The following is a 57,671-nucleotide window of genomic DNA, read 5'->3' as shown; positions in this document are numbered from 1 at the left end:
ACATAGTGAACGCCCATAAGGTCACCACCCATGTCATCAGGTAGCGTTATGGGCTGGCTGCCCGTGGCCAGAACGAGTTTGTCATAGGGCAATGGAGGCTTTTCGGCGCGTATGATCTGTTTTTTAAACCGGTCGATCGAAAGGACCGGGTCTGACAGACACAGCTCGATATTCTCATCCGCATAAAAACTCTGAGGTCGAAAGAAAAGGCGTTCGAGTGCCATGTCTCCGGTCAGATATGCCTTGGACAAGGGAGGGCGCTGATAGGGTGGATGGTCTTCATCTCCAATCAGTGTGATCTGGCCTTTGAACCCAATCGATCGTAATTTGGCGCAGACCGAAAATCCAGCCTGCCCGGCGCCAACGACAACCACTTTGGTGGTCTCCGCGTGTATCTTGTCGCTCATTGGTCTTCTCCATCACGTGCAACATTCAGCCTTTCCTGTCGGCAAGGAACATCATGGCGGGCTGGACGTGTTTGTTTGAGTGCGCTTGCCCTTAACGGGTGGCGCGCAGGCTTGTGGTTGCCTTTTGCATGGCAAGGATCAGACTGTCGCGTTTGGCGGAAAGCTCTGATGGTGTTTGACCCTGAGAGGCATCGGCAACGCCCTTGATCAGCATCTGAGTCACTGTGTCATCAAGGTGCACAGTCCCCAGATCGTCCCACCAGCCGTTGAAGGTGTCTGTGAAATGATCGCAAAAGGCCTGAAGGCCACCGGCCCCGGCCCCAAGGTTGAACAGCATCGTTGGCCCCATTGCCGCCCATCTCAGGCCCGGCCCGGCCCAGACCGCCTTGTCAACGTCCTCAACAGTTGCCACGCCCTCAACCACGAGGCTGATCGCCTCGCGCCAAATTGCGGCTTGCAAACGGTTGGCGACATGACCGGGTTTTTCCTTGTTGACGCGAATGGTCACCTTTCCGATGGCGGTGTAAAACCGCTCGGCACCGGTGACGGCATCTTCGGCTGTGTGCGCGTTACCCATTACTTCGACCAGCGGGATCAAATGGGGTGGGTTGAAAGGATGACCCAGCACAAATCGCGATGGATTTTTCCAACCGCCCTGCATGTGGCTGAGCGTGAGGCCGGACGCCGAACTGGCAACAATCGCATCAGGCTTCAGGACGGGTTCGATCTCAGCGAATACCGCATGTTTGACCGCTACGCGCTCGGGCACGTTTTCCTGGACAAAATCTGCCCCTTCAACCGCTTCAGCCGCATTTGCATGAAAGCTGACGGCGTCGGGGTTGCCGTTTTTGGTCAGCCCAAGCTCTGTCAATGAGGGCCAGGCCATCTTGATATAGGCGCGCACTGCGTCTTCCGAGTTCGGTGCCGGATCATACATCGCAACCGACCGTCCCGATGCAAGAAACAACGCAGCCCAGCTGGCCCCGATCACTCCGCCACCCAGGCAGGCTGTCTTTTCAAATTCTATCATCAAAATAACCCCGGATTAAGCGGTGAGGCCGCAGTCATGCCGCCGTCAATTGTGAAGCATTCTCCTGAAACATAGGCCGCTTTGTCAGAGACCAGCCAGGACACCATGTTCGCAATATCCTGTGGCTCGCCGAACCGGCCCACAGGGTGCCGTGCCAAGGCGTCGGCCATGGCGCGTTCGGGATCATTGGCAAGGGCGAAACCATCTTCTGCCATCTCGGTCATGATCCAGCCGGGCCGGATCGCGTTGCAACGAACCTTGGGGCCGTGATCGACTGCGATAGACCGTGTCAGCCCGTGCACCCAGGATTTCGAGGCATTATAGAGCGCCATTGACGGGTCCGCGACCATGCCCGAAATCGAGCCGATGTTGATGATGTTGCCGCCGGTCTTCGCCATGGGTGTCAACACGGCGCGGCACATGTTGAACAGCCCCCGGCAATTGACATTCATCACCAGATCCCAATCGTCGTCGGTGCTGTCTGCAACGGTTTTTTCCACCTGTACGCCTGCATTGTTCACCAAAAGCGACACCGGACCAAATGCCGCCTGTGCGGCCTCGACCAGTTTTGTCGCATCGCTGTTCAGCGAAACATCTGCGGTGACCCAAAGAACATCGTCGCTGAGGTCTTGCGGGCGGTCCCCGCGTCCGCAGGTCACGACGCTATGGCCATCCTCCACAAGTTGATCGACGATGGCGCGTCCGATACCCCGGCTGCCACCGGTTACAATAGCTGTCTGTGTCACAGGTCTATCCATGTGCAATCATTACGTGTCGAACGGCTGTATAGGCATCAAGTGCAAAAACGCTCATGTCGCACCCTGTGCCAGAGGATTTCATCGCAGCCCATGGCATTTCCGGTGTCGCGATGCCATGTGTGTTCACCCAAGTGAACCCGTACCGCATTTTTGCCGACATCCGCATTGCGCGGCCTGTATTATTGGTCCAGACCGATGAGGCAAGACCGAACGGGCCGGTATTGGCAATTCTGAGCGCGTCTTCTTCATCCCGGAACCGTGAGATAGTGACAACCGGGCCGAAGATCTCGGTGCAAAATACCTCGGCGTCATGGAGAACGTTGGCGAGCACTGTGGGTTCGTAAAAGAAGCCCGGACCGTCGATCATGTTCCCTCCTGTGAGGACCTCACAGATGTCGCGCGCCCGGTCAACAAACCCTGCAACCGTGTTGCGCTGCGCGGCTGAAATAATCGGGCCCATCTCGGTGCCCTCGGCCTTTTGCGCGCCAACCTTGATCTGACCGACCTGGTTCAGGACGGCTGCGACAACTTTGTCATAGACTTCGTCTGCGACGAGCAACCGGCAGGGCTGTGCGCAGTCCTGACCAGCATTGAAGAACGACCCGTAGCGCACAGTTTCCGCAACTGCGTCGATATCGGCATCTTCAAAGACGATCACGGGAGCCTTGCCGCCCAGTTCCAGATGCACATGGCGGATCTGCCGAGAGGCTGCCTTCATCGCCTCGGCACCGGTTGCGTTGGACCCGGTGATCGAAATTGCCTCGGTGCGGGGATCATTGATCATTTGGTGGCCGATCTCACGGCCTGATCCATGCAGAACATTGACCACGCCTTTGGGTGTAACCTCTGCAATGAGTTCTGCGGCCCGCAAGGTTGACAGTGGGGTCAACTGGGAGGGTTTGAGCGTCACAGGACAGCCGGCCGCAAGTGGTGCTGCCAGTTTCCAGGCCGCCATCATCAAGGGATAATTCCATGGCGCAATTGCTGCGACAGGACCAACGGGATCCTTGCGGATCATGCTGGTATGCCCGGCCACGTATTCTCCGGCGCTCACCCCTGTCATGGTACGTGCGGCACCTGCGAAAAAGCGGAATGTGTCCAATGTCAGCGGGGTTTCATCATTTAGCGCCGATGGCCAGGGTTTGCCTGCGTCCAGGCTTTCGAGTTCGGCAAGCTCTTCGATGTTTTCTTCAAGCATATTGGCAATGTTGGTCAAAAGCTCGGAGCGTTCTGCCGGGCTGGTCTGACCAAAGGTCTCAAATGCCTCGTGAGCGGCGGCGGCGGCGGCATCTGCCTGTTCGGAAGTGGCGGCCTTGATGGTGCAGATTTCTTCTCCGGTCGCCGGGTTCAAGACGGAAATGGGCTGGCCCTGACCTTCTACCAGTTCGCCGTTGATAAGCAGTTTTGTTTGCATGGTTTCCTCCCTAAAACGCGACTTGGTCGCCACCCTTTAGGCCAAGACGCTCGCGTGCTTGTGCGGGTGTTGCGACTGTCAGGCCGAGGTTTTCGATGATGCTGCGGATCTTGCGAACCTGCTGCGCGCTGGACATCGCCTTTTCGCCAGGGCCGATATAAAGACTGTCTTCGAGCCCGACCCGCACGTTGCCGCCCAAGAGGGCGCTTTGCGTGGTAAAGGGAATCTGATGACGACCCGCCGCTAAAACGGACCACTCATAATTGTCGCCAAAGAGCTTGTCGGCGATCGTGTGCATGTGCATCAGGTTGTCCAGATCGGCACCTACGCCACCCAGAATACCAAACACCATCTGGACAAAGATCGGCCCTTTGACCCACCCCTGATCGATCATCCAAGCCAGATTATAGAGATGACCCAGATCATAGCATTCGAATTCGAACCGTGTACCGTGACCTTCCCCCAGTTCTTTCAGGCAATACTCGATATCCGCAAAGGTATTTCGAAAGATGAAATCCCGCGTCATGTCCAGGAATTCGGGTTCCCATGCGTGTTTCCAGTTCGCGTATTTGTCTTTCATCGGAAAGATGCCGAAATTCATTGACCCGATGTTCATGCTGGCCATTTCGGGACTGGCCTTGACGGCGGCGCGCAGGCGTTCCTCGCGCGACATCCCAAGGCCCCCTCCGGTTGAAACGTTCATGACCGCATCCGTGGCCTGTTTGATCCGTGGCAGGAAGTCCATGAACAGGTCGGGGTTGGGATCAGGCTTGCCTGTTTCGGGGTCGCGCGCATGCAGATGGATGATCGAGGCGCCCGCCTCGGCGGCCTCGATACTGGCGCTGGCAATTTCACTTGGCGTGATCGGCAGGTGTTCAGACATGGTGGGTGTGTGGATCCCACCTGTGGGTGCGCAGGTAATAATGACAGGTTTTTGCTTGGCCATAGCCGCCCCCTTACAGTTTCATTTGCTGGACCTGGGCTGATAGCCCGCCATCCAGCACCCAGAGTTGACCGGAGGCATAGCGTGCCTCGTCCGATGCCAGCCAGTTTACCAGATTGGCGATGTCATCTGGCGTGCCATAGGTGCGCATCGGATGCACGTCGCGCACCGCCTGCTGAAGCTGGTCGATGGTTTTTCCACCACCGCCGGACCCGTCACCGGTAAAGAAGCTTTGCAGCATCGGTGTGTCAATGTAGCCAGGGCAAATCGCGTTGACGCGGATGCCTTCGGGGCCGTGATCGCACGCCATGGCACGGGTCAGCGCATGGACTGCACCTTTGGTTGCGCAATAGGCGGCCAAGCCGGGATCGGCGATGAATCCGTCATAAGAACCGAAGTTGATGATGCTGGCGCTGGTGCCTTCCTGCGCGGCTTTACGCATCAACGAAAGCGCATATTTCGAGGTCAGGAACGTGCCGGTGCAATTCACCGCAAACGACTGGTTCCATTCATCAAGCGTAGTATCCTCAATCGTTTTCTCGATCTCGATCCCGGCAGCATTGACCAGAATGTCGAGCTTGCCACATTCGTCCTGTACCTTGGACATGGCGGCCTGAACCACCGCTTCATCCGCTACGTTCATCTGCACAAAGCGGCTACCGTCATCGTCATGCGCGGGAAGTGAGCCCCGTTCTGTTAGATCAGCAGCATAGACTGTTGCGCCTTCGCGTAGGAAACGGGCCACGATGGCGCGGCCGATCCCGCCGCGGCCTCCGGTTACCAGTGCGACTTTTCCATTTAGGTTCATTTACGTTTCCTCTTGGAGCGGTGGGAAGCGGTAGCGCGACGCGGCGACCGTCCAATCCATGTGATTGCGTACATATTGTTGTGAGGCGTCTGATGGCGGGTTGTAATCCCAGTGTTCGCCAGCGCCGGCTTCCATGGCCGCATGCAATTTGCGCCGCGACTTCTGGGTTGCGATGATCGCAGTGCGCATCTGCTCTCCATCCCACCGCTGTTCAATCTCTTCGGCAAAAGCCTTAGCCGCGTCAGCATACACCGGTAGATTCACGACATTCTTCGTCTCAAGCGGGTCTTTCGCCAAATCGTAAAGCTGTGCCGGATCGGCGTCGCAGTGAATGTATTTCAATGCACCGCGACGGATCATGATAACCGGATACGGTGTCATTTCAGCACAGTATTCGCCGATTGCCTCGTCAACCGGATCGGCTTCGCCACGCGCAAGCGGCATGAGAGACCGGCCATCGACAGGTTCCCCCAGCATGGTTGCATCTCCGCCACCGATTTCGATGACAGTGGGCAGAATGTCGATCAGGGAACAGGCATTGGGAGCTACGCCTTGTACCACGTCAGGGCCAGCCATGATCAGCGGAACACGGGCCGAATGTTCGAACAGGTTCATCTTGTACCACAGACCCCGTTCTCCCAGCATGTCGCCATGGTCGGCTGTGATCATTACAATCGTGTTGTCCAGTTCGCCTATCTCTTCCAGCGTTTTGACTATCTCGCCAACCTTGCTGTCGAAATAGCTGACATTGGCAAGATAGGCGCGACGGGCGCGGCGCACCTCTTCCTCGGTCAGCGGCACATAGCTGGCCTCGATCCCGTCCATCACCCGGCGAGAGAAAGGATCTTGTTCATCGGGTGACAGCACGAATTCAGGCAAGCTGATGTCATCATCAGAATAAAGGTCCCAGAACTCGGGCTTGGCCACATAAGGGTCATGTGGGTGAATAAAGCTGGCCACAAGGGCGAAGGGGGCGTCTTCACCTGCGGCCTGGGCGCGGCCTCGGTCGATCAGCCACCGGCGCGCGGCAAAGCCCACCTCGTCATCGTAATCGGTCTGGAATGTGGCCACGGCCACACCGCTTTCCTTGACCGTTTGCATGTTGTGGTACCACTTGTCGATGCGTTCATCTGGAGCTTCCCAATCCGGGGTCCAGGCGAAATCGGAGGGGTAGATATCTGTGGTCACGCGGTCCTGAAACCCGTGTTTTTGGTCAGGACCCACAAAGTGCATCTTGCCCGAAAGGCAGGTGTGGTAACCCAAGGCCTTGAGGTAATGGGCGAAGGTCGGCACCGTGGCCTTGAACTCGGAAGCGTTGTCATAAGCGGCGATGCGGCTGATCAGTTGCCCCGACATAAAGGCAAACCGCGATGGCGCGCAAAGTGGTGAGTTGCAATAGGCGGCATCAAACCGCATCCCGCGCGCCGCCAGCGCGTCGATATGCGGTGTCTTGGCCACCTTGTGACCATATGCTCCGGTCCAATGCGGGGCCAGCTGGTCGGCCATGATTATGACGATATTTGGTGTTTTTGGCATGTTTATCTCCACTGGAAAAATCAAAGCTGGATTGGCCCCCAAGAGGTGGGGGCTCAAACTGCATTGGCTTTACACTCGGAGCTGTTGGGCGCCGGGAAGGGATCATTCAGCCGCCGTTTTATATGCGTCCAGAACAAGCCCGTGGAAATGGTGCACCGCGTGTTCAGATTTGCCTGAGCCGCTGGGGTCATTCACAATTCGCCCCTGCTGGAAGGCAGGTGTTTTCATGCCGCGCTGAACGCTTTCGACCAAATTGATGTCTTCGACCTGTAAAACCTCATCCAGATAGCGCACAATCTCCTGCTCCATCTCGTTGGCTTCTTTGGTCTCAAGGAAGAAATCATAGGTTTCAAGCGTGCGGTCAGGGCCTGCCGGGATGACGTTCAGAATGATCATCGACGACCGACCGGGATAGCGCATGATGCAGGTATTGGGCCAGAGCCACCAAACCGCATGTGTTTTCACAGTTGCATTTGATACGTCATAAGCGTTGTTATTGGGATTGTTCCCCGCCTCTGCCATATGGCTGGAATAGATGCCGTAGGTTGTGACCTTGTAGGTATCCATGTCGACCAATTCGCAGAAATCTTTGTGCGCGGTCGGGCAATGGTAACATTCCAGAAAGTTGTCGACGACGTTCTTCCAGTTCGACTCGATATCATAGGTCAATCGGTGGGCGAAGGTCAGGTTTTCTATATCCGGGGCCCAATGCTTGATCTCTGTTGCCAGATCGCCGGTGCTTTCGGCAAGCGATGGGGCAGAAGGGTCGAGGTTCACATAGATGAACCCGCAAAACTCTTCGACTTGTACTTGATCAAGGCAGATTTCCTTTGGATTGAAATCTGTAAGCCCCTCGGTTTCTGGCGCGCGGGCAAGGTTTCCGTCCAGCTTGTAGACCCAGGCGTGATAGGGGCACATGATGCGCGTCGTGTTGCCGTCGCCCGACAGCAATTCATGCGCGCGGTGCTTGCACACATTGTAAAAGGCCCGCAATTTATCCTCGCGGTCGCGCACAACGGCGATTGGATTTCCTGCGATTTCGATTGTCGTGTACGATCCGGGTTCACGTACCTTTTCAATGTGGCAGACCCACTGCCAGGTTTTGGAGAAAATCGCTTTCAGATCAGCGTTGTACCACTTGTTCTCAACATAAGCTTCTTTGCGCAGAGACAAGGAACGCGAAACGTCGGTGTCATACCCTGTCGAGATGGCTGAAAACTCGCTGGCGGATGGCTGTTCAGTCATTATGATCCTCTTAAACCTCAAGCAGACCGGTCGATTCATCCGTGCCGGTGTTGAATATTCTGGCGTGGCTTGAATGATTCAACTTGTCTTCATTGGCTGCCACTTTAACCTTATTCGCCTTTTGCTTTTGTTTTAGGATCGCCAAGAGTAACCATAGGTTGTCTGCATCGGTTGGCACCCTGGGAGAGTGCGGCCTTGATGGCTATCAAGGAGAAATTGATGACGAAATAAATTAAGCCGGGTCATCAATTATAAGGGAAAATACAGGTCAGGAGGTTGCCTATGGTAGAAGATCATATTCCGCACGGAGTGGCATTTTGCCGTCTGAACGACAAAGAGGTCGCGACCGAACATTATGTTTTCATTCTTGTCCCGAGTCTGTCGATGAATGCCCTTAGCTCTGCAATCGAGCCATTGCGTATCGCAAATCAATTGACCCGGAAAGTGCTGTTCAAATGGCGGTGTTTGTCCGAGGACGGCCAGCCGGTTCGGTGTTCAAACGGGTTGGAAGTTTCAGTCAATGGAAGCATCGACGACATCCAGCCGCACGAGATTGCAATCGTATGTTCGGGCGTTCAACCAAAAGCCATGTCGTCAAAAAAGGTCGCGGATGAGATTCGACGTGTTTGGAGGCGTGGTCAAACTGTTGGTGGGATTTGCACCGGCACCTATACTCTTGCCGAAGCGGGGATCCTCAAAGGCACGCCGGTGACGCTGCATTGGGAAAACATTCCTGCCTTTCGCGAGCTTTACCCCGATCTGGACGTCAATGAACATCTTTTTCATTTTGGCGACCGGATCTGGACCTGTGCCGGGGGCGTGGCTGCAACCGACATGATGATAAGCCGCATACTCAAGCTTCACGGATTAAAGCTGTCTCGTGCGGTCACCACGATGTGTTTGCATCAAGTGCCCCGCGTCGAGACCGAGCCCCAAAAGGTTGGCTCTGCGGCGGCCATCACTGTGCGCCATCCGTCACTGGAAAAGATCATCGACTTTATCGAAAGCGATATTGAAGGTGATTTGACCCTTGATGCAATTGCCAAGAACGCCAAAATTTCAAGGCGTCAAATGGAACGGTTGTTTAAAACCTATCTCGCGATCACGCCAAAACAGTTCATCAAACAGAGCCGGCTCCATCGAGGACGCGCGATAATGGCAGAGACCAATCTTTCTACCGCAGAGGTGGCGGCGGCATGCGGTTTCAATTCCAGCAGTCATTTTTCAAAAAACTTCAAGGAACTTTTTGGTGTGTCCCCTTTTCACTTCATCCAAACAGGCGAATACAAGTCACCGTCAAGACGCAGTAGGGCGACTTGTGATAAAAATTAGCATTCGGAAAATGCGCTGCGCTCGCCCTTCGTTCTGAAACCAGGAGGCCTTGCTATTTCTTCTATCCCCTTTTCTTTGAAGACCTCGGCTGGCGTTTTTTCGGAGATTAGAAGGTGCCGACGGTGAGGCATTTAACGAAGGACGGAGCACGCTATCCAAAGGAATTGCGCGCCAGAGCGGTGCGGATGAGTTAGGGTCAGGACCCATTGATTTCCGGTTGGCTGCGTGATTCACGGTTCGCAAAATCGAGTGGTGAACATGTCTGATCTATTCTGGCTGACAGATGCGCAGATGGCGCGTCTTGAGCCCTTCTTCCCCAAGTCACACGGCAAACCTCGCGTTGATGATCGTCGGGTGCTGAGCGGCATTATCTTCATCAATCGCAACGGGTTACGATGGCGCGATGCGCCTAAGGAATACGGCCCGCACAAGACACTCTACAATCGCTGGAAGCGGTGGAGCGACAAGGGCATCTTCGCCGAGATGCTGATCGGCTTGGCCGCTGATCATGGTGAAGAGAAGACGGTCATGATCGACGCAACATATCTCAAAGCTCATTGCATGGCGTCCAGCCTTGCGGTGAAAAAGGGGGACGTGGCCCTATGATCGGTCGCACCAAGGGAGGTATGAACACAAAGCTGCACGCCATCTGCGACAGCCAAGGGCGTCCTCTGAATTTCTTTGTGACCGCCGGTCAGGTCAGCGATTACATCGGTGCACGAGCTTTGGTAGGCAGCTTGCCAAACGTCAAATGGCTGCTCGGCGACCGGGGTTATGACGCTGATTGGTTCAGAGAAACGTTGCAAGACAAAGGGATACGCGCCTGCATACCTGGTCGAAAGCAACGCAAGAAAACCGTCAAATACGACAAGCGCAGATACAAGCGACGCAACCGCATCGAGATCATGTTTGGCAGACTTAAAGACTGGCGGCGGGTAGCAACACGATACGACAGGTGCCCAAAGGTTTTCTTGTCCGCAATCGCACTCGCCGCTCTCGTCATTTACTGGTTATGAGTCCTGAGCCTAGACTTTCCCAAAACTGGGTTCTCGAAGGTCCTTAATTGCAGGGCATGATCGAGTTAGTGGCTAAGTGCCACTCTCAGTCGTTAATCCCGCGGCTTTCGGTTGGTTTGCGCGGTCTGAACTGCTTTTCAGCGTGGCAAGTCCCGTTCCGCTAGAGGCAAAATATCTGACCAAAAAGGCAGAACTATGTGATCATTTACAACAAGGATGAGAAGGAGCACAAAGTTTTGCCTCTGATGCTGAGTTTTTCTCTTTAAAAGCAAAGGGACCAAAATTCTTCGCACAGCCAATTTTGCCTCTTTGGTCACATAAGTCTGCCTCTCAGATCACATGCAGTCTTATTACGAAAACCCAATAAAATTGGTTTCGAGAAATGTGGGGTGCTTTGATGTGACTTCAACGAAAGCAGACGTTCAGCATCGAACACCTAAATGGCAACTATGCGGACGAAGCGAACATTGTAGTGCCCGTTCTATCTGGTTATTGAGCGCACCAAAAATAGAAGAGTATTCAAAATGTGGATATCCAAATTGTTTGGAATTAAAAAGCCCAAAGAAGCACCTGCAAGCAATCCGACTATGGTCATTGCGCAGCTCAATGCTCGTGTTCAACCTATTGACCGAGGTGACTACTTTGAAGACCCTCTTGATGAAGTGTTGAGATCATCAGGGTTGGGAGAAGTTACTGGAGGGGGCACGCAGTTGACGGACGAACCTGACGGTATCGAATTTTGCGATGTTGAAATTGTGGTGAATGACGCTTCTAAAGGCACTCTAGGCACAATTATTGACACTTTAGAACAGCTTGGCGCACCGAAAGGTTCGTTGCTCAAAGTATCTACAGAGCAAGATGCGATCCGATTTGGGAAGTTGGAAGGCTTGGCACTTTTTCTAAACGGAACAGACTTGCCTGACGAAGTTTATGCTGCATCGGATATCAACAACATCGTTTCTCGCTGCAATGAACTTATGGAAGGGATAGGTAGTTTTCGTGGACATTGGGAAGGCAGTAAAGAGACAGCGCTCTATTTTTACGGAAGCGATTTCGAAGCCATGAAATCCGCGATAGCCCATTTCGTTGAAAACGACCCCTTGTGTGCGTTGAGCCGAATTGTTCAAATCGCATAGCTAAGAATTTGGGGGGTTTTCGGTTCGTTCTCGACCTTCGTCGCGCTTGCGCCAATGGCCGCTTGCTGATTTCTGATCGCTGGCCTCGATCAACTCACGCGGTTATGATCCTGTCAAAATTATTGAATTTGAGCAGGTATTAGAGATGTTGCGCAGCAAACTGTTTTGTCTTTTTTCGGGAGCGTTGATGGCAGGAGTGCTGGGCTTTGCACTTGCCTCGTGTGTGCAAAACACTGCCGTAAACCCAGAGCTGGTCGCTGCTTCAGATGTCACGACAGCACCCTCACGTGTCGCCATAACCATTGATGATCTTCCTTACGTCATGCCATCGCGAACCAGTCCAGAAGACGGCTTGAGATACACCAATCAAATCACGGCTGCTCTGCGAAAGCATGGTATTGTCGCAACTGGCTTTGCAGTGGGGCAACAAATCAATGCCCGATCACTTCATGCGCTACAAGCTTTTGCAGATGCTGGCCACACAATCGGAAATCATAGCTGGTCGCATCCTGATTATGGAACGCTGACACGCGATGCATTTTTCGAAGAAACGCGTCGGACTGACGAGGTGTTGCAGCAGTGGATTGATGAGCAACGGTTTTATCGTTTTCCATTCTTGCGTGAAGGAGAAACAGAAGCAACGAAGGTGGCAGCGACAGAAATCCTATCGGAACTTGGGTATCAAAATGTCCCAGTGACCATTGATAACGACGAATGGCAGTTCAATGCTGACTATGTTGCGGCGCTCGAAGACGGCAATGGCGAAGCAGCTGCCATCATAGCACAGAATTATTTGGCCCACATGAAGGAGCGCACGGCATTCTTCCAAAATCTAGCGATTGAAGAACTCGGTAGCGACGTTGATCATATCCTGCTCATCCACCTCAATCGGATCAATGCAGATCACTTTGGGACACTTCTTGATTGGTATGACGAGCAAGGCTGGTCTTTCATTCCTGTTGAAGAAGCTATGATGCATCCTCTGTTTTCTCGCCTGGATAATTATGCGGGACCGCAGGGGCTGTCTCAGATTGAAAGAGTGCTTGGCGGGAAGCGGGAATAGGCCTGACAGTCGCTCGCCCTTCCTAGACCAGACATTGGTGTAAGGCACAGCATCGGTGCCTCTGGCCTCGAAGCCGTCATTGGCCGCACTTAGTACGAAGAGCCGCTTTTAGCGGTTTAGCATTCTTCATACGAAGCCAAGTTTATTATGTACTGGGAGCTAGGTTCGGAGAGTGCAACCAATTTGCATAATCATTAAGTGTGCGTATTGTGCGCTGTGTATCGTAAACTGTTGAGACGCACGTTCAGCTGCGAGGGGAAGTTTCGCTTGGGTTCAGTCTTTCTCAGAATCACCGCGAAGGGGGAATTGTTATGGCTAAATTTACCCATGATGAGTTGAAGCAGAACCTGCTCAAAGCCATGCAGGATGCCGTGAGCGGCCCAGTTTTTGTAACAGAGAGCGGAGAGCCAACTCATGTGCTGATGAGTTATTCGCAGTATCAGCAGATCACCTCTAAAGGAGCCAATATCGTTCAAGCCCTGTCTATGCCAGGGTTGGCTGAAATTGACTTTGAACCTCAGAGATCTTCCGTTTCGGCGAAGCCAGTAGACCTCTAATGCATTGATGTACGATTAATGGCCGCCTTCAGTCCCTTACACAAAGACACATGAGCCGTTGTTGAGAAATGGACCGAAGACGAATTCATGGCTGGATACGACGGCCTTTGGCACGGCCGTCTCTACGTGTACTTGCACATCTTGATCAGTTTATTTGAGCAGTTAGCTCGGAAAGCGATAGCTATTTCGGCCAAACCGCATCACCTCCGCGCTCGGCAAAGTTTTTGCTTCGAGCATGTGCCGTGAGAATTTCACGTCTCTTAAAACGGCCACCATCCGTGGTGTACGCGCTCAGCGATGACGAGGCCAATTCCAAACAAAGAAAGCGCAATGGACGTTGCTGCGATTTTGGTTTCGTTAGACATGCTATACCCTCCATGGGTTAATTTGTTCAGTGTTGGGTTTCGTCTTTGCATTCACGCTACACGCTCGTCGCGTGTCGCGCTAGCATGGCATTCGGTTGTTTCATAGAACATCGTCTCGTCTGAAAATTAAACGACATCTGGTACCGAGTGGAAGCGGCTTTAAGCCTTGATCCAAACGAATGACGGCCTCAGCTCCTGGTAATCGACCAGATTGATTTGAAAGCTCAACGACGGAGATGTATCGCTCGCGAAACCGCTCCATTGACTTCGCACAGACGTATCTGCGCTTTCTGCCGGTCTGAAGTTCGGTAACTTGTTTTGGCTTTAAAAAATTCTGGTCCAGCAGGCCTCTAATAGTGCGGATATTCAAGCCAAGGATTTCAGCGGCGCGAGCTGGTCGAATTGTGCCTTCATGGTCCCTTGCTATGATTTCCTTCAAGTCCTCCAATGCCACTTGAAATTCTGGAAACTGTACCGCGTCAGGGTCTGAAGCCGCCAGAGCGATCCGGTTTCTCAAGATGATTTCGACCACCCGTTCTGTTGGTATCCGGAGCCGGTGCGATGCTGAGGGAATATCGAGGTAGGCTTTGCCAGAAACTTTCGCGGCAATCAAATCGCGTAGCACGGCCAAAAAACGTTCGATTTCGCGTGGATGGTAGTGTGGGTAGGCATTCTTGTCGGCGAAGTATTTGGAGATCAGTCCCGCATTCGTAAGTTTGGTAAGCATGAACCGCTCGATCCCAAGCTTTGAAGCAGTCTCTCCAGCATTCAGCAATGCATCGGAATCCGTTACGATGTCGTTGATAACTTCGGTTGAGACATATCGCTTCAGCACAAAACCGCGGCCGGAGGTGTTGCGGGTCGCGAGCCCCATTGCTTCCAGTCGTCGTGCAAGCTGCCAGCCAGAGACGCCATAGCGGCTGCGAGCGGTGGATAGAGAATGCACGTATTGCTCGGGGCAGGGCCGCCCCAAGACAATTGCCCCTTCTGCAATCGGGAAATTCTTGAAGATAAAATCGCGCACCAGATCACGGATGACGTCAAACGCTGGATCGTCATCACGATGTCGGAGCCATTCAAAGAACACGCGATACCGCGTGCGGTAGAGCGTGTTGTCCACTGGATGTGCCTCTTGGATTTCCTTGAGCTTTCGTCGAACCGCATCTGGTCCTTTTCTCAGCACGTCAAACCCGGCGCTGCCTGCTCTCGCCCATTGAGCTGGGGTTGCATCATCACGTTTGAAACTGGCCCCCTGCGTCAGCAGCAAACCAAAGCCCTCGCAGGTTTGCGCCGCGACGTGGAAGGGCAATTTGTCCAACCAAGAGGAGCCCGGACCATTCTCAATCCGATCTCGAAGATAGTTTTCCAGTTTGAGATCAGATTCATTCGCGGGCTCAGACAATATCGGATCGTATTGATCGCACAGGTGCATGAAATCAAACGTGTCCTTGTTGCTGCGCGCCTTTGGCATTGGCACCAAATAACAGCCGTGACGTTTGCAGGTCCTTACAGAGGTGAGTTGCCAGACGCCAAAATGTGCCGCGTCCGTCGATTTCGTCGCCTCCCTCAAGCATTCAGGACAGGCCTTGAGCGCAGTCCGATTGAAGGCCGTGAACTTGATCGTTTCCGCGCCCAGTTGTAACCAGCCAGGAGACGTGAGTTGCGGTGTGCCGTGCCGAAGATCCACGGCGGAGCAACCGGCCAAGGATGCTAGACGGACTACATCGTCTGGTTCGCCGTTGGTAATTCCAAGATAAGTAAGGCCCACGTCTGAGCTGAAGGTAATGACCCGCGGAGCGCCATTCTTGCGGGTCAGGCGTGAGGCCAATGACGCCGCCGTCTCACCTTGCTTAAACTCCACTGAGAGCGGGAGTGCTTGAGCCATTGCAAACATCATGTATCTGCCTCCGGGAAAACCTGGCGGGGATCGACCCTGTAAAAATCTGGGATAATAAAGGGATTGAGGGTATCGTCGCAGGCCGATCGGCAATGATAGGCCTTGGCAAAGTGTTCCCGTCGCAGGGTCGAGGACGCTTCAAGAAAAGCCTGTTCAAGCGCTGCGATTGTAAGCTCGATCACCAAACCGAATTGATTTGCGGCTGCATGAATTAGGCGTTTGCCCATCGCCTGTTTCTGGATGCTTTCGTGAGCTGAGACCTCCCCAGCGTCACAATATGCCCCGATCAAATCGACTGCGTTTTGTGCGTCTGCGATCGGAGAGAGGCTGTTAAATCGGACCGTCTTCATGCGCCGCGCAAGCTGTGGGTCATGGTTCAAAATACCTTCCAACTCCAGCGTGCCCGAAAGGATGATTCCGACCGGCCATTCAGGATCAGTCATAAGTGTTTTCAGCATGGAAGCCACCGAAGCCAATTCATGTTTGGTGCCGCGCGATGCGAGTTCCTGGGCTTCATCGAGAAGAATAAAAGCAACCCCCAGCTCCTTGAGCTGATGACGCACCAGATCCCATATGTACCATGCCTGCCGTTCAGAGCTGATCTTGTAACCAAGTTCCCGCAGCAAGGCTTGGCCTACAGATTTCTGTGTGGCCGGTGATGGCGCACGAAGGCTCACAATACACCTGTCGCCATGCCCCTCCGCCCGCAGACGTTCTTGTGTTTGCTGTGCAAGGAAAGTCATGGCAGTGGTCTTGCCCGCGCCAGATGGCCCTGAAAGGGCCATGCCGTGAGCTTCATTGATTTGCCCGGCCTCGATGTCTGCCAGACGTTTCTCAAGCAAGAGCGTAAACTGGGCCTCAAGCGGTTCAAAACGTTCATGATTGATGAAGTGATTGCGTAGAGTTGAAACGCGTTTGGCGGTGTGTTTGATGCGATCATTGGCCATTGTTGAAGGTCCAGCGTTTGCGGCGCACGGGTACGCCTGTGTCCGAAGAATTGGGAGATTGTTGTTCCGGCAGGGATTGCGTCTCGGCTGGACTCGAACCCGACCTGCAGCGGTGCAGCAGAAGGGTCACGGCGAGATCTGCCGCGCCCCTGCTGCTCAATGACCGATCTCAGTCCAAAGCCGTCATTGTCCTGACAAAATTGGTTCTACGACAACATTGGTAATGCTGTGTAAGGCTGAAGAATGCCGATTGGGGGAACTTAGCTGCGTGCCAGAAACACCACCGTCATTCCTAACCCGACGAAAATTACGATGGAACGGATCACATTTACCGGCAGCTTCTTTGCGAGTCTTGCGCCTACATATCCTCCAATTGTTGCGAGGATCATCATAAAAGCGGCTTCTTTCAGGTAGACGATCCCGGCCAGCAGGAACGTCACGACGGAGGCTCCGGATAAGATGAACGACAATGCGTTTTTTAACCCGTTCATCAGGTTGATGTCCCGAAACCCCAGACCCGAAAACAGCGCAAGAAGGACAATTCCCAATCCACCGTTGAAGTATCCGCCATAGGTCGTGACGGCCAGTGTGGCCGCGTTTCTGCCAAAGGGGTTCGCTTTGCGTTCACCTTTGGTCCAGCTGCGAATTTGCTTGTCGAACGCAAATAGCAGCGTCGCAAATAGCAACAGCCATGGAACGATAAAACTGAATACTTCAGACGGCGTTATCAGCAACAAAACTGCTCCCAGGACCCCGCCTAAGACTGACAAACCCAACAGGACAAATAGTGCGCGCCTGTCGTAGGCTTGAATCTCTGACAGAAATCCTACCGCTCCGCTGAGATATCCCGGAAAAACCGCAACAGCGCTTGTTGCATTCGCCGGGATAGGAGGCAATCCAACGAAGACCAGCGCTGGGAAGGTTAGAAAACTACCTCCGCCAGCAATTGAATTCAGGACACCTGCAAGAAAAGCGGCGACAGATACGATCGTGATTTCAAGCATTCTTCACCAGATAGTCGTGCGCCGACAAGGCGAAGATATCGACAAGGGAATAGAGTTCATCCAACATGATGTATTCGTCGGCTGTGCCCAGGTTATGGGCCATCAATCCGCAGACAACGACTGGCACGCCTGCGTAGCGATACAGCCTGGCGTCAGACGCCCCGACGCGCATGGTTACTGCCGGCTCTTGTCCCAAAACCTCAATACAGTTTTGACGCACCGCTTCGATCACGGGGTGGTCCGGGGCGGTCCAGCTGGGTTCGTAGCGGCGCGTAATTTCAAGCTCAACCCCATCAAAATCCTGACATATCCGGTTCATCTCGGCCTCGATCTGCGCGACTGAAACACCAACCGGCAGCCGGACATCACAAGTGAATTTAGCCCTGTCGGCAACCAGATTCGACAATCTGCCGCCGTCAATTGTGCCGAATGTGATTGTCACATTTTTCAGCACGTCCGTTTCACCTTTACCTGACATGCGTTCGGATTTTTCAGACCACTGATCAATGAACGGGACAACATTGTTGCCTGTGTTTCCAACCGGAAAAGACCGCAAGGATTTGAAGCTGTCCATAACGGCGGTCAGTTTCTCGATTGCGCTTTCCCCGCGGTGAACATGGGCGGCATGGGTGGATTTGCCATTTGCCGTAACCTTGGCCCAGATCATTCCTTTCTCGCCAAACCGCAAAATATGCGGGGACCCGACGTCGCCACTTATCATAGCGTCGCCCTTTGCGTGCGGAACGCTGTCGAGCAAGTATTGGGTTCCCAGCACCCCCATAGTTTCTTCGTCGCCGACAAATGTACCCACGATTTCGCCAGGGAAATCCGCCCCGGTATCGGCGAGACATTTCATTGCCAAAAGACTGGCCGCGATGCCGCCCTTCATATCAGAGATACCCAGTCCATAAGCCTTGTCGCCGTCCACTTCGCCTTTTGGATCGCGGGTCCAGCCAGACAAATCGCCGGCAGGAAATGTATCCATATGCCCGTTTAGGATCAGACGTTTTCCGGGGCGATTGCCCCGGAGACGGACGACGACATTATGCACCGGTTCTTTTGAGACAAAGCGCTCAATCTCGACACTAGGTATCGACGCTGCAATGGCTTCAATTTCGTCTGCCATCGCCCGAACATCTCCTTCGGGCTGTTGGCTTTCGATTTTCACCAGACGCAGGGTTAGATCGACGACTTGTTTTCGATTTTTGTCAAGCCAAAACCATATTTTGTTGCGTACATTTGGCTCGGTAATATTGGCTTCCATTTTCACGCTTCCACTAGATCAGCTTGTTGATTTTTCTTCATCCGGCGTCGCTGCATCAGAACTACAGCGGCGTAAGCCAGAATGCCGAAAATGTAGATAATCTCCTTAGGCATCCGACCGGACTGCTCTAGACCAACTGAGGTGACATAATCGCCCCAAGTAACCCCAAGCTGTTCGGCTGGGCCATTAAATCCAATGTCAGAGACTACGGTGCGCCCATCACTTTCGACCTCAACTGAGATGCCAACGGCTTCCAGCAAATTGTCCGACGCATTTGGAACAGTTGCAGTGAACAGTTTGAAGCGGTCCCCGTATTCGGTTTCGCGGGTGACATACAAACGCACTTTCTGCCCTTCTCCAACCGACGTTTCACCGGCAACAACTTGTGCCATTTGTACGTCCTCATAGGCAGGGCTGAATCGATCCAACACAAAATCCGGACGGAAAAGGCTGATTACAACAAAAACCAGAAACACGGATTCAATCAGCTTCAGGCGAACGAACATCCACTGAAGTGTCAGGGAAGAGAAGGCGAAGATGGCCATCAACGCAACAACAAAGATTAAGCCCCCTTGCCAGATACTGTCTACTCCGACCAGCAAAAGTTCTGGGTTGAAAATGAACACAATTGGAAGGATCGCCGTGCGGATCGCGTATTTGAAAGATTGGATGCCCGTCTTCATGGGATCTGCACCCGAGATGGCGGAGGCCGCAAATGCTGCGAGACAAACTGGTGGCGTCGCATCTGCCATGAGCCCGAAGTAGAACACATAAAGGTGTACGGCGATCAGTGGCAAAACCAGACCTGACGCGTTGCCTAACTCGACCATTACGCCCGCCATCAATGAGGCAACGACAATATAATTCGCCGTAGTCGGTAGCCCCATTCCCAGGATTATGCTGACGACAGCCACAAGGAACAACAGGATGTAGATGTTGCCCTGTGACAGCGCTTCGACAATTCCCAGCATGGCATTGTTCAACCCTGTCGATGACACGATGCCGACAATGATACCTGCCGCGCCAACGGCTGCTGTAACGGCTGTCATTGATTTCGCACCAGCAACCAGTGAGTAGAATACAATTATCCCACCCGACCGGAGACCTTTCAGGACCGACAAACCATGCTGACGCGCCAGCATCACCTGCTGCAACATAATGATTCCGGCCATCATCATGATTGACCAGAACACGGCGCTTCCTGGGCTCCAGCGCTTTACCAACAGTAGGTAAACCAGCATCCCGATTGGAACCAGGAAGTATGCACCTTCTTTGAACGTCTTGGTCATCGCCGGCAAGTCAGCCTTCGGAAGACCCACAAGACCCATTTTCAGGCTTTCCAGATGCGATATGTAGAATAGCGAGATATATGCGATAAACGCCGGGATCATCGCATGCACGATAACGTCATAGTAAGAAATCCCGATGAATTCAGCGATGATAAAGGCCGAAGCCCCCATGATCGGTGGCATAAGTTGACCGTTGATTGAGGCCGAGACTTCAATTGCGCCTGCTTTGTCACCAGGAAATCCGGTCTTCTTCATCACCGGAATGGTAAACGCACCGGTGGTAACCGTGTTGGCAATCGAAGAGCCCGAAATCATGCCCGTCAGGCCAGATGCCAGAATTGCAGCTTTAGCAGGTCCGCCTCGGTACTTCCCGACGGCGGCAAAAGACATATCAAGAAAGAACTTACCAGCGCCAGCTGTGTCCATGAACGCGCCAAACAGAACAAATAGAAACACATAGCTAAGCGAAACCGCGATAGGGATGCCAAAGATCGCCTCGCTGGTGAGCCAATTGTATCCGACCATCCGTGGTATGGAGACACCCCTGTGGGAAATGATCTCCGGCATGTAGGGACCAAACAGCGAATAGACCATGAAAACACCGCAAACGATAACCAGCGGCGTACCGATCCCACGTCTTGTGGCCTCAAGCAACAAGAGCATCCCAACAGCGGACAGGATCACTTCGTATGGGATGCTAAATCCCAGGATATCTATATTTGCCAGGATACCAGCGCGAAGAACGATGCCGTCATAACCCAGATATACGTATAAAGCGCTGGCCGCTGCTATGATCGCCAATATCAGGCTGAACCATGCTTTTCCTTCGCGCTTTTCCTCGAATTTTGCTGGGAACAAGAGAAAGCAAAGGAACAACCCAAAGGCCAGATGGATCCCGCGTGCGGGCAAATCTACGAAGATACCCCAGCCAAGTGCATAAGGAATCGGCGAAGCGATCCAAAGTTGATAAAGGGACCAAAGGGCGGCCAGGGTGATGAAGGTTTTTGGCCAAGGCCCAAAATAATCGCTGCGTTCTACCTTCAGCGCTTCATCAACGGCCGCTTGTTGCAGTGATTTATCTGACATGGTGCTTTCCAGTTTGGAAGAGAGATGGTCCCTGCCTGTTCAGCAGGGACCCAGGGGGATCAATAGGGAGGGAGAAGTTATTCGATCCAACCTTTTTCACGGTAGTAGCGCACGGCACCTTCATGAAGCGGCGCGGAATTACCGTTGTTAATCATGCTTTCAGGTTCCAGATTGGCAAAAGCAGGGTGCAGACCCCGAAAGTCATCAAGATTCTCAAAAACCGCACGAACAACTTCATAAACGACGTCAGGATCGACGTTTTCATGTGAAACTATTGTCGCATACCCGCCAAACGTCGTGACATCTTCTTTCTGTGAAGAATACACCCCAGCGGGAATGTCCGTTGCTGCGTAGAAAGGGCGCTCTTCAATCAATTTCTGCTCTACTTCAGTGTTAAGCGTGACAATCTGCGCACCACAGCCTTCAGTCGCAACCGCGACACCAGAGTTGGGAACGCCAACAACATAGGTAAAGGCGTCAATGTTTCCGTCGCACAGCGCGTTCGAGTGCTCTGACGAAGTCATTTCGGTTATCAGACCAAAGAAATCACGATCTGTGCCATACCGCTCCATCAACAATTCCGTGGTGCCACGTTGACCAGAACCGGGGTTTCCGATGTTCAGTTTTTTTCCCTCAAGATCCATCCAGGATTTGATGCCGGAATCTGCCGCCACAATCAGCTGGAATGGTTCGGGATGTACTGAGAACACCGCACGAAAGCCTTCGTCGTTTACGACTTTGTCTGACGTCCCGTTAACTGCATAATGCTGCCAGTCAGATTGCGACACGCCAAATTCGAACTCGCCTTGCGAAATCTGGGCCAAATTGTAAGTCGAACCGTTGCTCGACGGAGCCGCACAACGGAAGCCGTGCTTTCGACCCTCTTTGCGGCCTTCAGCGGCTTCTTTGTGAATCATGCGGCAGATTGCATTGCCTGCTACGAAATAGACGCCGGTCGGCCCTCCTGTTCCGATTGTTATGAACTTGGTTTCAGCTTGTACCGATGCAGACGCCCCAAGCGATACCATGGCTGCCAGTGCAGATGTTGTCAGCAGTTTCTTCATCTTTTGCTCCCGCGGGTTTCCCAGAAATGCTGAAAATTAACTGCAGAGGACTATCCAATCTAATAATTTTAATTGCGTAGTTTATAATCAATATTTATAGTGTGAGACATGCAATTTCGAGAAATAGAGTGTTTTCAAGCCATTATGACGGCCGGCACAATGACGCGGGCTTCGCAACTATTGGGGATTTCACAACCTGCGGTTAGCAATACGATAGCCACGTTGGAGCACAGGCTGGGTTTCAAACTGTTTCTGCGCAAGTCTGGGCGACTCCAGCCAACCGCAGAGGCAATAATCTTTTACGATGATGCCCAAAGATTGTTGGAAGCAGTGGAGAGGACAAATGAAGCAGCAACCCGACTGCGACAAAGGAAATCTGGTCACATAACAATATCTGCCTTCCCCGGCATTTCGATAAAGTTCTTACCAAACCTCATCAGTAAGTTTTTAGAAGACCGTGAGCATGTTAAGATTCGCCTGCTTTCGCGCAGTTCACATATTGTGATTGAGCAACTTCCTAGCCAAATGTTCGACATTGCAATTGCAGAAAAACCCTCGCAATTTGTCGGTGTGGATGCTGAACAGTTCAGTTTTCATTGCCACTGCATTGTCGCAAAAGACCATCCACTCGCGAAGCTCGATGTGCTGACACCGAAGGATTTAGATGGTGTTCCGTTTGCGGCATTATTCCGCGACCATATGACAACCTACCAGATCGCGAGAGCATTTTCAGATGCAGGCGCACGATGGAACGTCGTCCTCGAAGCGCAGTATTTTGTGTCGCTTATTGAATTTGTCAGGTCTGGGAATGCAGTCGCTCTTGTCGATCCGATCAATAGCCAGGGGTTCGATGATGAACTGGTACGGATACCGTTCGAACCTTCAGTTCAGTACCAAATTGGCGTCCTAACACCACAGGATAAACCCGTCTCAAAGGTTGCTGGAGACTTTCTGGATTTGATGCGTGTGGAGTTATCCAGTCGTACATGAGCACCTCAACCGTCATAGTCGCCTGAAAGGCAACGACAGCGGGCATTGGTGCAATCGCAGCGAAAGCCCCCTTTGTCCGCACAGCGGTCGCTCGAAAAAACCGAGCCGTAAGACCGCTCACAGCCGATTCTGTGGAAAAACTAACGTTTGCGAGCGCAGAAAAGGCTGTTCAAAATGGGGCGCGAGCGCCTTTCCTATCAGGCTTTTCACGTTTGCTGCGGTGCAGGAAAGATCTTGGCCAGTTTCCGGAGGTTCTGGGCGGTGGCGGCGAGGAGGAATTCGTCGTTTGCGCCGCATGGGCCACGTAATCGCAGCCGTCCCAGCCCGAGGATGCGTTTAAGGTGGGCGAAGAGCATCTCGACTTTTTTACGCAACCGCATCGAGATCGCGTATTGTTTGGTTTTGGCGATGTCGCGGGCAACCTGACGGGCATCTTCGTGTTCTTCGCGAGTGATCTTGCGGGCGTCGGCATTTGGACAGCATTTCATCTTTGATGGGCAAGCCTGACAGGTGTGTTTCAGAGCTTGGTACTTGGCAACGCCTTTGCCTGTGGGCCCACGGTTGGGGTCCGAGTAGTTTCGGCGGAATTGCTTGAGGGGTTCGCCTTCCGGGCAGATGTATTGATTGTTCTCAGGGTCCCATTCAAAGTCGGTGCGGCTCCATGTACCGTCCTTCCGGCTTGCTTGGTTCAGCACGGGGATGTGAGGTTTGATGTGGCGATCAACGAGCCAACCCAACATCGGGCCTGATCCATAGGCGCTATCTGCAATCAGCCTTTCTGGATCAATGTCGTGCTGCGCTTTGATCCTATCCAGCATGATGCGCACAGAACCGACTTCGGCCTGTCGGATTGATCTGGTGCCTTCAACATCCACAATGACGCTGTGATCGGTGTCGATCAGATAATTGGTGGAATAGCTAAAGAATGCTGGGCCTTTACGCGCCGCTGTCCATTGGCTTGCCGGATCAGAATGGGACGTGAACTTGGGATCCACCTTAGATGCCGCACCAAAGGCTGCATCATCCAGCACATCCAAATACTCCTTCACCGCGCGCGGCGCATCGCTTGGATCAATTGCGTTATGGTCCCAATCTTCCTTTGGGGTGGAGTTCTGCTTGTTGGCGTCGGCTTCAATCAGGCTTGCGTCCGCTGCAAGACGTTGTCCGCTGACCAAACCGTCTTCGATGCACCGCGCAACAGTCTTCTCAAATAGATGCCGCAGCAGCTTGCTCTCTCGGAAACGACCGTGCCGGTTCTTGGAAAAGGTTGAGTGGTTGGGCACTGGATTAGACAAATTGAGGCGACAGAACCAACGGTACGCCAGGTTCAGATGCACCTCTTCACACAGCCGACGCTCTGACCGGATGCCAAAGCAATAACCCACCAAAAGCATGCGGATCAGTAACTCGGGATCAATCGAAGGACGGCCTGTGTGGCTGTAAAACTCGGCAAGATATTGGCGGATGTCATCCAGATCGACGAACCGATCAATCGAACGCAGCAGGTGATCTTGTGGGACATGATCCTCCAAGGAAAACTCGTAGAACAATGCTGCCTGTGCTTCCTGCTTTGGTCCCATCATAGCCAAATCCCCCAATCAATAGGGGAATTGAATCAGCGAATGCGCACCCGATCAAGTCAGAGTTTTTCAACAGAATTTGCCCAAAGTGCGCGCACTTCGACCTTCGCAAGTCGTCTCAATATCTTTTCAGGATGACACGTCTCGCGCTGCCAGAGGCAAAATATCTGACCCAAAAGGCAGAACTATGTGATCATTTACAAAGGAGTGAATGGTGGAGCCTAGGGGAGTCGAACCCCTGACCTCTTGCATGCCATGCAAGCGCTCTCCCAACTGAGCTAAGGCCCCACTTACGTTATCTTCGCGTTAACCTGCAAAACATAAGCGATGTCGGTGATTTAAGGGACGTGTCGTTGTGCTGCAAGCGAAAAATGATGCTGGAGCAGAGTTTTTTGGACGTTGGTAGAGAAAAGAAGAGGCCGCCGACTATGGTCTTTGTGGACCCATGATGACAGGCGGCCTGTTCTTTTAAGAGTCGTCTTCAGGCTGCGACATATCTGCGATTTCGTCGAGCGACACGTTGTCGTCGTCGTCATCATCATCCAGAACATCATCGCCCAGATCCATGTCGACATTGTCGTCATCATCTTCCAGAACAACATCTTCTGCTTCGACATCTTTGGCCTTGGCGTTGGCAGCATCCGCTGCGTCCGCTTCGATCATTCTGTTCTTGCCGGTATCAAGAACCACGACCTCTCCCGTGTAAGGGCTGACGATCGGGTCCTTGTTCAGGTCGTAAAACCGTTTGCCAGTGGTTGGGCAAACGCGTTTTGTACCCCATTCTTCTTTGGGCATATGGATCCCCTTGATTTTCGCTTGAGTCGTATCGACGATTCAGTTGCCTTGCCATATGAGGGGTAGACTGTCAAAGCCTTTGCAAGCGGGATAGCGCAATGACTGATCTTAACTTGCCCGGGGACCCAATTATCCCATTGGTTCTGCGCCGTTCTGCGAGAGCGCGACGCATTTCTTTAAGGGTGTCCTCTTTGGATGGGCGGGTGACGCTTACGATCCCGGAGGGGGTTGCAGATCAGGTTGCCGTGGATTTTGCGGCGCAGAAAGAAGTGTGGATTCGCAAGCATCTGCAAAAACAGCCAGATGCTGTGCAAGTTGGCATTGGCACTGTGTTGCCGATTGATGGGGTGCGGCACGAAGTGAGGCAAGGGCAGGGGAGGACGGTTTTCTGCGCAGATGGGGTTTTGCATGTGTCCGCGCGCAACAGCGGTATTGTGATTGAGCGCTATTTAAAAGAACTGGCGCGTGAACGGCTGGTTGGTGCCAGTGATTTATATGCGGCCCGTCTTGGCCAAAGCTATAGCCGTATTACGCTGCGGGATACACGATCAAGATGGGGGTCCTGTTCAAGCCAGAAAGCGCTGATGTATTCATGGCGGCTTATACTCGCACCACCACAGGTGCTTCGGTACGTGGCAGCACATGAAGTTGCCCATCTGCTGGAAATGAACCACTCAGCCGCATTTTGGAACAAAGTGTCTGAGATCTTTGGTGACTATGCTCCCCCCCGTAAATGGCTCAGATTGCATGGGGCAGAGCTGCACCGGTATCGATTTCGCTGATCTACGGGAACAGGGTTTGAGGGTCGGTTTCATGCCATTGAGGGTATTTGTGCATGATGCGGGAAAAGAGTGCGCTGTTGAGATGCGTATCGAGCCATTTTTGCAAGTTCGGCCAGGGCTGGGTGTCAAACCAAGGTTTGTCGATAAAGGCAAACTGGCGGACAAAAGGGAAAATTGCAAAGTCTGCGAGCGTTGGGCGTTCAAAAATCCATGCGTCGATCTGTTGATCCAAGTCGGTCAGAAACTCAGCTGCTTTGTCACGCTGTTCGGCCGGATCATGCTCGGGGTATCGCGTCGCATATTTTGTGCGATCCAGGGCTGATTTGAACGGTCCGTCAGCGCGTGCAATCCATGCATGTCCTGCATCTGGCATATCTAACCAACGCTCTGGGTCGTGATGCGCGAGAGACCATTTCATGATATCGAGGCTTTCATCCAGCACGTCGGTCTTGGTTTGCAGGCACGGCACTGTTGCAGAGGGGGACGTCGCCAAAAAACTCTGAGGTTTCTCACGCAACACTATCTCACGCAGTTCAACGGGCTGCCCTGAAACTGATATCGCCAATCGTGCACGCATGGCATAGGGGCATCTGCGAAAGGAATAGAGAATTGGGATCATGATGCGGTTCCGTTGTGCGTGTACCGAAGGCATTTTAAGGCGATGAACAAGACTCTGCAAATCAGTTGATCTGTTGGATAACGGTATTGCGAATTGCCAAATGCATAAATGGCTTGACCCTTTTGCCATTTGTGATCACATCAAACTATGATCCAGTCACAACGTACCACCGCCGATGCGGCGACAGCTGCCCATGACAGGGTGTTTCGTGCGCTACGCACCCGAATTATGCATGGAGACATCGCACCGGGTGAAGCGCTCACTTTACGTGGAATAGGTCGCGAGTTCGATGTTTCAATGACGCCAGCGCGCGAAGCTGTGCGGCGCTTGGTTGCAGAAGGCGCACTGTTTCTGTCGTCGTCCGGTCGTGTGTCTACGCCAGAGCTCAGCAATGAACGTATTGAAGAGCTTGCGGCGCTTCGCGCTTTGCTAGAGGTGGAACTGGCAAGCCGGGCATTGCCGCGTGCACATATGGCGCTGATCGATCGCTTGCAGACCATCAACACAAGCGTTGCTGAGATGATCACAAAACGGGATGCTGTGGGATATATCCGTACAAATCTGGAATTTCACCGCACTTTGTATCTCCGCGCTCAGGCGCCTGCAATGTTGGCAATCGCAGAAACAGTCTGGCTACAATTGGGCCCCACAATGCGGGCGCTTTACGGGCGTCTGCGTCGAACAGAGCCGCCACATAATCATAGATTGATCATTGCGGCGTTAAAGGCCGGGGATGAACCTGGGCTGCGATTGGCGGTTCGATCTGATGTGACGCAAGGATTGCACCTGCTGACAAGCTAACAAAACCCAGCGCTGTGCCGGGTTTTGTTTCATCGGGTCAGTGTTTACGCGGCGAGGCCTTTTGAGCCAATCGCAAGGAATTTCTCGCGGCGATCTTTGATCAGGGCATCGCTATCCAGTTTGCTTAGGCTTGCCAGCATGTCAGCTATTGTGCCTTTCACAGATGCAATCGCTGTTTGCGTATCGCGATGGGCGCCGCCTTTGGGTTCAGAGATCACACGATCCACAACTTCAAGCTCAAGTAGATCTTGCGCAGTTAAACGCAGCGCTTCTGCGGCTTCACGGGTTTTTTCCCCATCTTTCCACAAGATAGAAGCGCAGCCTTCGGGGCTGATAACCGAATAGATCGAATGTTCAAGCATTGCGACTCGGTTGGCTGTTGCAAAAGCGACTGCACCACCGGAGCCGCCTTCGCCGATGATGATCGAAATCATCGGTACGCCAAGCTTGAGGCACATTTCGGTTGAACGTGCGATGGCCTCGGACTGGCCGCGCTCTTCTGCGCCCTTACCGGGGTAGGCCCCCGCGGTATCGACCAGTGTGATCACTGGCAGCTTGAAACGGTTTGCAAGCTCCATTAGGCGGATCGCTTTGCGGTAGCCCTCTGGGCGTGCCATGCCAAAGTTATGGGCCAGACGTCCTTTGGTATCAGAGCCTTTTTCATGTCCGATGACAACTACAGGTGTGTCGTTGAACCGTGCCAAACCACCCATAACTGCCAAATCGTCTGCAAAATTACGATCCCCTGCGAGCGGCGTGTACTCGGTAAACAGCGCTTCGATGTAATCTTTGCAATGAGGGCGATTTGGATGACGCGCGACCTGACATTTGCGCCAAGGGGTGAGGTCTTGATATAGCTCTTCCAGCAATTGGGCTGCTTTTGCATCCAATGCCTCGGCTTCGTCTGTGATGTCCATTTCCTCATTTGCCCGTGCAAGCGCACGCAGTTCTTCGGCTTTGCCTTCAATCTCGGCCAAGGGCTTCTCGAAATCGAGATAATTGGTCATGGGATACGGACTCCATACAGGTTTGCGCCGCTATATGGCCTTGGCACAGCTGAAATGCAATATCTCTGGCTGTAAAGAGCCAACGCACTTGCGGGAAAGTGCCGTTGGATGGCCTTCAGGCAGTTCAGCAAGATTTGTAAGAACGGCTTGTGGCATTGCATGTCTATCAGAGAATTGGCCAAGTCAGGGGCGCTATATGACAAGATCTTATGAAGATCGGATCCAGCGGGTGATCACGTATATTCATGATCATCCAGATGAGGATCTTTCATTGGACCGGCTTGCTGATATCGCGGCAATGTCACGATTTCACTGGCATCGCGTATTTCGTGCGCTCACCCAAGAGACATGTGCCCAGATGGTTCGGCGCATCCGTATGCATCGTGCCTCGATTGCCTTGGTCAAGGGTGACGATAGCATTGAAGCGATTGCTCGTGCGGTGGGGTATCCCAATGTAGCATCCTTTACGCGCCGGTTTTCTGAAGCATATGGCCACAGTCCAGCTGCTTTCCGTGCTGCGGGTCAACTTTGTGCACCCCAACCTTATCTTAGAACCGGAGACTACCCAATGTATTCAGTTGAAATTCGCGAAGTTCCAGCCCGCATCCTTTCTGTCTTACCTCATGTTGGGCCCTATAATGATATCGGTCTTGCGTTTGAAAAATTCTACGGCCTCTGTGCAAGTCGGAATCTATGGGCCAATATTGGGGTGTCGATTGGAGTTTATGTTGATAGTCCTGAGACTGTTCCTGAAACTGAATTGCGCAGTTTTGCGGGCGCCGAGTGGAAGGGGCAGGAGGTGCCAGAAGGAACGCAGCGTTTTGATCTGGTTGCCAGACGGGTTGCGGTTTTGACCTACCAAGGCCCCTATAGTGGTATCTCTGCTGCGTATAATAGTCTCTTTGGAAACTGGTTGCCGACTTCGGGAGAAGAGCCTGCAGACGCGCCTTGCTATGAATTGTATTTGAATTCGCCTCGCGATGTCTCACCAGAGGAGTTGCTGACGGAAATTCATCTCCCACTTGCATAGATCCGCTTATATTCTCATTCAGTTTGGCCCTTTTTAGGGCCATTTTTTTTGGCATCAAAGCGCAACCTTGTTTTTTATTTGCTTAAATTTCCTGCACTGTCCTACGATTTGAAATGGTAACAAATAGGTTGTCATTTTTCTCTATGAATTTGATTTGTAAAGATAATAATGTGATTTGAGGCGTTTCACGTTTAACGGTTGTGATCCGGTCTATGCATCTTTTGCATGAGCGCAGGTAAAATCGGCATTGGCATGTTGGAAAAATTCGCAGCTACTTTGTGAACACGCATAGCAAAAAGACTAATTGCGGCTTCCGACATGGAGAACACACAATGAAACAATTTTTGAGCTTTGCAGCTGCTGGGGTGGTGGCTGTCACTTTCGGCTTCGCTGCCCAAGCTGAGACAACCGTTCGCGTCGCCTATGATGCTGATCCGGTTTCCCTTGACCCTCACGAACAGCTGTCTGGCGGCACGCTGCAACTGTCACATATGGTGTTTGACCCGCTGGTGCGTTGGACACAGGATTTGCAGTTTGAACCGCGTCTGGCCAAAAGCTGGGAGCAGATCGACCCGGTGACCACGCGGTTCCATTTGCGCAGTGGTGTGACCTTCCACTCTGGCAATGCGATGACTGCAAATGATGTGGACTGGACCTTTGATCGCCTGAAAGAAAGCCCAGATTTCAAGGGTATCTTTGCCCCATTCGCCGATGTCAAAGTCATTGATGACACCACATTTGATCTGATTACGACTGAACCATATCCACTGGTTTTGCATACTGCGACGTATATCTTTCCAATGGATAGTGCTTTTTATTCCGGCACAACCACAGATGGCAAAGATAAGGCTGAGTTGGTTAAACACGGTGACAGTTTCGCCTCGCGCAATGTTTCAGGAACCGGCCCTTACATCGTAAGCGAGCGTGAGCAGGGCGTTAAAGTGGTGTTTGACCGCTTTGCGAACTATTGGGATGCAGACAGCAAGGGCAACGTAGACAAAATTGTCCTAACTCCAATCAAAGAAGACCCCACCCGTGTCGCCGCACTGCTGGCAGGAGATGTGGACTTTATCGCGCCTGTTCCTCCAACCGATCTGAAACGTGTTGAGGATGATGCAAAAACCAACCTGATCACGATGCCAGGAACGCGGATCATCACCTTCCAGATGAACCAAAACCGTGTAGAAGCGTTCAAAGATGCGCGCGTCCGTAAAGCGATCGATTTTGCGGTGAATAACGATGCGATCGTCAAAAAGATCATGCGCGGTTTTGGCACTGTCGGAGCGCAGGCTTCACCTGCTGGGTATCTGGGTTATGATGAAGCGCTCGCGCCTCGTTTTGATTTGGAGCAGGCAAAAGCTTTGATGGCCGAAGCAGGCTATGCCGATGGTTTCTCCATCACTATGATGGCGCCGAACAATCGCTATGTGAATGATGATAAGATTGCACAGGCCGTGGCCTCTATGCTTTCAAAGATCAACATCAAGGTTGACCTGCAGACGCTACCAAAAGCGCAGTATTGGCCGAAATTCGACGAGCGCGCAGCGGACATGATGATGATTGGCTGGCACGCAGATACCGAAGATTCCGCGAACTTCCACCAATTTTTGTCTGCTTGCCCCGATGCAACAACAGGCAATGGTCAATATAACTCTGGTGCCTATTGCAACGCGGAAGCGGACAAGTTGATGGATGCATCTAACGTTGAAACCGATCCAGCAAAGCGTGCAGATCTTCTACAAAAACTGGAAGGTATCCTGTATGAAGATGCCGCCTTCGTTCCTCTGCACTGGCAAAACCTGGCTTGGGGCGCACGCAAAGGCATTCACGCAGAAGAAATCGTGAACGCGCTGAACTTCCCTTACTTTGGTGATCTGGTTGTAGACTAAGATATCCGGCGAAGCGCAGGCTAAGGTTTGCGCTTCGCACAGCTGACTTTCGTTCCCAAATGTGACAGATTTTTTTATGGGCATGTCCGCGTTGTGCCCATCAAAAAGTTATTCGCCCAATCAGAGAAGAGACTATGCTCGCCTATCTAGTGAAACGCCTCTTTCAGGCTATCGCGGTCATGTTCGCGATTTCGCTTGTAAGTTTTGCCATACAGGACAACCTAGGAGATCCATTACGTGAACTCGTTGGGCAGTCTGTATCAGATGAAGTGCGTCAGCAGCTGCGCGATGAACTGGGGTTGAACGACAGTTTTCTGCAACAATACCTGCGCTTTGTCGGGAATGCGTTACAGGGAGATCTGGGCACATCCTATTTCTTCAAAGAACCTGCGCTCGACGTCATTCTGAAGAAACTCCCAGCGACGCTGGAATTGGTGTTTGGGGCGACAGTGATCATTATTGGCCTGTCAGTTCCTTTGGGGGTCTACACTGCGATCAAACCCAATTCAGTTGCCAGCCGGATTATTATGGGCGCGTCTATCATTGGAATTTCTGTCCCCGTCTTTCTGACGGCTATTTTGATGATTTTTGTATTCTCTGTTGAATTACGTTGGCTGCCCTCCTTTGGGCGGGGCGATATCGTGCCGGTTTGGGGTTATTGGAGCACGAATTTCGCCACCGCAGATGGCTGGACGCATATCATGCTGCCTTCTGTCGCTTTGGCGTCAATCATGTTGCCGCTCTTTGTGCGATTGATCCGGGCGGAAATGATGGAAACTCTGCAAAGCGAATATGTAAAATATGCCAAAGCCAAAGGCATTCACCCCGGTCGTATTTACTTTGTCCATGCGCTGAAAAACACGCTTTTGCCGGTGATCACTGTGGGCGGTGTGCAGATCGGAACCATGGTCGCCTACACGATCCTGACAGAAACCGTATTCCAGTGGCCAGGCATGGGATTCATGTTCCTTGAGGCGGTGAACCGCGTCGATACGCCTTTGATCGTCGCTTATCTGATTGTGGTTGGCTTTATCTTTGTCGTCACGAACACCATTGTTGATTTGATCTATGGTCTTGTGAACCCAACCGTTAATCTTGCGAGGATGGGAGCATGAGCAGCCTGACCACCAATACCAGCCGACCGTCTCGTGTTGCGCGTATTCTGAATTCTAACATCGTCTACAGTTTTCGCCGCAATCCGGTCGCTGTGGTCAGTATGGTGGTGTTTCTCATCATTGCGGTCGCATCGGTACTGGCGCCCTTGATTGCGCCGTTTGATCCCTATGATCCGGCTTCGATTGACATCATGAACTCGGAATACCCTCCTGTTTGGGTTGATGGCGCTGAGGCTGGTTTTGTGCTGGGAACCGATGATCAAGGACGTGATTTATGGTCCACTATTCTTTACGGCACCCGCTTGTCGTTGATCATTGGACTGTGTGCGGTTGCGGTTCAGGCTTTCCTTGGGATCACAATCGGTCTGCTGGCGGGCTATATTGGTGGGCGTTTAGACAGCCTTTTGATGCGATTTGCGGATATCCAATTGTCGTTTTCCACGCTGATGGTTGCCATCATCTTTCTTGCGATCACACAGGCCATGTTTGGCAGCGATACGTTTAATCAATATGCGATTTACTTCCTGATTGCAGTCATCGGGATAGCGGAATGGCCGCAATATGCCCGTACAGTCAGAGCCACAGTACTGGCGGAGAAGAAAAAAGAATACGTCGACAGTGCGCGTGTTTTGGGATTCGGGCCAATACGCATCATGGTGCGGCATATTTTGCCCAATTCGCTTTCGCCGATTTTTGTAATCTCGACCGTGCAGGTGGCAAATGCAATTATTTCTGAGGCGTCGTTGTCTTTTCTTGGCCTTGGTATGCCACCAAGTCAGCCTTCGCTAGGATCGCTGATCTCTTCAGGGTTTGATTATATCTTCTCTGGCAGTTGGTGGATTACGACCATTCCAGGTGTTGTGCTGGTGGTTCTGGTGCTTGTTATCAATCTTTTAGGTGACTGGATGCGCGACGTTCTGAACCCAAAACTCTACAAAGGATAAACCTGATGTCCTTGCTTTCTGTCCGTGACCTTACAGTCAAATTTGCGATGCGGGATGAAACCGTGACAGCACTCAACCAGATCAGCTTTGATCTTGCCAAAGGGGAACGTCTGGGCATTGTCGGGGAATCCGGCGCTGGAAAGTCGATCACCGGGTTTTCCTTGATGAACCTGATCAGCAGGCCTGGATTTATTGATCAGGGGCAGATCTTGTTTGATGGCGATGACGTTGCCCGGATGAGTGACAAAGAGTTGCGCACAATGCGTGGCAATCGCATGGCGATGATCTTTCAAGACCCGATGGTGACGCTCAACCCCGTGCTCACCATCGGTCAGCAAATGGTGGAAACGCTGCGCGCGCATCGCAAGTTGAGCCGGGCTGAAGCAGAGCAGATTGCGATCGTTAAACTGCGTGAAGTGTATATTCCATCACCCGAAGAGCGCATGAACCAATATCCGCATGAATTGTCAGGTGGGATGCGCCAGCGCATTATTATTGCAATGGCGTTGTTGTTGGATCCACAACTGATCATTGCGGATGAACCGACGACCGCACTGGATGTAACGATCCAGGCGGATATCATGGAGCTGCTTCTGGAGCTTTGTCAAAGCAACAAGGTAGGGCTGATTTTGATCACCCATGATCTGGGTGTCGTAAGTCAGATGACTGAGCGCACGCTGGTTATGTACGCAGGTCGTATTATTGAAGCGGGCAAAACACGTGAAATCATCAATGATCCGCAGCACCCTTATACCCAAGGACTGATCAACGCGTTGCCGCAGCAAACCTTGCCGGGCCATAAGCTAAAACAAATTCCGGGCGCAATGCCCTCACTAACAGCAATTCCGGCAGGTTGTCCGTTTAGTCCGCGATGCCAGTATGCGGTTGATCACTGTCGCAGCACATTGCCTGAGGTGGTCCAGTATGCTGGTGTCGAGGTGGCGTGCCATGAGGTGAACCGTCTCCACAACGATCGGCTGGAGCAAAGCGCATGAAAGATATGACACAGACACGACCACTTCTGGAACTCAAAGGATTGGAAAAGCGGTTTGACCTTGATCAGGGGGTCCTTGAAACGGTGAAACTACGTGGTGGCAAGATCGTGCGCGAGCAACGTTCTGTGCACGCGGTCAACAATGTGACGCTAGAGGTCGATCGGGGCGAAGCGCTTTGTGTTGTTGGGGAATCTGGCTGCGGAAAGTCCACTGTGGCGCGTTTGGTCGCAGGGCTTTTGACACCAAGTGCGGGCGAAATCCACTATGATGGGCAGCGCATCGATGACTGTTCGCGCAAAGAGCTTTTGCCTCTGCGCAAGAAAATGCAGATGATTTTTCAAAATCCTTATGCGTCTCTTAATCCGCGGATGACCATTCAGCAGGCTTTGGAGGAACCGGTTCACCACCACAATCCTTCAATGACACGCGCTGAAGTACATGAAAAAGTCATTGAAGTGATGCAGTCGGTTGGGGTTGATCCGCTTTGGGCCAGCCGCTACCCGCATGAGTTTTCGGGGGGGCAGCGACAACGTATTGCAATTGCACGCGCTTTGACTGTCGATCCCGAATTCATTATCGCGGATGAACCGATTTCGGCGTTGGATGTATCGATTCAGGCGCAGGTATTGAACTTGATGCTGGACGCGAAAGAAGACCGCGGCCTTACCTATCTGTTTATTACGCATGATCTCTCGGTTGTGGAGCATTTCGGATCAAAGGTGGTGGTGTTATATCTTGGTGCGATTTGTGAAATGGCAGATACCGCAACATTGTTTGCGTCCCCGAAACATCCATATACAAAAGCACTCCTGTCAGCTGTGCCGCAGCTAAAGGACGATAAACCCAACCATATTCGGTTAAAGGGTGAAATACCGACGCCGATCAACCTGCCGACGGGGTGCCCTTTCCACACGAGATGCCCGGCTGCGAACAATCGATGCCTTGCGGAAAAACCACGCCCCATTCAACAAACAGATGGCAGCACCGTAGCCTGTCATGGCGTTGAAGAAGGGCGTCTGTAAGCCTATCTGACAGGCATATTCATGACTTACTCAGGCAAGCGGACCTAGGCATTTGGATACCATTTGGCTCAAAGATTTTGAGGCTTTGGTGGCGCATAAGAATTTTTCACGCGCTGCCGAAGATCGCAATGTCAGTCAACCCGCGTTTTCGCGGCGCATTCGCGCGCTGGAAGACGAGGTTGGCGTGCGTTTGATCAATCGCCAGACTTTGCCTTTGTCTTTGACACCTGCTGGTGAGGTGTTTTTGACGCAAGCACGTGTTATCCTCAGCACCTATGAGGAAACGATTGAACGCTGCCAGATTGTGGATGCTGCAGGCGAAAACGTCATTCGTTTTGCGACATCGCATTCTCTTTATCTGACACATTACAAAAGCCATATTGCCCCTCTTGTGGATGCAGGCGGTCTTGATATTGACCTGAACTCCACCAGTTGGGGGGCAAGCCAGTTTGTCGCTGCTTTGCAACAGCAATATTGTGATGTCATCTTGACCTACTGGCATCCGGCGATGGATTTTCTGTCTCCTCTGGAGGCTGCGAATTGTGAATATATCACCCTTGCCAGAGACGTGTTTATGCCTGTCGCTAAAACAGGACCAAATGGGCCGCTGCATCATTTGCAGAAAGGGCAGAACAAGCCGGTCTCGCTGTTATCTTATGGCAGTGCTTCTGCGCTGAAGGCTCTTGTGGACGCAACCTTGCGCACCCATTTGGACGGGCCCAAAATCCTTGTTGTGAACCGCAGCGCTTTGGCCAATTCAGTAAAGGCAATGATTTTGGAAGGATTTGGGCTGGGGTGGTTGCCACAAGCCTTATGCCAGCAGGAATTGGATAGTGGTGCGTTGCAGATCGTGGGTGACAAAAGCCATATAAGTCAGCTTGAAATTCGCCTTTATCGAGATCGCGAGAATAAGAAGTCGACGTTAAATAACCTCTGGGAGCGTTTGCGATCTGATATCGAAGAGCAGTGATTAAATATTACGGGTGATGATCTTGGTAAGGCTTGCGTCTCTAAGAGTGTAGCATTGAGATATAGGCGATATCCTCACATCTCTGTGTGAATGATTGCCTATGTGACATAAGGGTCGCTACATACGCGGGACGAGATAGGAGTTCATATGCTCGACGCGACAATGCGAAAAATGATCGACCCACCGCTTAACCAGCTTGGCAGATGGCTTGCCCGATGGGGCATGACAGCAAATGCGATGACAATATTGGGGCTTTTGCTTGGGCTGCTGTCGGCGGTGATGATTGCATGCGGACGAATGGAATTGGCTTTAGTACCGCTTTTGCTGTCACGTCTCGCCGATGGGCTGGATGGTGCGATTGCACGTGCGACACAGAAAACTGATTTCGGCGGCTATCTCGATATTGCGGCAGATTTCTTATTCTATGGTGCTGTTCCATTTGCTTTTGTCTTAGCGGATCCCGCTCACAATGGCATTTCTGGGGCCTTCTTGCTGACATCGTTTTATTTCAATGGCACCAGTTTTCTGGGCTACGCGATTCTGGCTGAAAAGCACGGTCTGGAGACGACGTCCCAAGGTAGTAAATCGCTTTATTATTCCAATGGATTATTGGAAGGGACGGAAACGATCGCCTTCTTCGTTTTGTTGTGTTTATTGCCAGGCTATTTTGCACCACTAGCTTGGAGTTTTGGTGCGTTGTGCTTTGCCACAGCGACCTTGCGTATCATCGGTGCGAGCGCATTGTTCTCGAAAAACCGTTGAAATGGACAGAAGTTTAACACGGCAGGAGAAGCTTTTTCCCCTGCCGACGCTGCTATATCTTCTTATGTGATCACATCTGGGCCATTCCGACCGGTTCGTGCGGTTATACCTGCAAGCTGATCAGCTGCAGCAATGATATCCGCGAGCGCATGTTGTGGTTCGTGGTCTAAGGCGGATGGATCTGTCTCTAGTTGTTCAAGGTAGACGCGCAACGTTGCGCCCTGTGTTCCAGTTCCTGACAGACGAAACACGACACGTGCGCCATTGTCAAAAAAGACCCGCAAGCCCTGACCCGCTGAATGTGAGCCATCAACCGGGTCATCATAAGCAAACTCATCAGCACGCGCGACAGTGAGCGCGCCAATCGTTTGACCGGGCAGGTCGGTGAGGCGCCTACGCAGATCATTCATCAAGCTGTTTGCAGCCTCTGTTTCAACAGCTTCGTAATCGTGGCGTGAGTAATAGTTGCGCCCGTAGCGTTGCCAGTGCTCTTTTAAAAGCTCCGTGACCGAGATCCGTTTTTTCGCTAGGATATTCAACCATAGCAGAACAGCCCAAAGCCCATCTTTTTCGCGCACATGGTTTGATCCTGTGCCGGCACTTTCTTCTCCGCATAGCGTGACTTTTCCTGCATCAAGCAAATTGCCAAAGAATTTCCAGCCCGTGGGTGTTTCAAAGCTGGGGATACCTTTCGCTTCAGCTACTCGGTCTGCGGCACCTGATGTGGGCATAGAACGGGCAACACCAGCGAGGCCAGCACTATAGGCAGGTGCGAGATGTGCGAGGTCTGCAAGGACAGCTAAGCTATCAGAGGGGCTCACGTAACAGGACTTGCCGACGATCATATTGCGATCACCATCTCCGTCAGAGGCTGCTCCAAAATCTGGAGCGGTGTCGCTGTACATGCAATCCATCAGCTCTTTGGCCCAGATCGGGTTTGGATCGGGATGGCCACCGCCAAAGTCGGGCAGCGGGGTCGCGTTGACGACGCTCCCCTGTGGCGCTCCAAGGCGGTTTTGCAATACTTCTGTGGCATAGGGGCCAGTGACAGCATGCATTGCGTCAAAGCGTAGGGAAAAGCCGCTGGCAAAAAGGGAGCGGATGGCGTCGAAGTCAAACAACTCTTCCATGAGATCTGCGTAATCTGTGATTGGGTCAATCACATCAACTTGCATGTTACCAACCTGCGTTGTGCCGATCTGGCTCAGATCTAAATCACCGCTCGCTAATATCTTGTAGCTGGTGATTGATTTGGTGCGTTCAAAGATCTTGTCTGTGGTGCCTTCGTTTGCTGGGCCTCCGTTGGGGCCGTTGTATTTCAGTCCGAAATCTTCATTCTCACCGCCGGGATTGTGGCTGGCGGACAGGATCAACCCACCATCGGTTTTTAATTTGCGGATCAGATGAGAGGCAGCCGGGGTGGACAGGATTCCGTTTTGCCCGACGATACAGGCTTTGGCGCCATTGGCGGCAGCCATGCGCAGGATAATTTTGATGGCTTGATCGTTGAAAAAGCGCCCATCGCCCCCCACAACCAATTGTTTTCCTTCGACCCCATCAATGCCGTCGAAAATGGATTGGACGTAGTTTTCCAGAAAATGCAGCTGCATGAAAATGCGAGTTTTCTTGCGTAAACCGCTGGTGCCGGGTTTTTGGCCCTCGATGGGCTGAGTTTCAATCACTTGGACGGTCATGTTCGACGTCTCCCAATGTCTTGAGCGGATCTAATGAATGGAGTCTGTGAGGGTAAAGGCGACAACGGATGACGCCTGAATGGTGGTTTGATTGGAGTTGGTTTGGGGTGTGTGGATATCTGCGGTGTCAAAGCTGCGATGCCAAAGCTGTCCATCAGGGGTTTCTGGGAGTGTGATTTCAACCTCGTTCCCATTGTTGAACACGATATAGATCGCACCATGGCGCGGCTCGTATGGGGGTGTTCCACGGGCCATGCGCATTTCAGCGCCCAGAAAGCTCTGTTCGGGATGGTTCCAATCGTCATCTGTCATCGGTGCGCCATCTGGACGCCGCCAGAACAGATCTGTTTTTCCATCTACAAAACGTTGTTGCGCGTGTAGAAAGCGTTTTTGCCGCAAGATCGGGTTTCCTGCGCGAAACGCAATGGCTTTCTGGCAAAATTCAAGGAAGTCAGGATCGCCTTGCTTCCAATTCACCCACCCGATTGGATTGTCCTGACAATAGGCGTTGTTGTTGCCGTTTTGTGAATTGCCGAGCTCATCACCAGCAAGGAGCATAGGCGTGCCTTGGCTTAGCAGCAATGTGGCAAGCATGTTGCGGCGGCGCTGGGCACGTTTGGCCTGAATATCTAACGCCTCGGTCGCACCATCATGGCCGAGGTTGTCTGAAAAGTTGTGATCATGACCATCGCGATTGTCTTCCCCGTTGCCGCGATTGTCTTTCTGTTGATAGCTGACAGTGTCCATCAGGGTAAAGCCATCATGCGCTGTCAGAAAATTCACGGATGATGTGGCGCGTCGCCCGTCATGATCAAAACGCAGTGCAGATCCTGCGACGCGGGACGCGAGTTTTGATACCATACCGTGGTCGCCACGCCAGAACCGGCGGACTTGATCCCGGTATTTGTCATTCCATTCCGAAAACGGCGCCGGGAAGGCTCCTAATTGATAGCCATCGGGACCAACGTCCCAGGGTTCGGCAATGAGTTTGACTTTGTTCAGTACAGGATCCTGTCGGATTGCGCGCATGAAAGGGCCATCGCGATTAAAGGCACCATTGGAGCGCGCAAGGGTGGAGGCCAAATCGAAGCGAAAGCCATCGACATGCATCACTTCCACCCAATAGCGTAGACTGTCCATAACCATACGCAGCACAAATGGATGATCCATGTTGAGCGCATTGCCGCAACCTGTGTCATTCACATAGTAGCGCTTGTTATGAGTCAGGCGATAGTAGCTGGCATTGTCAAAGCCTTTGAAGCACAGGGTTGGTCCCATGTGATCACCTTCTGCGGTGTGATTATAAACCACATCCAGAATGACCTCGATACCGGCTGAATGAAACCGCGCTACCATTTGCTGGAACTCAGCGATATCTCCATCAGACATATAACGCGGTTCCGGGGCGAAGAAGCCATAAGTCATATAGCCCCAATAGTTGGTCAGCCCTTTGTCGGTCAGAAACCGATCATCGACGAAGGCCTGCACCGGTAACAGTTCAACCGCTGTGACCCCCAGCTTGGTCAGATGTTCCAAAATTGGATCAGAGGCCATGCCGAGATAGCGTCCGGCATGTGGCACATCGTTGCGTTCGGCTGTCAGGCCTTTCACATGGGCTTCATATAGGATTGTTTCACTCCAGGGGCGGTCTATCCGGCGCAACTCTTGGCGGCCCCAGGTGAACGATGGGTCTACGACAACCGAGCGCGGCATGTAGTGGGCGCTGTCGCGTTTTTCGTAGCTTAGATCTCCGTCTGCATGGCCAATTTTATAGCCATAAAGTGCGTTGTTCCATTTCGGATGGCCCGTTAGCTTTTTCGCATAAGGGTCAATGAGGAACTTATGTGGGTTAAAGCGGTGTCCATTTTCTGGCTCGTAGGGGCCGTGAACGCGATAGCCATATTGCTGACCGGGGCGAAGACCTGAAATATACCCATGCCAGACATGGCCGTCCCTTTCCTTGAGGTCTATCAGCTGTGTTTCATTGCCTTTTGCATCGCAAAGACAAAGTGTGACGCGGGTGGCATGTTGTGAAAAAACTGCGAAATTGACCCCCTCACCATCAAAGGTGGCACCCAAAGGGTAGGGGCGTCCTGCAGTCAGGGGAAGCGTTGTCATTTAAGGTCCGTTGTCAGATCCGTATAAAGCTGTGCATAGCGCTGTGCTGACTGATCCCAACCGACAGGATGCGCCATCGCGTTTCGCTGCAGTTTCGACCACAGTTTCTCTTCTGCGTAAAGGTCGCAAAGCTTGGCCAGCGCGTTTGCCAGCGCATTTGTTGTAACCGGATGAAATTGCACGCCCGTGGCGACCTGTTTTGCCAATGTCGCAGGCGTTGCAGGAATAATTGTATCAGCAAGGCCGCCGGTCAGAGCGACAAGGGGTAAAGTGCCATAGCGCAGGCCATAGAGCTGTGTCAGGCCACAGGGTTCAAAACGGGAGGGGACGATAATTGCATCGCCGCCAGCAATCATGCGATGAGACAACGCCTCATCGTAGCCAATTTTGACGGCCACATTTGGCTGTTCCGCTGCAGCAACAAAGGCATGTTCTAAGGTTTGATCGCCAGAGCCCAACAAAGCCAGTTGTCCGCCGCGTTCCAGCAATGTGGGGAGCGCCTCAAGCAGAAGATCCAGCCCTTTTTGATCTGTTAGCCGTGAAACGACCACGCAAAGCGGCCCGTCACTGGGGAGAAGTCCAAACTCCTCTTGTAGGTGTTTCTTATTTGCAATTTTGCCGCGTGGGGTCTTGTAGGGTTTGATATTTGTGTCATGCTCGGGAGACCAGTTGACCTCATCAATCCCGTTCAAAATGCCACTAAGATCATTGCGGCGTGTCCTTAAAACACCATCCAGCCCCATGCCAAATTCAGGTGTCATGAGCTCTTCAGCATAGGTGGGTGACACCGTGGTGAGACGATCTGCATAAACCAGCCCCGCTTTGAGGGTTGATATCTTCCCAAAATATTCAACACCTTCGCTGGTGAAATCGGCTGGATCAATTTCCAGATCTGTTATCAGTTCAACCGAAGTGAGGCCCTGAAAGGCGACGTTGTGAATGGTGATCACAGATCGCACCTGATCTGCAGCTTCGGATTTGGACAGGTAATACGGCGCAAGACCTGCCTGCCAATCATGGCAATGCAATACATCAGGCCGCCAGTCACTGAGTGCGCCATTGGCGATTTCACTTGCGATCCGGCTGAGCGCGGCAAATCGTTGCGGATTATCCGCCCAGTCCAGTCCATCTTCGTTTAGGTAAATGCCTGCATTGCGATCATAAAGGTGAGGTGCATCCAGAACCAACAGATCTAATCCGGCTACGTTCGCTTCCAAGACCCGGGCACTGCCACCAAACAGATCATGGAATTGGGCGACCAAATGCGCTGCTTCCAGTTGTTTTATGACCTGTGGATAGCCTGGCACTAAGGTGCGCATTTCGATACCGAATGGCGTCAATGCGCTGGGCAGCGCACCCGCTACATCTGCGAGCCCACCAGTTTTCACCAAAGGGACGCATTCCGAAGTGACAGAAAGAACACGGATATGTTGTGCCGTGCTCACTGGGCAGCCTCCCAGGCGTTGACCATTTCTTGTGTGATCAAGGTCGTGCCTTTATCTGTCACGCGGAAATATTTTGCATCTTCAACAGGATCTTCCCCCACAACAAGCCCAGTCGGGATTACAACGGCGCGGTCAATTACACATTTCGTGAGCCGCGCAGAGCGGTTTACCACAACATCTGGCAAAACGACTGAGTGATCCAGAACAGCGTAGGAATTGGTTTTCACCTGCGTGAACAGCAACGAATTGCGCACCTCTGTCCCTGAAATAATACATCCGCCCGAGACCATCGATGATATCGCGATCCCACGACGGTCTTTTTCATCGTGAATGAATTTTGCCGGTGGCACGCTTTCGGAGTAGGTCCAGATGGGCCAATCCTTGTCCCATAGGTCCAGAGTGGGGGTGAAATTGGTGAGGTCAATATTGGCTTCCCAAAATGCATCCAATGTGCCCACATCTCGCCAATAGCTGTCAGCTCCGGGCGCGCGTACACAGCTGTCATCAAAACGGTGTGCAACGGCTTTACCGTTTTTCACGATCTCTGGGATCAGATCGTTGCCAAAATCATGGCTTGAGTTTGGGTTCTCGGCATCGCGCAGCAATAAATCGCGCAGGAATTTCCAATTGAACACATAGATCCCCATGGAAGCGAGCGAGACATTAGGGTCTTCGGGCGTTGCAGGAGGATCTGCAGGTTTTTCCAGAAATGAGGTAATGCGGCTGTTTGCATCCACATCCATTACGCCAAAGGCGCTGGCCTCTGCGCGGGGTACGGTCAAACATCCAACGGTCACATCTGCTGTGGCTTCAACGTGCTGGCGCAACATCAGCTCGTAATCCATTTTGTAGATGTGATCCCCTGCCAGAATGACAATATAGTCCACACCGTAGCTATCAACGATATCAATGTTTTGCGCCACAGCGTCGGCGGTTCCACGATACCACATGCTTTCATCTACACGCTGGGAAGCGGGTAAAATATCCAGAAATTCATTGCGCTCTGCCCGGAAAAAGTTCCAGCCACGTTGGCAATGGCGGATCAAACTGTGGGCTTTGTATTGTGTCGCGACAGAGATACGACGAATGCCGGAGTTCAAAGCGTTAGACAGAGCGAAATCGATAATCCGGGTCTTGCCGCCAAAATAGACTGCAGGTTTGACGCGACGGTCTGTCAGTTCCTTCAAGCGGGATCCGCGGCCGCCGGCCAGTACAAACGCCATGGAGCGCTGTGTCAGTCTTTTGGTTTCTGTCATGATATATCCTCCCAAGAATATCCTGTCAGTCTGTTGTGAGTTGCAACATCACCGTTGCCAAAGGGGGCAATGTGATATCGAGCGCTTGTGGATGGCCGTCCCAAGCAAGATCGATTGTCGAGAGAGCAGGGGCGTTGTGGCGTCCTTCTCCTCCGAATTTAACAGCATCTGTGTTTAGCACTTCGCGCCATGTGCCCGCCTGCGGCACTCCAATACGGAACGAGGTTTGCGCGATCGGTGTAAAGTTACAGGCCACCAGCACGGGTGCTTCGCCTGGGTTCCCCAAGCGGAGAAAGGCGCTTACGGAGTGCTCGGGGTGATTGCACAGCCATTGAAAGCCTGAAGGGTCACAGTCACGCTGATAGAGTGCAGGAGTGGCTTGGTAGAGCTGATTTAAGTTACGGACCAACTCTTGCATGCCTTTGTGGTTTTTGCCCTGCAAGGCGTCCCAGTCCAAGGCTTGATCGTGGTTCCATTCTTCCCACTGCGCGAATTCGCACCCCATAAATAGGAGTTTTTTGCCCGGGTGCCCCCACATGAAGCCATAATAAGCGCGTAGGTTGGCAAAGCGTTCCCACTCATTCCCGGGCATTTTCTGCAGCATGGAGCCTTTGCCATGTACAACTTCGTCATGGCTGATCGGCAGGATAAAGTTCTCGGTGAATGAATAGTCGATTGGGAAGGTCATCAGATGATGATCATAAGACCGGTAAATGGGGTCCTTTTCGATGTAACGTAGCGTGTCGTTCATCCAGCCCATATTCCACTTGAATCCAAACCCCAAGCCGCCTGCATCCACAGGGGTTGAGACACCGGGAAAAGCAGTGCTTTCTTCAGCAATAGTCATGATCCCTGACACTTCGCCGTAAGCGGTTTGGTTCATGTCTTGCAGAAACTCAATGGCTTCATAGTTTTCGCGCCCACCGTTGTGGTTGGGAATCCATTCTCCATCGGCACGGGAATAATCGCGGTAGAGCATTGATGCGACCGCATCCACGCGCAGCCCGTCCACATGGTATTCTTCCAGCCAATAAGTTGCATTGGCGGTTAAGAAATTGCGGACCTCGGTACGGCCATAGTTGTATATGAGCGTATTCCAGTCTTGGTGAAACCCTTCGCGCGGGTCTGCGTGTTCATAAAGGTGACTGCCGTCAAACAACGCAGGGCCATGCGCGTCAGCCGGGAAATGGCCCGGCACCCAGTCCAGAATAACACCTAACCCGGCCTTATGTGCGGCTTCGATCAGATCGCGAAATTCGTGTGGAGGGCCAAATCGAATTGTCGGGGCATAAAGACCAACGGGCTGGTATCCCCAGGACCCATCAAATGGGAATTCACTGACCGGCAGGAATTCAAGGTGTGTAAACCCCATCTCAAGCGCGTAATTGACCAGTTCATCTGCCAGTTCTTTGTAGCTGAGTGGACGATTGCCTTCATCCGTTTTGCGGCGCCAAGACCCCAAATGGACCTCATAGATAGAGATTGGCGCATCTCGATGGTTTTTCTTTCCACGTTGGGCCATCCAGTTGGCATCATCCCAGCCATAACCTCTGATATCCCGTACCACAGAAGAGGTTTCGGGCGGATGCTGGGCGCCAAATCCAAATGGGTCTGCCTTTAGAAAGGCAGGGCCGTTTTGCGGGAGGATTTCGTATTTGTAGAGGGTGCCATCATCAAGCGCGGGGAGGAAAATTTCCCAAACCCCTGTGTGACCCAGCTGGCGCATCGGGCTGCGCCGACCGTCCCAGCTGTTAAAATCGCCCACCACAGAAACGCGCTGGGCATTGGGCGCCCAGACTGCAAAATGTGTTCCATCGATACCCTGATGTGTGAGCACATGGGCCCCCAGTGCGCGCCACAGATGGTGGTGTGTGCCTGCGGAAATCAGGTGTTGATCAAATGCGCCAAGCACAGGGTCAAAGCGATAGGGATCTTCAAAAATCCAAATGTCGCCGCCTTCAAATGTGGCCCGCAGCTGATAAGGCGTATCGATACTGGGAAGCCGGGTGACAAAGACCCCCGCGTCGATCTGTTGTAGCGGCAACTCAGCATTTGGGGTCAGTGCGTCCAGGGCTGTCGCTTGCGGCAGAAAGACGCGCAGCCAAATTAAATCCCCCTCTTGATGGACGCCGAGGATATCAAAGGGGGTTGCGTGGTGGCCGCGCTGCAATGCCTTTATTGTGTCTTCGCACAACTGGCTGGGCAGGTCGCTTGGCATGTTTAGTCCCCTATCGAACGTGGTGCAGAGGTTTTAGGGTCTGCGCGCTGTGTCTGGGAGGCATCCTCACACGTGAATGCCTCCGCTTTGCCATTAAACGCCGGAATGCGTGCCGATGACAAACCCATTGGCCCCTAAAGTGACAGAATTTCCTTTCAATGACAGGCTTTGTTGAAGCACTGGTGCAATGTTTGCAGGAAGTTCACATGTCACGGAAGCTGCAGAGAGATTGAACAGACAAAGCGTGTTGTCTCCGCGCATATAACCAAGCAAAGGTTCCGGGAGGTCCAAAAATACCTGTTTGCCAAGCTTCAGATCTGCGCTGTCTTTACGCAATGCGAGCATTTCGCGATAGAAAGATAAAACGCTGCCCTCCGTTTCCTGTGCCGAAACAGCCCGTATTAATTGTGGGTTTTTGACCGGTAACCAGGTTTTTTCTGCGATGGAAAACCCGCCATGTGGCTGACCTGCATCCCACACCATAGGGGTGCGGCAACCGTCGCGACCAGTCGCCTCTGGCCAGAAGTTTATGCCCTGCGGATCTGTGAGTTCTTCAAACTCCAGAAGAGTGTCAACCTGGCCAAGTTCTTCACCTTGATAAAGGCACACGGAGCCTTCAAAGCTTAAAAGCATTGCGGCCGCTTGACGAGCCAGATCATCTTGGTCTTTGGCATGTGGCATCCAACGGCCCACATGGCGGGGTACATCGTGGTTGGAAAAAGCCCAGCAGGGCCAGCCGTCGGGGGCTTTATCAAAGAAGTTCTTGATACGGCTGCGGAAATGTTCAGCGCTGAAATCGGGGCCAAGCATGTCAAAGGAATAGGCCATATTCAGACGCTTACCCGAGGTATACTCTCCCATCATTTCAATGGCGTGATGCGCGTCGCCGACTTCACCGACAGTGGCGCGTGCATCATATTGATCCAAGAGAGCGCGAATACGTTCCAGGAACGTCAGATTTTCAGGTTGGTTCTTAGAGTAGAGACAATATTGCATGTCATAGGGTTTCACCGCGTCCTGTGACCACTCCAAATAGTTCGCAGGGTTGTCGCGCAGCAAGCGATCGTGGAAGTAGAAGTTCACGGTGTCCAAACGGAACCCATCCACACCGCGATCCAGCCAGAACTTCATAGTGCCAAGCAGGTGATCTTGAACTTCTGGATTGTGGAAATTCCAGTCGGGTTGTTCACGCAGGAAGTTGTGGAAGTAATACTGCCGACGTCCCGCATCCCATTCCCATGCACCGCCGCCAAAGATTGCTTGCCAATTGTTGGGCGGTGTTCCGTCCAGATTTGGATCCGCCCAGACGTACCAATCAGCCTTTGAATTGTCGCGCGATTTGCGGCTTTCCTTAAAATACGGATGTTCATCCGAGGAATGCGAAATCACCTGATCGATGATCACTTTCAGACCTAGGGCATGCGCGCGTGCGACGAAGGCATCAAAATCGCCCAACGTACCAAAAGATGGGTCGATATCGGTGTAGTCCGACACATCATATCCCATGTCTTTCATCGGCGATTTGAAAACAGGTGAGATCCAGATCGCATCGACTCCGAGAGAGGCAATATGAGGAAGGCGTTGGGTGATGCCAGGTAAATCACCGACACCATCCCCATCAGAATCCATGAAAGAGCGAGGGTAGATCTGGTAGGTAACAGAACCACGCCACCATTCATTTTTTGCCATCGTCTCGTGCCTTTCTCTGCGTGTGTTCCAAAACCAGTGTGTGGCTGATTTGAAATATGTTAACCCTAACAGTGGGGACGTTGAATGGTCGGGTACTGGATCGAGGTGTCAAAATATACATAGATTTTGAGTGCTGCAGTACGGTGTCAACGGTGCGCAGGGGGTTTCCGTTTCAAATCAGTATCTTCGTATTGTAGTGTGATTGTTGGGTGTGATGGCATTGCAACATGTGTTGCATATTAGATCTGCATTGGGGCAGAAAGGCCACTGGATTCGATATCCCAAGAGGCTGTCCATGCCTCATTCTGACGTTCAAGGATAAGATAGTTGCGCTCTGCGACATAGCGGAAACGTTGCCCGGGAATGCGTCGAATACGAATAGGATGTTGTGCAAGCGGAGCTTCTCCAAACCACGCCAGATTGCCTAGAATGCGTGCCCAGACTTTTGGTGGTGCGCGATGCGCGATACCTGAGGCCACAAGCTGATGCATCTCATCTCCAGCTTTCAGTCGCATCGTTGCCCGTGTCGCCAGATGGATTTCTCCTGAAAGGGCGGTGACATTATGATTGGGCTGTTGGCACATATCTATCATCAGTCGCAACATACGCCGCCAGCTGTCGCGATGGGCGCGGCTTTGCCATTGGTCGCGCAAATCATCCTCATATTTTTGCATCTGCGGGATTAAGACCATGATGGCCTCAATCAAAGACAGGCGCGGTCCAAGCAGAGGTACGCTCGACATGAGGAATGTCCGTCCTTCAAAGGTCTGATCACGCGTTGCCTCAATCTGATTCCATCCGCCGGGCCCCATGATGTCGCGCCGGGTTCGTTCTGATCTCAAATCGGGCGCAACAATACGAAGATTTGGGAGCGCTATATCCCACCCTAAATGGTGCCCTTGGGAGTCCTTGAAACGCCCAGGAAGGCTGTCTGCAGTGCTGGCATGTTGGAAAACTAAAAAAGCCTCACGCGCCACGGTGAAAAGGGTCTGTCCGACTGGTGAATAGGTGCGGGATCGTCGAAGAGAACCCCACCCGTCGCAAATATCGTGATCATCCCATTGCATAAGGGATGGCACACGCGCAGCGATCCAAGCAAATTCTGGTGAACGATACAGAGAAGCGTAACGTTCAAAGAATTTTTCTCGCAAGTGTGTGTGCAGATCTTGTAATTCCGCACGAGATGGATCCCGTGGCAGCTTTTCTGGCCAATCCTCGCTTAGCGAGTGATCATGCGTGGCTTCATCCGCGTAGACTTGATCGCCGCCGTGCAATAATAACCCAAAGGGTTGGGTTTTGTGCTGCTCCTTCAGGCGCGCCCACATCGCATTGCGTTCGGACCCTTCACGTTCCAGATCGCCATGTTCTTCGCCATTGCAAGAAACATAAGCGATGCGGAGATCATTTGCGTAGTCTGTTGCAACAGAAAAGGTCTCTCCGTTCCATGTGTACCAGCTGTTTTGATCCGTCGGCAGTGTAAAACGAGCGGCCCATATCTCTGCTTTTGAATAGCTGGCAAGTCGCGTTGATTGTGCTTGTCCGCTTGCCGTGGTGACATCAGGAAGGGGCACGCCATGGGGCACAATGAACAGAGCTGCAAGATGCAGCTGCCGTTCCTCAGTATGATCTAAGATAAGAACGGGGCCAATGATGTCTGCGGTCGATGATATATGCTGCATGTCCAGCAGTAGCTAAGTAGATGGAGAAAAACTACAAGCGGCCTTGCAAGAAAATTCCGCCATCGTGGTGGTTAGGTGTCATGTCGTTACTTTAATTTAGCATGGTAGTTTCTGTTTCGACCGTGCGTGAAAAATTGCTGATAAAAGCGCGAAAAGGGGCGTTTTCGCTCTTCACATCGTGAAACAGCTGGTCTATACGCGCCCCACCAAGCCTAAGACAGTGCGGTCGTGGCGGAATTGGTAGACGCGCAGCGTTGAGGTCGCTGTTCCTTAACCGGAGTGGAAGTTCGAGTCTTCTCGACCGCACCATTATTGAGATTGAGATTTAGCTTTCTAAGTGCACCTAAGGCTTTGAATGGAAAGGCTCTTTCTGGAGTTCTAGCCCCCTCATTTCGGCAGTATTGCACGTGGTCTGTGAAGGCAAGTTTGAGGACGAGACGCCGTAGGGTGATGTCACCGCTTTCCCAGAGTTTCCAAGGGCTTGATAGGAATTTCAGCGAGAGTTCTAGTTTTTCGTCGAACGCTCTTTTGGGTTCCACCTGTTTTGCCAGCTGTTCAGTCAGAATTGCCTTTTGTTTCTGCAGTTCCGTCAGCTTTGCCTCGCACATGCTGATCATGGCCGCGTTGTCTGTTTCCAGACTGCGGGTCAGCAGTGTTTCCATTTTCTTATCGATGTCACGCAGTTGGGCTTGCCCCTCTTTGCGGATTGCGCTGGCCTGAGCGCGACGAGCGTCCCAAGCGCTGCGGAACATGGCGCGCACCAAAGCCACCAGACCTTTACTGGGCTGGAGTGACTTGATGATTGCGCCAACCTCACCCTCTGCCTTTTCACGCGGGATCGATTTGCCGTATGATGCGCAATCTTTGGTTTGGCATAGGTAATAGGCGTAGTGTTTATACTTGCCTTTCGACCAGCTTGAGCGCAGCGGCGTATTGCAGTCGGCGCAGCAAGCAATGCCGCGCAGGGCAAAGTCATTGCCGATGTTTTTGCGTTGAGGCGCATAGCGCGATCCTTGCTTGCGCTCCTGCACCTTTTCATAGGTTTCTAAGGAAATGAGCGGCGAATGCTGCGCTTTGAGCCAGTGGATGCCATAGGTGTCAGAGCAGATGTATCCCGCATAGATCGGTTGCGCGAGGATATCACTGACACGTTGCTGCTTGATTTCACCGTGCTTGTTGCGCGGGAAGTTTGGAAAGCTCTCAAAAAAGCGTTTCACCTCAGCTTGGGTGGCAAACCGCCCCGAGGCATAGCCCTCAAATGCTTCGCGAATGATGCAGTCAAACGGCGGGTTTGCGACGAGCATTTTCCCGCGCCCTCTGATGGTTTCATATCGATACCCGATGGGCGGGTTGTGAATCCAATAGCCCGACTGCATCCGCGCTTTCATTTTCTGAGCAACCTGGCGACCGTTCTGTTTGCGCTCCAGCGCACCTTGCGCGGCCATGATTGTTTCGATGAATTCGCCTTCGGGACTGTCATCGAATTTGAAGTTCAAGCATTCGATTGTGGCGTCCCGTCTGCGGAACGCGTCACGTAGGTCCAGATGGAAGCGGGTGTCGCGCGCAAAGCGTTTGAGATCATCAAAGATCACCACAAAACGCTCGTTTGGTTGGGCGTCTAAGAACGACAGTAATGCTAGCATCCCCGGGCGTTGCATAAAGTCGCCGCCGCCAGAAATCGTGTCGGGGAATACGGCAGCGACTTCATACCCCTTGGCTTCGGCGTGCTGGCGGCAACGGGTTTCCTGGCTTTCTAGGCCATGCCCCTCAGTCTCTTGGGATCGACTGCTAACTCTACAGTATATAACGGCTTTTTGTGTCATATCTCCTCCTTGTCAGTGTCTTCTGATTGTACCACAGCGGCGCGCAGGGCGGCGGTGAGATCTAAACTTTGTCCACGGGTTTCTGGATCGGTGTTGAGATCCCAGCCGAGGTCGACAAAGGCGAGGACGATGGACCAGAGGGTTTCGATGAGCTGCTGTTTTTCCGCTTCAGTGGCGGTGCTGTCCTCAAAATAGGGCAACCAATACTGCCAGTTCAGATGAATGCTGGGACGGGTTTTGGGTGGGGCTTGTGGTATATCTTTCATTTTATTCCTTTCGTCATATGCTCCTCTATTTTGAGATCAAAGGAGAGCATGAAATCACGTAAGTTGTTTTTTGAACAGGATTATTTTCCTAAGCCCATACTATCGTGTGCGCTGGCGCTCTGGTGGGCGGGTTTGGAGCTGTTCGGCTTTGCGGGCGGCGATTTCCGCTTCTTTGGCCGGGCGGTGGTAGGCATCTTCATAGTCTTTGCCGACTTCATACAGCGTGCGCCCCTGGCTTTCCGGGCTTTGCTCAAAAGCCTCTTTCATCAGTGTCTTTGCTCCGGCTTGGGTGATCGAGAGCTCTTTTGAAAGCGCCACGGCTGCAGTGTCATAGGCTTGATAGAAGGGCTGGGTCGCGCCGTCTTGAATGCGCGCACTGATGGATTGGGCCTGTGCCAAAGCGCGGGCCTGTGCGGTCTCTGGCAAGGCCTTCTCACGCTCCAAGAGGCTTTCTCGGGTTTGGTTGAGGCTTTGCTCATAGCGAGCGGTGTAGACATCGCGCAAAATGGCTTCCGCGCGCAGCGCATCAAAGCGTTCACCGCGTGCAAAGGCGTGGGCGTAATCTGTGAGCGGTTCACGGAACGAGCCCGTCTTTTGAATCTGACTGTGCAAAATGCTGGAGATCGCCCAGGCGGACTGCAACTGGCTGTTGGTCAGGCTCTTGCCCGAATAGCTGTCGCGGGCTGCTTGAATGCGATCACGTTGATCTGATTGAGTGCTCATGTGGTTGGTCTCCTGTTATGAACGGGTTGGGCCGGATCGGCTGGGTGTGTGCTGCGGGTCTTTGGTCTTCACTTGGGCGAAGGCCTCTTTGGCCTGGTCCTTGCGCTGATCGCGCGCCTGGCTGCGGATCTTTGCGCGGGCCGCGAGGTCTTTGGACAGGCCTTGATATTGATCCATCTCATCGGTGCGGATCATCAACAGACGCGCGTCGTGATCGGCCTGCACGCGGTTGCGCGCCATGAGATTGAGACGCTCATTGCTGAGTGTGGTGTCCTCGAGTGGGGTGTTCACGGCCCAGCTGGGCTTGGGGTGGTTCAACTTGCGCGCATTTTGCTCGCGCAAGATGACGTCATAGGCCTCTATCAGGCGGTGTTTGTAGTCTTGCTGGAACGAGGTGTTTTCCTGATCGGTGCGCGTGGCTGCCTCATGTGCGATCCCTAAATATTGCTCCCAATCTTTCTGGGTCACCAAGTCTCGTTGTAGGGATTGCTGGAACGCCAGCCGATAGGTCTCTCGTACCGCGTCATAGGGGGATAAACTCATGATAATACACTCCAAATTTGCAAGGCATGTGCAGGGCGTGGTATGATCAGAGCATGTTTGAAGATATCCAAGCCGTTGAAGACTGGTTGCAGCCCCTGAGCTACGCGCAGTTCTGGCAAGCGGTTGAGCCCTGGATGCTTTTTGACTCTGAGGATCGCGCCCATTGTGATGAGACCATTGCCCGAGGCATCGCCACATCTGCGACGGTGCTGGCTGGGTTGAAGATCTCGGCCCGGGTGGCGTTGCAATTGCGCTTTGGGCTCAAAGATCGGATCTACATGCCGCGTGACGCTGAATGTCTTGCCTCGATACATTAGCCTGGGCATTCGCTCGCGCGCTGTAGGCTCTCCACACCTGAAGGCGCGTGGAACCTGGCAGGCACCCCTGCCGCGCCCAATCATGCTACACCTCCAATAAAGCCAGCGGGCGCGACAAAGGTCACTTTGGGATCTGAGGGCAGGCGCGCGCCTTCCAGGGCGTTGTCGGCGTAGTGATCGCAGTAGGGCCAGATATTGGCCTGGGTCAGACGTTCGGTAAAGAAAAACCCCAACCCCTTAACGTGGTTCAGGATCCAGTTGCGCGGCAGTGCCATCAGTTCAGCCGGTGTCATATGGGGCTGTTTTGCAAGGCTGAGGTTGGTTTGGGTTTTGAGATCAGCGGCGCTGCCACTGATGCCGCGCATCACCGTATGACCTTCCCCCATCGCTTTTGAGACGCGGCTCGCCTCATCAAAGGAGAAGGACAGCCACTGCATGGTGATGCTGTTGTCCTCGATGGTCTGGGTCTCTTTTGCGCCAAATTTACGGACCACCTCTGAGCGGGACTGGCTGATCATATGGATCTCGCCCCCATAGGCTCTGAGCGTTGTTAGCGCTGCCACAAGTGATTTTAGAGGGGTATTGGTGAACTCATCGGCAATGACCCGCAAAGCGCCCGCCTGATCATAAAGCGCATCGCAAAAGGCCTGGATGTGGAGAGCGTAATAGGAGGCGCAGAGATTTAAGAACCGCTGCGGGCCAACAATGAAGATGACATAACCTTGATTGATCAGCTCAAAATGGGATTTTGGTTTGTGCGTTCCGACATCATGCAGGCGTGTGCCCGGTGCAAACAGCTGCAAGGCCCGGCGCGCCTCACTGATATGTTGCCCCCAATTGTCTATCGACGAGGCTTCAATCAGGGTCCGGGCTTCGGATTGCAGCAGCGGACTGCCTTCCGCAACTTCCACCTCGGTGATGTATTTGAGCATGTCCGGATCGCTCAACAGCCCGGCCACCGCCCCGGGTGTGGCCTGCTCAGGGTTGCGCGACAACGATGCATGGAGGGCAAAGCCGATGATATCGCGCGGCACATCGCGGAAGTATTTGTTCTTGGCATCGCCTTCTGCAGGCTCGGGCAACAGAGTTTCGGCGATGGCTTGCGTGGAAAAGCGCACATCGCGCGCATCGCGCTGATAGGTTGCGCAGGCCGCGCCAAAGGGGTTGAGATGCACCCTGAGATGCGCAAGCTCGGGGCGCGTGTTCATATCGTCAATAACAGCCACTTTACGGCCCATGCGTTCAAGCATCGGGGCCAGTTGGCTGGCGAGCTCACCGTCTTTGCTGTCCAGGACTGCAATCGCTTTATGCGGTTCGCTACAGGCAAAGCTCATCACGGCGGGGACCGCAACGGAGGTGGTCTTGCCGCTGCCATTGGCGGCATAGGTGGAACTGTGGCCTTTGGGTGCAAAGACGGGCTGTTTGGTCTCGATATCCAGACCAAGCAAGCGCTGGCCCTCGGGGTCAATTGCAGCGCGGACCGTGCCAGGTTTGCTCCGTTTGAAAGGCAGGCTCATTTGAACATGCCCCGGGCAGAGAGATCTTCGCTGCTTGCCAGCTTATCTGCTTTTGGGGCGGCCCCTTGGCGCTGGAACCGGGCCCAGCTGCGTTGGCGCAGGATAAGGCGCAGAAGGCCATAGAGGCCTTTGGCCAGCGGCTGGAGCGCGCCTACGGCAAAGATGGCGGCAAAGAGCCTGAGCAGTGCCCAGTCCCCCACGCCTGCGGTCCAAAAGAGCCAGGCCATACCGGTACAAAGACCCGCGCTCAGAAGATCGCCAATGATGTGTAGAACAGGTTTTAAAGCAGGTCGGTTACTCATGGGGAATACCTCATATGCAAGATCAAAATGGATGGGGGGAGAGGATGCTGCGCTGCCCGCGCAGCATGGATGATCAGCGCGTGGGGCCGATGCCAGGTGTCCAGCCATGTTTGCGCATCGCGCGGGAGAGCCACATGGGACCTGTGCCGCCGCCCGAATGCCAGCTTGCAGCTTTGGGGCGCATATCAGCGTGCAACATGTGTGGGATGTGTCGATATGTGCCAAAGCTCGTGAAGCCATGAGCCATCAAGAGCGAGGCCAAACGGGTGCACTCTGCCACGCTGTAGCTCTGCAGCGAGATATCAACCGCATCCGAGATCAGGTGGCGGCTGTGTGTTGCACCGCCAACTGCTTTGTTCCACGCCGGGTCGCGGTAGCCGGAGGTGATGACAATTGGTTGCCCCAGCTCGGCGCGAACCTGATCCAATTCTGCGACGAGCCTTGCGGAGATCTTCACGAGGCCATTGCCATTGGATGCAAATTCTTCTGGCTTGAAGTGGCGCGCGGTCCAGCCGGTGATCTGGTCTGGATAGCCAGTGTAAAACCCGATTGAAGCTCCGTTTGAAGCGTGGGCGCTTGTTGCTGCAAAGCTGGCAGCTCCGGCCAGAAGATGTCGTCGTGTGATCAGCGTCATATCGCGTCCTCCAGATGAACGAGGCGCAGCGCGCCTCAACTGAAGGAACCGTCGGATTTTTTGCGATATCACATGGGCTTGTGAAAGGCGCTGGGTGGGCGGATTATGCGGTGACGCCCCAAACGAAAGACGGGGCGCATAGCGCGCCCCGTGTTGAGCCAGCCTGTGTGTGAGCGATGGAAGCGTTTACGACGCTGGCCATTGGCAGACCGTTTTGCCCGCCTCAAAGGCCGCACTTGAGATGCCACTGGCCCGCAACGCAGATGTGGTGGCATTTCCATGCTCAACTGGCTTGCCATAGGCTTTGGTGCCAAGATCAAAACGCTGGGTGATCCCGGATTTGGTCACGTTGAAATAGCACCAGGCGCTTTCAAACCGGTCCGGGTAGTTGTCTTGCACATAGAGCGTGCCGGTGGTCACCTCGACCCCTTTAAGGCTGGGATGCGGCTTGGAGGCAAAGAGATTAAAACGCGCAACAGACGCGCCTGAGCCACAATGGTGAGGTCACCGTGTTCAAAGGGCAATTGTCGCGCAAAGACATCCGCAAGGCGGAGGCAAAGAGCAAAACGGAGAATGCCAAACCGGAACTGACCAAACCTGCGCAGACCTACATCGATCTGCACCGCCATGCGGCTGTGCGTGCTGATCTCTTGGGGCACCACAGTTTGGCCTTGCGCCTGATCGCAGCCCATATGTTGGCCTCGTCCGGTCATTGGACGGTCTATGCCGATCCCCAGAAAGCCGCGCGGGAGGACATCACAGACAGCCTGTCACAGAACACTGGCCAACAGGCTTTTGAAGCCGAACGCAGCGCCTTGGCCGACCTGCTTGGTTTTGGTGCTGGAACCTTGCTTGAAAACAAGGACTATCAGGCAGGGTTCACGCCACGTCCCACACTGTGTGAGGTCTTTGAACATCTGCAAACGCTCTCTGACAGCGACATCCTGCGGCTGCTCACCTTCCTCATGGCGGAAAGCCTCAGCGCCACCAGCCCAATCATCGACAGCCTTGGCGCAACGCTTGGCACAGAAATGGCCAAACACTGGTCACCAGACAGCACCCTCTTCGAGCTGATCCGCGACAAAACCACCTTAAACGCCATGGTGCGGGACTATGCCGGAACCCAAGCCGCAGAAGAACATCTGACCGCCACTGCTAAAACCCATCGGACCATCCTGTCCGCCTGTCTGGACGGCACACGTACCCCCGCCGACCCCAACTGGATGCCGCGCTACATGGCGTTTCCGCAGGGCAGTTATCGGGAAGATAAAACCACGGTTGAAACAGACGAAAGCGTGCGGGACGCGCCAGAAAATCAAGCAAAGGCCGCTTGAGCGTAAAGAAAAATCGCCGCCGGGATAAACCCGGCGGCGTTCTCTCGAATCTACAAAACTAGATGACCGTCAATTCGTCAATGATATTGATAATGAATATACTCCCCCTGCAGTGCAGGAAATATTCCATTTTCACGGCAATACGATAGCTCATCAAGCGAAGATAAAGTTACTCTCATCTAGATTGATAATATCATTTGCCGTTAGATTACTTAAGCGGATGCGTTCTTCATTGAAGCTCACGATAATTCCATGTGATATGCCCTGATCGTCAATCGCTTCAGAAATACTAAACCCAACTGCTTCAGGCGATGATACTCCCCATGCAGATAAGTCTATAGTATCGCTAGCAATTTCGAAATCTTCAATCACATCTTCCGCATTATCTGCTGAGACAAACCGGAAAGTATCACTTCCCGCGCCGCCATATAGATGTTGAACACCAGCACCATCCTGAATGACATCGTTTCCAGAGTTCCCATAAACTCGCAGCAGATCAGAATATATCATATCAGCTTCATCTGAGCCAATCACCTGCCAAGTTGCATCCTCTTGTGTGACCACCAATTCGAAACTGATCTGGCTTACCTCCGCACCAGAGGCATCTTGGCCAACAACGGTGACTTCGTAGATGTGATCACGGTCCATGTC

The 57,671-nt window shown here is 52.8% G+C and carries 51 protein-coding genes, 2 tRNA genes and 1 pseudogene (1 of these 54 running past the window's edge); 19 read left to right on the top strand and 35 right to left on the bottom strand.

Features of this window, described 5'->3' with window-relative positions; all coding sequences use genetic code 11:
• The 8 genes from BLP79_RS17520 to BLP79_RS17485 form a co-directional block, all read right to left on the bottom strand.
• Positions 1-407: the 5' portion of an NAD(P)/FAD-dependent oxidoreductase gene (locus BLP79_RS17520; protein WP_090220996.1), read on the bottom strand. Its footprint begins 829 nt before the window's first position; 407 of the gene's 1,236 nt are visible here — the first part of the coding sequence; it begins with the start codon at positions 405-407; the stop codon falls past the left edge of the window.
• 91 nt (positions 408-498) lie between these two features.
• A complete protein-coding gene (locus BLP79_RS17515) occupies positions 499-1,437 on the bottom strand; it encodes a 3-hydroxyacyl-CoA dehydrogenase NAD-binding domain-containing protein (RefSeq protein ID WP_090220995.1) in 939 nt (312 codons plus the stop codon).
• Positions 1,437-2,183: an SDR family NAD(P)-dependent oxidoreductase gene (locus tag BLP79_RS17510; protein ID WP_232716529.1), complete on the bottom strand. Its 747-nt coding sequence runs from the start codon at positions 2,181-2,183 to the stop codon at positions 1,437-1,439. The genes BLP79_RS17515 and BLP79_RS17510 overlap by 1 nt, the downstream gene beginning before the upstream one ends.
• Before the next feature lie 4 nt (positions 2,184-2,187).
• A complete protein-coding gene (locus BLP79_RS17505) occupies positions 2,188-3,609 on the bottom strand; it encodes an aminobutyraldehyde dehydrogenase (RefSeq protein ID WP_090220993.1) in 1,422 nt (473 codons plus the stop codon).
• Between the two features lie 10 nt (positions 3,610-3,619).
• A complete protein-coding gene (gene kce, locus BLP79_RS17500; protein ID WP_090220992.1) occupies positions 3,620-4,555 on the bottom strand; it encodes a 3,5-dioxohexanoate:acetyl-CoA acetone transferase in 936 nt (311 codons plus the stop codon).
• Positions 4,556-4,565: 10 nt separating this feature from the next.
• Complete coding sequence (locus BLP79_RS17495) at positions 4,566-5,360, bottom strand: SDR family NAD(P)-dependent oxidoreductase (RefSeq protein WP_090220991.1); 795 nt, start codon at positions 5,358-5,360, stop codon at positions 4,566-4,568.
• Positions 5,361-6,896, bottom strand: coding sequence for a choline-sulfatase (gene betC / locus BLP79_RS17490; RefSeq protein ID WP_090220990.1), 1,536 nt, complete (start codon positions 6,894-6,896; stop codon positions 5,361-5,363).
• A 102-nt stretch (positions 6,897-6,998) separates the two neighbouring features.
• Positions 6,999-8,141 (bottom strand): aromatic ring-hydroxylating oxygenase subunit alpha, encoded by a 1,143-nt coding sequence (locus BLP79_RS17485; protein ID WP_090220989.1) that lies wholly within the window; start codon positions 8,139-8,141, stop codon positions 6,999-7,001.
• Positions 8,142-8,423: 282 nt separating this feature from the next.
• Between BLP79_RS17485 and BLP79_RS17480 the strand changes: the two genes are divergently transcribed.
• From BLP79_RS17480 to BLP79_RS17460, 5 genes are all read left to right on the top strand, one after another.
• Complete coding sequence (locus BLP79_RS17480) at positions 8,424-9,473, top strand: GlxA family transcriptional regulator (protein WP_090220988.1); 1,050 nt, start codon at positions 8,424-8,426, stop codon at positions 9,471-9,473.
• Positions 9,474-9,731: 258 nt separating this feature from the next.
• Positions 9,732-10,489 (top strand): IS5 family transposase gene (locus BLP79_RS17475; protein ID WP_090220987.1). Its coding sequence is split into 2 segments (ribosomal slippage): positions 9,732-10,053 and positions 10,053-10,489, totalling 759 coding nucleotides; the frame shifts between segments, so codons are not numbered across the junction.
• 524 nt (positions 10,490-11,013) lie between these two features.
• Positions 11,014-11,625, top strand: a complete 612-nt coding sequence (locus tag BLP79_RS17470) for a hypothetical protein (protein ID WP_198512007.1) — start codon at positions 11,014-11,016, stop codon at positions 11,623-11,625.
• 187 nt (positions 11,626-11,812) lie between these two features.
• Positions 11,813-12,688: a polysaccharide deacetylase family protein gene (locus BLP79_RS17465; RefSeq protein ID WP_157843997.1), complete on the top strand. Its 876-nt coding sequence runs from the start codon at positions 11,813-11,815 to the stop codon at positions 12,686-12,688.
• A 311-nt stretch (positions 12,689-12,999) separates the two neighbouring features.
• Positions 13,000-13,245: a type II toxin-antitoxin system prevent-host-death family antitoxin gene (locus BLP79_RS17460; RefSeq protein ID WP_090220985.1), complete on the top strand. Its 246-nt coding sequence runs from the start codon at positions 13,000-13,002 to the stop codon at positions 13,243-13,245.
• Between the two features lie 465 nt (positions 13,246-13,710).
• Here the strand turns inward: BLP79_RS17460 and BLP79_RS17455 are convergent, their stop codons facing one another.
• From BLP79_RS17455 to BLP79_RS17430, 6 genes are all read right to left on the bottom strand, one after another.
• Entirely contained in the window at positions 13,711-15,507 is a 1,797-nt protein-coding gene (locus BLP79_RS17455) for a TniQ family protein (protein ID WP_090220984.1), read from the bottom strand.
• Positions 15,504-16,454, bottom strand: coding sequence for an ATP-binding protein (locus BLP79_RS17450; protein ID WP_090220983.1), 951 nt, complete (start codon positions 16,452-16,454; stop codon positions 15,504-15,506). The genes BLP79_RS17455 and BLP79_RS17450 overlap by 4 nt, the downstream gene beginning before the upstream one ends.
• Before the next feature lie 260 nt (positions 16,455-16,714).
• Positions 16,715-17,458, bottom strand: a complete 744-nt coding sequence (locus tag BLP79_RS17445; protein WP_090220982.1) for a sulfite exporter TauE/SafE family protein — start codon at positions 17,456-17,458, stop codon at positions 16,715-16,717.
• Positions 17,451-18,722: a M20/M25/M40 family metallo-hydrolase gene (locus BLP79_RS17440; protein ID WP_090220981.1), complete on the bottom strand. Its 1,272-nt coding sequence runs from the start codon at positions 18,720-18,722 to the stop codon at positions 17,451-17,453. Before BLP79_RS17440 ends, BLP79_RS17445 begins: the two co-directional genes overlap by 8 nt.
• 2 nt (positions 18,723-18,724) lie before the next feature.
• The gene (locus BLP79_RS17435; RefSeq protein WP_090220980.1) at positions 18,725-21,097 is read right to left on the bottom strand and encodes a TRAP transporter permease; all 2,373 of its coding nucleotides are present in this window, start codon (positions 21,095-21,097) and stop codon (positions 18,725-18,727) included.
• Positions 21,098-21,174: 77 nt separating this feature from the next.
• Positions 21,175-22,161 carry a TAXI family TRAP transporter solute-binding subunit gene (locus tag BLP79_RS17430; protein ID WP_090220979.1) on the bottom strand — a complete coding sequence of 329 codons (987 nt, stop codon included), beginning with the start codon at positions 22,159-22,161 and terminating at the stop codon, positions 21,175-21,177.
• A 108-nt stretch (positions 22,162-22,269) separates the two neighbouring features.
• Between BLP79_RS17430 and BLP79_RS17425 the strand changes: the two genes are divergently transcribed.
• A complete protein-coding gene (locus BLP79_RS17425) occupies positions 22,270-23,151 on the top strand; it encodes a LysR family transcriptional regulator (protein ID WP_090220978.1) in 882 nt (293 codons plus the stop codon).
• A gap of 206 nt (positions 23,152-23,357) precedes the next feature.
• Here the strand turns inward: BLP79_RS17425 and BLP79_RS17420 are convergent, their stop codons facing one another.
• The 3 genes from BLP79_RS17420 to BLP79_RS17410 form a co-directional block, all read right to left on the bottom strand.
• The gene (locus tag BLP79_RS17420) at positions 23,358-24,734 is read right to left on the bottom strand and encodes an IS1182 family transposase (protein WP_090220977.1); all 1,377 of its coding nucleotides are present in this window, start codon (positions 24,732-24,734) and stop codon (positions 23,358-23,360) included.
• A 209-nt stretch (positions 24,735-24,943) separates the two neighbouring features.
• A tRNA-Ala gene (locus BLP79_RS17415) sits at positions 24,944-25,019 on the bottom strand.
• A gap of 180 nt (positions 25,020-25,199) precedes the next feature.
• Positions 25,200-25,526, bottom strand: coding sequence for a TIGR02300 family protein (locus BLP79_RS17410; RefSeq protein ID WP_090220976.1), 327 nt, complete (start codon positions 25,524-25,526; stop codon positions 25,200-25,202).
• 98 nt (positions 25,527-25,624) lie between these two features.
• On the opposite strand from BLP79_RS17410, the gene BLP79_RS17405 reads away from it, so the two are divergent.
• Positions 25,625-26,308 carry a M48 family metallopeptidase gene (locus tag BLP79_RS17405; protein WP_090220975.1) on the top strand — a complete coding sequence of 228 codons (684 nt, stop codon included), beginning with the start codon at positions 25,625-25,627 and terminating at the stop codon, positions 26,306-26,308.
• A 1-nt stretch (position 26,309) separates the two neighbouring features.
• Here BLP79_RS17405 and BLP79_RS17400 read toward each other — a convergent pair whose 3' ends face one another.
• Entirely contained in the window at positions 26,310-26,927 is a 618-nt protein-coding gene (locus BLP79_RS17400; protein ID WP_090221009.1) for a glutathione S-transferase, read from the bottom strand.
• A 147-nt stretch (positions 26,928-27,074) separates the two neighbouring features.
• Between BLP79_RS17400 and BLP79_RS17395 the strand changes: the two genes are divergently transcribed.
• A complete protein-coding gene (locus tag BLP79_RS17395; RefSeq protein WP_090220974.1) occupies positions 27,075-27,728 on the top strand; it encodes a GntR family transcriptional regulator in 654 nt (217 codons plus the stop codon).
• A gap of 44 nt (positions 27,729-27,772) precedes the next feature.
• Here BLP79_RS17395 and BLP79_RS17390 read toward each other — a convergent pair whose 3' ends face one another.
• Positions 27,773-28,735 carry an acetyl-CoA carboxylase carboxyltransferase subunit alpha gene (locus tag BLP79_RS17390; protein WP_090220973.1) on the bottom strand — a complete coding sequence of 321 codons (963 nt, stop codon included), beginning with the start codon at positions 28,733-28,735 and terminating at the stop codon, positions 27,773-27,775.
• Between the two features lie 196 nt (positions 28,736-28,931).
• On the opposite strand from BLP79_RS17390, the gene BLP79_RS17385 reads away from it, so the two are divergent.
• The 8 genes from BLP79_RS17385 to BLP79_RS17350 all read left to right on the top strand — a co-directional run bounded on the left by BLP79_RS17385 (position 28,932) and on the right by BLP79_RS17350 (position 37,462).
• Positions 28,932-29,765, top strand: a complete 834-nt coding sequence (locus BLP79_RS17385; RefSeq protein ID WP_090220972.1) for an AraC family transcriptional regulator — start codon at positions 28,932-28,934, stop codon at positions 29,763-29,765.
• 332 nt (positions 29,766-30,097) lie between these two features.
• The gene (locus tag BLP79_RS17380; RefSeq protein WP_090220971.1) at positions 30,098-31,654 is read left to right on the top strand and encodes an ABC transporter substrate-binding protein; all 1,557 of its coding nucleotides are present in this window, start codon (positions 30,098-30,100) and stop codon (positions 31,652-31,654) included.
• A gap of 134 nt (positions 31,655-31,788) precedes the next feature.
• The gene (locus BLP79_RS17375; RefSeq protein ID WP_090220970.1) at positions 31,789-32,769 is read left to right on the top strand and encodes an ABC transporter permease; all 981 of its coding nucleotides are present in this window, start codon (positions 31,789-31,791) and stop codon (positions 32,767-32,769) included.
• On the top strand, positions 32,766-33,713 hold the full coding sequence (locus tag BLP79_RS17370; protein WP_090220969.1) for an ABC transporter permease: 948 nt from the start codon (positions 32,766-32,768) through the stop codon (positions 33,711-33,713). The genes BLP79_RS17375 and BLP79_RS17370 overlap by 4 nt, the downstream gene beginning before the upstream one ends.
• Before the next feature lie 5 nt (positions 33,714-33,718).
• Positions 33,719-34,708: an ABC transporter ATP-binding protein gene (locus BLP79_RS17365; protein ID WP_090220968.1), complete on the top strand. Its 990-nt coding sequence runs from the start codon at positions 33,719-33,721 to the stop codon at positions 34,706-34,708.
• Positions 34,705-35,730 carry an ABC transporter ATP-binding protein gene (locus BLP79_RS17360; RefSeq protein ID WP_090220967.1) on the top strand — a complete coding sequence of 342 codons (1,026 nt, stop codon included), beginning with the start codon at positions 34,705-34,707 and terminating at the stop codon, positions 35,728-35,730. Before BLP79_RS17365 ends, BLP79_RS17360 begins: the two co-directional genes overlap by 4 nt.
• A gap of 52 nt (positions 35,731-35,782) precedes the next feature.
• Positions 35,783-36,700: a LysR family transcriptional regulator gene (locus BLP79_RS17355; protein ID WP_090220966.1), complete on the top strand. Its 918-nt coding sequence runs from the start codon at positions 35,783-35,785 to the stop codon at positions 36,698-36,700.
• Between the two features lie 147 nt (positions 36,701-36,847).
• The gene (locus tag BLP79_RS17350; RefSeq protein ID WP_090220965.1) at positions 36,848-37,462 is read left to right on the top strand and encodes a CDP-alcohol phosphatidyltransferase family protein; all 615 of its coding nucleotides are present in this window, start codon (positions 36,848-36,850) and stop codon (positions 37,460-37,462) included.
• 62 nt (positions 37,463-37,524) lie between these two features.
• On the opposite strand, the gene BLP79_RS17345 is transcribed toward BLP79_RS17350, so the two are convergent.
• From BLP79_RS17345 to BLP79_RS17315, 7 genes are all read right to left on the bottom strand, one after another.
• Positions 37,525-39,156 carry an alpha-D-glucose phosphate-specific phosphoglucomutase gene (locus BLP79_RS17345; protein ID WP_090220964.1) on the bottom strand — a complete coding sequence of 544 codons (1,632 nt, stop codon included), beginning with the start codon at positions 39,154-39,156 and terminating at the stop codon, positions 37,525-37,527.
• A 30-nt stretch (positions 39,157-39,186) separates the two neighbouring features.
• Positions 39,187-41,274 (bottom strand): glycogen debranching protein GlgX, encoded by a 2,088-nt coding sequence (gene glgX / locus BLP79_RS17340; RefSeq protein ID WP_090220963.1) that lies wholly within the window; start codon positions 41,272-41,274, stop codon positions 39,187-39,189.
• Positions 41,271-42,719, bottom strand: coding sequence for a glycogen synthase GlgA (glgA, locus tag BLP79_RS17335; RefSeq protein ID WP_232716526.1), 1,449 nt, complete (start codon positions 42,717-42,719; stop codon positions 41,271-41,273). Before glgA ends, glgX begins: the two co-directional genes overlap by 4 nt.
• Positions 42,716-43,975: a glucose-1-phosphate adenylyltransferase gene (glgC, locus tag BLP79_RS17330; RefSeq protein ID WP_090220962.1), complete on the bottom strand. Its 1,260-nt coding sequence runs from the start codon at positions 43,973-43,975 to the stop codon at positions 42,716-42,718. Before glgC ends, glgA begins: the two co-directional genes overlap by 4 nt.
• A 25-nt stretch (positions 43,976-44,000) precedes the next feature.
• Complete coding sequence (gene glgB / locus BLP79_RS17325) at positions 44,001-46,193, bottom strand: 1,4-alpha-glucan branching protein GlgB (RefSeq protein WP_090220961.1); 2,193 nt, start codon at positions 46,191-46,193, stop codon at positions 44,001-44,003.
• A 93-nt stretch (positions 46,194-46,286) separates the two neighbouring features.
• Positions 46,287-47,882, bottom strand: a complete 1,596-nt coding sequence (locus BLP79_RS17320) for an alpha-amylase family glycosyl hydrolase (protein ID WP_090220960.1) — start codon at positions 47,880-47,882, stop codon at positions 46,287-46,289.
• 239 nt (positions 47,883-48,121) lie between these two features.
• On the bottom strand, positions 48,122-49,561 hold the full coding sequence (locus BLP79_RS17315; protein WP_090220959.1) for an alkaline phosphatase D family protein: 1,440 nt from the start codon (positions 49,559-49,561) through the stop codon (positions 48,122-48,124).
• Positions 49,562-49,783: 222 nt separating this feature from the next.
• On the opposite strand from BLP79_RS17315, the gene BLP79_RS17310 reads away from it, so the two are divergent.
• Positions 49,784-49,870 (top strand) — tRNA-Leu (locus BLP79_RS17310).
• Positions 49,871-50,382: 512 nt separating this feature from the next.
• Here BLP79_RS17310 and BLP79_RS20055 read toward each other — a convergent pair.
• The 4 genes and pseudogenes from BLP79_RS20055 to BLP79_RS17290 form a co-directional block, all read right to left on the bottom strand.
• Positions 50,383-51,384: pseudogene (locus tag BLP79_RS20055) on the bottom strand (recombinase family protein); the annotation flags it as partial.
• A complete protein-coding gene (locus BLP79_RS17300) occupies positions 51,381-51,650 on the bottom strand; it encodes a hypothetical protein (protein ID WP_090220958.1) in 270 nt (89 codons plus the stop codon). The pseudogene BLP79_RS20055 and the gene BLP79_RS17300, both read right to left, overlap by 4 nt.
• Before the next feature lie 99 nt (positions 51,651-51,749).
• On the bottom strand, positions 51,750-52,373 hold the full coding sequence (locus tag BLP79_RS17295; RefSeq protein WP_090220957.1) for a hypothetical protein: 624 nt from the start codon (positions 52,371-52,373) through the stop codon (positions 51,750-51,752).
• Positions 52,374-52,388: 15 nt separating this feature from the next.
• Positions 52,389-52,916, bottom strand: coding sequence for a hypothetical protein (locus BLP79_RS17290; RefSeq protein WP_139163232.1), 528 nt, complete (start codon positions 52,914-52,916; stop codon positions 52,389-52,391).
• A gap of 53 nt (positions 52,917-52,969) precedes the next feature.
• Between BLP79_RS17290 and BLP79_RS17285 the strand changes: the two genes are divergently transcribed.
• Positions 52,970-53,233, top strand: coding sequence for a hypothetical protein (locus tag BLP79_RS17285; RefSeq protein WP_090220955.1), 264 nt, complete (start codon positions 52,970-52,972; stop codon positions 53,231-53,233).
• An 80-nt stretch (positions 53,234-53,313) separates the two neighbouring features.
• On the opposite strand, the gene BLP79_RS17280 is transcribed toward BLP79_RS17285, so the two are convergent.
• The 4 genes from BLP79_RS17280 to BLP79_RS17265 form a co-directional block, all read right to left on the bottom strand.
• Positions 53,314-54,750 (bottom strand): type IV secretory system conjugative DNA transfer family protein, encoded by a 1,437-nt coding sequence (locus tag BLP79_RS17280; RefSeq protein ID WP_090220954.1) that lies wholly within the window; start codon positions 54,748-54,750, stop codon positions 53,314-53,316.
• Complete coding sequence (locus BLP79_RS17275; RefSeq protein WP_090220953.1) at positions 54,747-55,052, bottom strand: hypothetical protein; 306 nt, start codon at positions 55,050-55,052, stop codon at positions 54,747-54,749. The genes BLP79_RS17280 and BLP79_RS17275 overlap by 4 nt, the downstream gene beginning before the upstream one ends.
• Positions 55,053-55,125: 73 nt before the next feature.
• On the bottom strand, positions 55,126-55,686 hold the full coding sequence (locus BLP79_RS17270; protein WP_090220952.1) for a D-Ala-D-Ala carboxypeptidase family metallohydrolase: 561 nt from the start codon (positions 55,684-55,686) through the stop codon (positions 55,126-55,128).
• Between the two features lie 186 nt (positions 55,687-55,872).
• A complete protein-coding gene (locus tag BLP79_RS17265; RefSeq protein WP_090220951.1) occupies positions 55,873-56,106 on the bottom strand; it encodes a hypothetical protein in 234 nt (77 codons plus the stop codon).
• Positions 56,107-56,195: 89 nt separating this feature from the next.
• Here BLP79_RS17265 and BLP79_RS17260 point away from each other — a divergent pair, with 89 nt between their 5' ends.
• A complete protein-coding gene (locus tag BLP79_RS17260; protein WP_090220950.1) occupies positions 56,196-57,020 on the top strand; it encodes a hypothetical protein in 825 nt (274 codons plus the stop codon).
• A gap of 153 nt (positions 57,021-57,173) precedes the next feature.
• Here BLP79_RS17260 and BLP79_RS19750 read toward each other — a convergent pair.
• Positions 57,174-57,671: M10 family metallopeptidase C-terminal domain-containing protein (locus tag BLP79_RS19750; RefSeq protein WP_170830515.1), on the bottom strand; the 498-nt coding region annotated here is incomplete at its 5' end.

The sequence above is a fragment of the Epibacterium ulvae genome (assembly GCF_900102795.1).
Taxonomy (GTDB): Bacteria; Pseudomonadota; Alphaproteobacteria; order Rhodobacterales; family Rhodobacteraceae; genus Epibacterium; species Epibacterium ulvae.
This window is presented reverse-complemented; position numbering and strand designations above follow the sequence as displayed.

Coding starts and splice junctions, on each gene's coding strand:
- BLP79_RS17410 (WP_090220976.1), bottom strand. CDS start 25,526: ATGCCCAAAGAAGAATGGGGTACAAAACGCGTTTGCCCAACCACTGGC.
- glgB (WP_090220961.1), bottom strand. CDS start 46,193: ATGCCAAGCGACCTGCCCAGCCAGTTGTGCGAAGACACAATAAAGGCA.
- betC (WP_090220990.1), bottom strand. CDS start 6,896: ATGCCAAAAACACCAAATATCGTCATAATCATGGCCGACCAGCTGGCC.
- BLP79_RS17440 (WP_090220981.1), bottom strand. CDS start 18,722: ATGGAAGCCAATATTACCGAGCCAAATGTACGCAACAAAATATGGTTT.
- BLP79_RS17270 (WP_090220952.1), bottom strand. CDS start 55,686: ATGACGCTGATCACACGACGACATCTTCTGGCCGGAGCTGCCAGCTTT.
- BLP79_RS17470 (WP_198512007.1), top strand. CDS start 11,014: ATGTGGATATCCAAATTGTTTGGAATTAAAAAGCCCAAAGAAGCACCT.
- BLP79_RS17445 (WP_090220982.1), bottom strand. CDS start 17,458: ATGCTTGAAATCACGATCGTATCTGTCGCCGCTTTTCTTGCAGGTGTC.
- BLP79_RS17290 (WP_139163232.1), bottom strand. CDS start 52,916: ATGAGTTTATCCCCCTATGACGCGGTACGAGAGACCTATCGGCTGGCG.
- BLP79_RS17515 (WP_090220995.1), bottom strand. CDS start 1,437: ATGATAGAATTTGAAAAGACAGCCTGCCTGGGTGGCGGAGTGATCGGG.
- BLP79_RS17315 (WP_090220959.1), bottom strand. CDS start 49,561: ATGCAGCATATATCATCGACCGCAGACATCATTGGCCCCGTTCTTATC.
- BLP79_RS17345 (WP_090220964.1), bottom strand. CDS start 39,156: ATGACCGTCCAAGTGATTGAAACTCAGCCCATCGAGGGCCAAAAACCC.
- BLP79_RS17405 (WP_090220975.1), top strand. CDS start 25,625: ATGACTGATCTTAACTTGCCCGGGGACCCAATTATCCCATTGGTTCTG.
- BLP79_RS17295 (WP_090220957.1), bottom strand. CDS start 52,373: ATGAGCACTCAATCAGATCAACGTGATCGCATTCAAGCAGCCCGCGAC.
- BLP79_RS17460 (WP_090220985.1), top strand. CDS start 13,000: ATGGCTAAATTTACCCATGATGAGTTGAAGCAGAACCTGCTCAAAGCC.
- BLP79_RS17400 (WP_090221009.1), bottom strand. CDS start 26,927: ATGATCCCAATTCTCTATTCCTTTCGCAGATGCCCCTATGCCATGCGT.
- BLP79_RS17375 (WP_090220970.1), top strand. CDS start 31,789: ATGCTCGCCTATCTAGTGAAACGCCTCTTTCAGGCTATCGCGGTCATG.
- BLP79_RS17430 (WP_090220979.1), bottom strand. CDS start 22,161: ATGAAGAAACTGCTGACAACATCTGCACTGGCAGCCATGGTATCGCTT.
- BLP79_RS17480 (WP_090220988.1), top strand. CDS start 8,424: ATGGTAGAAGATCATATTCCGCACGGAGTGGCATTTTGCCGTCTGAAC.
- BLP79_RS17370 (WP_090220969.1), top strand. CDS start 32,766: ATGAGCAGCCTGACCACCAATACCAGCCGACCGTCTCGTGTTGCGCGT.
- BLP79_RS17455 (WP_090220984.1), bottom strand. CDS start 15,507: ATGATGTTTGCAATGGCTCAAGCACTCCCGCTCTCAGTGGAGTTTAAG.
- BLP79_RS17380 (WP_090220971.1), top strand. CDS start 30,098: ATGAAACAATTTTTGAGCTTTGCAGCTGCTGGGGTGGTGGCTGTCACT.
- BLP79_RS17420 (WP_090220977.1), bottom strand. CDS start 24,734: ATGATGGGACCAAAGCAGGAAGCACAGGCAGCATTGTTCTACGAGTTT.
- glgC (WP_090220962.1), bottom strand. CDS start 43,975: ATGACAGAAACCAAAAGACTGACACAGCGCTCCATGGCGTTTGTACTG.
- BLP79_RS17385 (WP_090220972.1), top strand. CDS start 28,932: ATGACAAGATCTTATGAAGATCGGATCCAGCGGGTGATCACGTATATT.
- BLP79_RS17350 (WP_090220965.1), top strand. CDS start 36,848: ATGCTCGACGCGACAATGCGAAAAATGATCGACCCACCGCTTAACCAG.
- BLP79_RS17495 (WP_090220991.1), bottom strand. CDS start 5,360: ATGAACCTAAATGGAAAAGTCGCACTGGTAACCGGAGGCCGCGGCGGG.
- BLP79_RS17285 (WP_090220955.1), top strand. CDS start 52,970: ATGTTTGAAGATATCCAAGCCGTTGAAGACTGGTTGCAGCCCCTGAGC.
- glgX (WP_090220963.1), bottom strand. CDS start 41,274: ATGACAACGCTTCCCCTGACTGCAGGACGCCCCTACCCTTTGGGTGCC.
- BLP79_RS17360 (WP_090220967.1), top strand. CDS start 34,705: ATGAAAGATATGACACAGACACGACCACTTCTGGAACTCAAAGGATTG.
- BLP79_RS17485 (WP_090220989.1), bottom strand. CDS start 8,141: ATGACTGAACAGCCATCCGCCAGCGAGTTTTCAGCCATCTCGACAGGG.
- BLP79_RS17505 (WP_090220993.1), bottom strand. CDS start 3,609: ATGCAAACAAAACTGCTTATCAACGGCGAACTGGTAGAAGGTCAGGGC.
- BLP79_RS17465 (WP_157843997.1), top strand. CDS start 11,813: ATGGCAGGAGTGCTGGGCTTTGCACTTGCCTCGTGTGTGCAAAACACT.
- BLP79_RS17300 (WP_090220958.1), bottom strand. CDS start 51,650: ATGAAAGATATACCACAAGCCCCACCCAAAACCCGTCCCAGCATTCAT.
- BLP79_RS17450 (WP_090220983.1), bottom strand. CDS start 16,454: ATGGCCAATGATCGCATCAAACACACCGCCAAACGCGTTTCAACTCTA.
- BLP79_RS17395 (WP_090220974.1), top strand. CDS start 27,075: ATGATCCAGTCACAACGTACCACCGCCGATGCGGCGACAGCTGCCCAT.
- BLP79_RS17425 (WP_090220978.1), top strand. CDS start 22,270: ATGCAATTTCGAGAAATAGAGTGTTTTCAAGCCATTATGACGGCCGGC.
- BLP79_RS17390 (WP_090220973.1), bottom strand. CDS start 28,735: ATGACCAATTATCTCGATTTCGAGAAGCCCTTGGCCGAGATTGAAGGC.
- BLP79_RS17365 (WP_090220968.1), top strand. CDS start 33,719: ATGTCCTTGCTTTCTGTCCGTGACCTTACAGTCAAATTTGCGATGCGG.
- BLP79_RS17320 (WP_090220960.1), bottom strand. CDS start 47,882: ATGGCAAAAAATGAATGGTGGCGTGGTTCTGTTACCTACCAGATCTAC.
- BLP79_RS17435 (WP_090220980.1), bottom strand. CDS start 21,097: ATGTCAGATAAATCACTGCAACAAGCGGCCGTTGATGAAGCGCTGAAG.
- BLP79_RS17280 (WP_090220954.1), bottom strand. CDS start 54,750: ATGAGCCTGCCTTTCAAACGGAGCAAACCTGGCACGGTCCGCGCTGCA.
- kce (WP_090220992.1), bottom strand. CDS start 4,555: ATGGCCAAGCAAAAACCTGTCATTATTACCTGCGCACCCACAGGTGGG.
- BLP79_RS17275 (WP_090220953.1), bottom strand. CDS start 55,052: ATGAGTAACCGACCTGCTTTAAAACCTGTTCTACACATCATTGGCGAT.